General features: G+C 32.5%; 54 protein-coding genes. 18 read left to right on the forward strand and 36 right to left on the reverse strand.

The features are described from left to right. Window positions 1-65: 65 nt before the first annotated feature. The gene (locus FHK87_RS18865) at window positions 66-1,208 is read right to left on the reverse strand and encodes a cystathionine gamma-synthase (RefSeq protein WP_262711271.1); all 1,143 of its coding nucleotides are present in this window, start codon (window positions 1,206-1,208) and stop codon (window positions 66-68) included. 146 nt (window positions 1,209-1,354) lie between these two features. Between FHK87_RS18865 and FHK87_RS18870 the strand changes: the two genes are divergently transcribed. Further along, window positions 1,355-2,137, forward strand: a complete 783-nt coding sequence (locus FHK87_RS18870) for a DUF3298 and DUF4163 domain-containing protein (RefSeq protein WP_140595334.1) — start codon at window positions 1,355-1,357, stop codon at window positions 2,135-2,137. Between the two features lie 18 nt (window positions 2,138-2,155). Here the strand turns inward: FHK87_RS18870 and FHK87_RS18875 are convergent, their stop codons facing one another. After that, window positions 2,156-2,611 carry a DinB family protein gene (locus FHK87_RS18875; protein WP_140595335.1) on the reverse strand — a complete coding sequence of 152 codons (456 nt, stop codon included), beginning with the start codon at window positions 2,609-2,611 and terminating at the stop codon, window positions 2,156-2,158. A gap of 125 nt (window positions 2,612-2,736) precedes the next feature. On the opposite strand from FHK87_RS18875, the gene FHK87_RS18880 reads away from it, so the two are divergent. Together FHK87_RS18880 and FHK87_RS18885 are read left to right on the forward strand one after the other, a co-directional pair. After that, the gene (locus FHK87_RS18880; protein ID WP_140595336.1) at window positions 2,737-3,084 is read left to right on the forward strand and encodes an arsenate reductase family protein; all 348 of its coding nucleotides are present in this window, start codon (window positions 2,737-2,739) and stop codon (window positions 3,082-3,084) included. 3 nt (window positions 3,085-3,087) lie between these two features. Beyond that, complete coding sequence (locus FHK87_RS18885) at window positions 3,088-3,975, forward strand: DMT family transporter (protein WP_140595337.1); 888 nt, start codon at window positions 3,088-3,090, stop codon at window positions 3,973-3,975. A gap of 7 nt (window positions 3,976-3,982) precedes the next feature. On the opposite strand, the gene FHK87_RS18890 is transcribed toward FHK87_RS18885, so the two are convergent. Next, window positions 3,983-4,465: an acyl-CoA thioesterase gene (locus FHK87_RS18890; RefSeq protein WP_140595338.1), complete on the reverse strand. Its 483-nt coding sequence runs from the start codon at window positions 4,463-4,465 to the stop codon at window positions 3,983-3,985. 671 nt (window positions 4,466-5,136) lie between these two features. On the opposite strand from FHK87_RS18890, the gene FHK87_RS18895 reads away from it, so the two are divergent. Together FHK87_RS18895 and FHK87_RS26370 are read left to right on the forward strand one after the other, a co-directional pair. Further along, window positions 5,137-6,102: a YheT family hydrolase gene (locus FHK87_RS18895; protein ID WP_140595339.1), complete on the forward strand. Its 966-nt coding sequence runs from the start codon at window positions 5,137-5,139 to the stop codon at window positions 6,100-6,102. 435 nt (window positions 6,103-6,537) lie between these two features. Then, window positions 6,538-10,017 carry a fibronectin type III domain-containing protein gene (locus tag FHK87_RS26370; RefSeq protein WP_226294326.1) on the forward strand — a complete coding sequence of 1,160 codons (3,480 nt, stop codon included), beginning with the start codon at window positions 6,538-6,540 and terminating at the stop codon, window positions 10,015-10,017. 214 nt (window positions 10,018-10,231) lie between these two features. Here the strand turns inward: FHK87_RS26370 and FHK87_RS18905 are convergent, their stop codons facing one another. Beyond that, window positions 10,232-10,885, reverse strand: a complete 654-nt coding sequence (locus FHK87_RS18905) for an OmpW/AlkL family protein (protein ID WP_140595340.1) — start codon at window positions 10,883-10,885, stop codon at window positions 10,232-10,234. 233 nt (window positions 10,886-11,118) lie between these two features. On the opposite strand from FHK87_RS18905, the gene modA reads away from it, so the two are divergent. The 4 genes from modA to FHK87_RS18925 are packed head-to-tail and all read left to right on the forward strand — an operon-like array spanning window position 11,119 to window position 13,839. Beyond that, on the forward strand, window positions 11,119-11,901 hold the full coding sequence (gene modA, locus FHK87_RS18910) for a molybdate ABC transporter substrate-binding protein (protein WP_226294327.1): 783 nt from the start codon (window positions 11,119-11,121) through the stop codon (window positions 11,899-11,901). Next, a complete protein-coding gene (locus FHK87_RS18915; protein WP_140595341.1) occupies window positions 11,898-12,296 on the forward strand; it encodes a TOBE domain-containing protein in 399 nt (132 codons plus the stop codon). Before modA ends, FHK87_RS18915 begins: the two co-directional genes overlap by 4 nt. After that, window positions 12,296-12,967 carry a molybdate ABC transporter permease subunit gene (gene modB, locus FHK87_RS18920; protein ID WP_394344939.1) on the forward strand — a complete coding sequence of 224 codons (672 nt, stop codon included), beginning with the start codon at window positions 12,296-12,298 and terminating at the stop codon, window positions 12,965-12,967. Before FHK87_RS18915 ends, modB begins: the two co-directional genes overlap by 1 nt. Next, window positions 12,964-13,839, forward strand: a complete 876-nt coding sequence (locus tag FHK87_RS18925; RefSeq protein ID WP_140595343.1) for a sulfate/molybdate ABC transporter ATP-binding protein — start codon at window positions 12,964-12,966, stop codon at window positions 13,837-13,839. The genes modB and FHK87_RS18925 overlap by 4 nt, the downstream gene beginning before the upstream one ends. Window positions 13,840-14,345: 506 nt before the next feature. Here FHK87_RS18925 and FHK87_RS18930 read toward each other — a convergent pair. Further along, window positions 14,346-14,819, reverse strand: coding sequence for a PEGA domain-containing protein (locus FHK87_RS18930; RefSeq protein ID WP_140595344.1), 474 nt, complete (start codon window positions 14,817-14,819; stop codon window positions 14,346-14,348). An 18-nt stretch (window positions 14,820-14,837) separates the two neighbouring features. Beyond that, window positions 14,838-15,230 (reverse strand): hypothetical protein, encoded by a 393-nt coding sequence (locus FHK87_RS18935; RefSeq protein ID WP_140595345.1) that lies wholly within the window; start codon window positions 15,228-15,230, stop codon window positions 14,838-14,840. 190 nt (window positions 15,231-15,420) lie between these two features. On the opposite strand from FHK87_RS18935, the gene FHK87_RS18940 reads away from it, so the two are divergent. Further along, the gene (locus FHK87_RS18940) at window positions 15,421-16,065 is read left to right on the forward strand and encodes a hypothetical protein (RefSeq protein WP_140595346.1); all 645 of its coding nucleotides are present in this window, start codon (window positions 15,421-15,423) and stop codon (window positions 16,063-16,065) included. A 155-nt stretch (window positions 16,066-16,220) separates the two neighbouring features. On the opposite strand, the gene FHK87_RS18945 is transcribed toward FHK87_RS18940, so the two are convergent. After that, the gene (locus FHK87_RS18945) at window positions 16,221-17,615 is read right to left on the reverse strand and encodes a serine hydrolase (RefSeq protein WP_140595347.1); all 1,395 of its coding nucleotides are present in this window, start codon (window positions 17,613-17,615) and stop codon (window positions 16,221-16,223) included. A gap of 535 nt (window positions 17,616-18,150) precedes the next feature. Between FHK87_RS18945 and FHK87_RS18950 the strand changes: the two genes are divergently transcribed. After that, the gene (locus FHK87_RS18950) at window positions 18,151-18,840 is read left to right on the forward strand and encodes a DUF4386 domain-containing protein (protein ID WP_140595348.1); all 690 of its coding nucleotides are present in this window, start codon (window positions 18,151-18,153) and stop codon (window positions 18,838-18,840) included. Window positions 18,841-18,843: 3 nt separating this feature from the next. On the opposite strand, the gene FHK87_RS18955 is transcribed toward FHK87_RS18950, so the two are convergent. The 11 genes from FHK87_RS18955 to FHK87_RS19005 form a co-directional block, all read right to left on the reverse strand. Next, window positions 18,844-19,557: a 3'-5' exonuclease gene (locus FHK87_RS18955; RefSeq protein WP_140595349.1), complete on the reverse strand. Its 714-nt coding sequence runs from the start codon at window positions 19,555-19,557 to the stop codon at window positions 18,844-18,846. After that, on the reverse strand, window positions 19,547-20,713 hold the full coding sequence (locus tag FHK87_RS18960; RefSeq protein ID WP_140595350.1) for a serine hydrolase domain-containing protein: 1,167 nt from the start codon (window positions 20,711-20,713) through the stop codon (window positions 19,547-19,549). Before FHK87_RS18960 ends, FHK87_RS18955 begins: the two co-directional genes overlap by 11 nt. Before the next feature lie 94 nt (window positions 20,714-20,807). Next, the gene (locus FHK87_RS18965; RefSeq protein WP_140595351.1) at window positions 20,808-21,287 is read right to left on the reverse strand and encodes a methylated-DNA--[protein]-cysteine S-methyltransferase; all 480 of its coding nucleotides are present in this window, start codon (window positions 21,285-21,287) and stop codon (window positions 20,808-20,810) included. Continuing rightward, window positions 21,284-22,369, reverse strand: a complete 1,086-nt coding sequence (locus FHK87_RS18970; protein WP_140595352.1) for a CNNM domain-containing protein — start codon at window positions 22,367-22,369, stop codon at window positions 21,284-21,286. The genes FHK87_RS18965 and FHK87_RS18970 overlap by 4 nt, the downstream gene beginning before the upstream one ends. A gap of 74 nt (window positions 22,370-22,443) precedes the next feature. Next, window positions 22,444-23,061 (reverse strand): hypothetical protein, encoded by a 618-nt coding sequence (locus tag FHK87_RS18975; protein ID WP_140595353.1) that lies wholly within the window; start codon window positions 23,059-23,061, stop codon window positions 22,444-22,446. Between the two features lie 79 nt (window positions 23,062-23,140). Next, complete coding sequence (locus FHK87_RS18980) at window positions 23,141-23,551, reverse strand: c-type cytochrome (RefSeq protein ID WP_140595354.1); 411 nt, start codon at window positions 23,549-23,551, stop codon at window positions 23,141-23,143. 16 nt (window positions 23,552-23,567) lie between these two features. Further along, the gene (locus tag FHK87_RS18985) at window positions 23,568-23,954 is read right to left on the reverse strand and encodes a tellurite resistance TerB family protein (RefSeq protein ID WP_140595355.1); all 387 of its coding nucleotides are present in this window, start codon (window positions 23,952-23,954) and stop codon (window positions 23,568-23,570) included. Window positions 23,955-24,042: 88 nt separating this feature from the next. Continuing rightward, complete coding sequence (gene hemB / locus FHK87_RS18990) at window positions 24,043-25,017, reverse strand: porphobilinogen synthase (protein WP_140595356.1); 975 nt, start codon at window positions 25,015-25,017, stop codon at window positions 24,043-24,045. Between the two features lie 117 nt (window positions 25,018-25,134). Further along, window positions 25,135-25,695: a YdcF family protein gene (locus FHK87_RS18995; protein WP_140595357.1), complete on the reverse strand. Its 561-nt coding sequence runs from the start codon at window positions 25,693-25,695 to the stop codon at window positions 25,135-25,137. A 141-nt stretch (window positions 25,696-25,836) separates the two neighbouring features. Next, window positions 25,837-26,217: a VOC family protein gene (locus FHK87_RS19000; protein WP_140595388.1), complete on the reverse strand. Its 381-nt coding sequence runs from the start codon at window positions 26,215-26,217 to the stop codon at window positions 25,837-25,839. 139 nt (window positions 26,218-26,356) lie between these two features. Continuing rightward, window positions 26,357-27,169 carry an AraC family transcriptional regulator gene (locus tag FHK87_RS19005; protein WP_140595358.1) on the reverse strand — a complete coding sequence of 271 codons (813 nt, stop codon included), beginning with the start codon at window positions 27,167-27,169 and terminating at the stop codon, window positions 26,357-26,359. A gap of 375 nt (window positions 27,170-27,544) precedes the next feature. Between FHK87_RS19005 and FHK87_RS19010 the strand changes: the two genes are divergently transcribed. Further along, entirely contained in the window at window positions 27,545-27,994 is a 450-nt protein-coding gene (locus FHK87_RS19010) for a hypothetical protein (RefSeq protein WP_140595359.1), read from the forward strand. Between the two features lie 217 nt (window positions 27,995-28,211). Here FHK87_RS19010 and FHK87_RS19015 read toward each other — a convergent pair whose 3' ends face one another. From FHK87_RS19015 to FHK87_RS19025, 3 genes are read right to left on the reverse strand one after another with little or no spacing between them, the layout of a single operon-like run. Then, window positions 28,212-28,469, reverse strand: coding sequence for a hypothetical protein (locus tag FHK87_RS19015; protein WP_140595360.1), 258 nt, complete (start codon window positions 28,467-28,469; stop codon window positions 28,212-28,214). Beyond that, window positions 28,466-28,798 carry a hypothetical protein gene (locus FHK87_RS19020; RefSeq protein WP_140595361.1) on the reverse strand — a complete coding sequence of 111 codons (333 nt, stop codon included), beginning with the start codon at window positions 28,796-28,798 and terminating at the stop codon, window positions 28,466-28,468. Before FHK87_RS19020 ends, FHK87_RS19015 begins: the two co-directional genes overlap by 4 nt. Window positions 28,799-28,804: 6 nt before the next feature. Further along, window positions 28,805-29,650 carry a hypothetical protein gene (locus FHK87_RS19025; protein ID WP_140595362.1) on the reverse strand — a complete coding sequence of 282 codons (846 nt, stop codon included), beginning with the start codon at window positions 29,648-29,650 and terminating at the stop codon, window positions 28,805-28,807. A gap of 412 nt (window positions 29,651-30,062) precedes the next feature. Between FHK87_RS19025 and FHK87_RS19030 the strand changes: the two genes are divergently transcribed. Then, entirely contained in the window at window positions 30,063-30,575 is a 513-nt protein-coding gene (locus tag FHK87_RS19030) for a CvpA family protein (protein ID WP_140595363.1), read from the forward strand. Here FHK87_RS19030 and FHK87_RS19035 read toward each other — a convergent pair. The 11 genes from FHK87_RS19035 to FHK87_RS19085 form a co-directional block, all read right to left on the reverse strand. Then, window positions 30,572-32,428: a SulP family inorganic anion transporter gene (locus FHK87_RS19035; RefSeq protein WP_140595364.1), complete on the reverse strand. Its 1,857-nt coding sequence runs from the start codon at window positions 32,426-32,428 to the stop codon at window positions 30,572-30,574. The genes FHK87_RS19030 and FHK87_RS19035 overlap by 4 nt on opposite strands. A gap of 184 nt (window positions 32,429-32,612) precedes the next feature. Beyond that, complete coding sequence (locus FHK87_RS19040) at window positions 32,613-34,214, reverse strand: SulP family inorganic anion transporter (protein ID WP_140595389.1); 1,602 nt, start codon at window positions 34,212-34,214, stop codon at window positions 32,613-32,615. Window positions 34,215-34,353: 139 nt separating this feature from the next. Continuing rightward, complete coding sequence (locus tag FHK87_RS19045; RefSeq protein WP_140595365.1) at window positions 34,354-34,677, reverse strand: hypothetical protein; 324 nt, start codon at window positions 34,675-34,677, stop codon at window positions 34,354-34,356. Window positions 34,678-34,755: 78 nt separating this feature from the next. After that, window positions 34,756-35,502: a tetratricopeptide repeat protein gene (locus FHK87_RS19050; protein WP_140595366.1), complete on the reverse strand. Its 747-nt coding sequence runs from the start codon at window positions 35,500-35,502 to the stop codon at window positions 34,756-34,758. Between the two features lie 5 nt (window positions 35,503-35,507). Continuing rightward, complete coding sequence (locus FHK87_RS19055; protein ID WP_140595367.1) at window positions 35,508-37,274, reverse strand: BatD family protein; 1,767 nt, start codon at window positions 37,272-37,274, stop codon at window positions 35,508-35,510. A gap of 63 nt (window positions 37,275-37,337) precedes the next feature. After that, window positions 37,338-38,249, reverse strand: a complete 912-nt coding sequence (locus FHK87_RS19060) for a tetratricopeptide repeat protein (protein ID WP_140595368.1) — start codon at window positions 38,247-38,249, stop codon at window positions 37,338-37,340. A 6-nt stretch (window positions 38,250-38,255) separates the two neighbouring features. Further along, window positions 38,256-39,290, reverse strand: a complete 1,035-nt coding sequence (locus FHK87_RS19065; RefSeq protein ID WP_140595369.1) for a vWA domain-containing protein — start codon at window positions 39,288-39,290, stop codon at window positions 38,256-38,258. Window positions 39,291-39,366: 76 nt separating this feature from the next. After that, on the reverse strand, window positions 39,367-40,371 hold the full coding sequence (locus FHK87_RS19070) for a vWA domain-containing protein (RefSeq protein WP_140595370.1): 1,005 nt from the start codon (window positions 40,369-40,371) through the stop codon (window positions 39,367-39,369). A 2-nt stretch (window positions 40,372-40,373) separates the two neighbouring features. Next, window positions 40,374-42,053, reverse strand: coding sequence for a BatD family protein (locus FHK87_RS19075; RefSeq protein WP_140595371.1), 1,680 nt, complete (start codon window positions 42,051-42,053; stop codon window positions 40,374-40,376). Window positions 42,054-42,066: 13 nt separating this feature from the next. Next, a complete protein-coding gene (locus FHK87_RS19080; protein WP_140595372.1) occupies window positions 42,067-42,933 on the reverse strand; it encodes a DUF58 domain-containing protein in 867 nt (288 codons plus the stop codon). A 73-nt stretch (window positions 42,934-43,006) separates the two neighbouring features. Next, window positions 43,007-44,008: an AAA family ATPase gene (locus FHK87_RS19085; protein ID WP_140595373.1), complete on the reverse strand. Its 1,002-nt coding sequence runs from the start codon at window positions 44,006-44,008 to the stop codon at window positions 43,007-43,009. Window positions 44,009-44,317: 309 nt separating this feature from the next. On the opposite strand from FHK87_RS19085, the gene FHK87_RS19090 reads away from it, so the two are divergent. From FHK87_RS19090 to FHK87_RS19100, 3 genes are all read left to right on the forward strand, one after another. Further along, entirely contained in the window at window positions 44,318-45,070 is a 753-nt protein-coding gene (locus FHK87_RS19090; RefSeq protein WP_140595374.1) for an SDR family NAD(P)-dependent oxidoreductase, read from the forward strand. 193 nt (window positions 45,071-45,263) lie between these two features. Then, window positions 45,264-46,400 (forward strand): ATP-binding protein, encoded by a 1,137-nt coding sequence (locus FHK87_RS19095; protein ID WP_140595375.1) that lies wholly within the window; start codon window positions 45,264-45,266, stop codon window positions 46,398-46,400. A gap of 32 nt (window positions 46,401-46,432) precedes the next feature. Then, complete coding sequence (locus FHK87_RS19100) at window positions 46,433-47,161, forward strand: metallophosphoesterase family protein (protein WP_140595376.1); 729 nt, start codon at window positions 46,433-46,435, stop codon at window positions 47,159-47,161. A 46-nt stretch (window positions 47,162-47,207) separates the two neighbouring features. Here the strand turns inward: FHK87_RS19100 and FHK87_RS19105 are convergent, their stop codons facing one another. Next, window positions 47,208-48,128, reverse strand: a complete 921-nt coding sequence (locus FHK87_RS19105; RefSeq protein ID WP_140595377.1) for an alpha/beta hydrolase — start codon at window positions 48,126-48,128, stop codon at window positions 47,208-47,210. A 199-nt stretch (window positions 48,129-48,327) separates the two neighbouring features. On the opposite strand from FHK87_RS19105, the gene FHK87_RS19110 reads away from it, so the two are divergent. Beyond that, on the forward strand, window positions 48,328-49,467 hold the full coding sequence (locus FHK87_RS19110; protein ID WP_140595378.1) for an SPFH domain-containing protein: 1,140 nt from the start codon (window positions 48,328-48,330) through the stop codon (window positions 49,465-49,467). Between the two features lie 74 nt (window positions 49,468-49,541). After that, window positions 49,542-50,645: a DNA helicase PriA gene (locus FHK87_RS19115; protein ID WP_140595379.1), complete on the forward strand. Its 1,104-nt coding sequence runs from the start codon at window positions 49,542-49,544 to the stop codon at window positions 50,643-50,645. A gap of 62 nt (window positions 50,646-50,707) precedes the next feature. Here FHK87_RS19115 and FHK87_RS19120 read toward each other — a convergent pair whose 3' ends face one another. The 3 genes from FHK87_RS19120 to FHK87_RS19130 form a co-directional block, all read right to left on the reverse strand. Further along, window positions 50,708-51,166 carry a hypothetical protein gene (locus FHK87_RS19120; RefSeq protein WP_140595380.1) on the reverse strand — a complete coding sequence of 153 codons (459 nt, stop codon included), beginning with the start codon at window positions 51,164-51,166 and terminating at the stop codon, window positions 50,708-50,710. A 53-nt stretch (window positions 51,167-51,219) separates the two neighbouring features. Continuing rightward, window positions 51,220-55,119 (reverse strand): T9SS type A sorting domain-containing protein, encoded by a 3,900-nt coding sequence (locus FHK87_RS19125; RefSeq protein WP_140595381.1) that lies wholly within the window; start codon window positions 55,117-55,119, stop codon window positions 51,220-51,222. A 232-nt stretch (window positions 55,120-55,351) separates the two neighbouring features. Next, a partial coding sequence (locus tag FHK87_RS19130; protein ID WP_140595382.1) for a T9SS type A sorting domain-containing protein occupies window positions 55,352-56,875 on the reverse strand: 1,524 nt, incomplete at its 5' end.

Below are 56,875 nucleotides of genomic sequence, written 5' to 3' on the forward strand. Positions count from 1 at the left end.
ATTTTCTATTCAAATATATGATATTCCTAAAAATTCAAGTCTGTTTTTTTGAATTTAATAACTTATTAACCTATAGCTTGTTCTAGATCTGCAATTAAATCGTCTACATCTTCTATTCCTACGCTTAATCTGATCAATGAATCAACAACTCCGGTTTTTTCTCTTTCTTCTTTTGGGATTGAAGCATGAGTCATACTTGCCGGATGACCTGCTAGACTTTCTACACCTCCCAGAGACTCTGCGAGAGTAAAGATTTTAAGGTTCTCTACAATTTTAATTGCCTTATCATAATCACTTCCTTTGGTCACAAAAGAAATCATTCCCCCAAAGCCATCCATTTGAGCTTTGGCAACATCATGGTTTGGATGATCTTCAAACCCCGGCCAGTACACTTTTTCTATTTTTGGATGATTTTTAAGGTATTTTGCAATAGCCTCGCCATTTTCGCAATGCCTTTGCATACGAATATGTAATGTTTTTATTCCTCTTAATACTAAAAAGCTGTCCTGAGGCCCACAAACTGCGCCACTTGCATTTTGAATAAAGTATAATTTTTCTGCAAGCTTTTCATCTTTTACCACTAAAGCTCCCATAACAACATCACTATGCCCGCCCAGATATTTTGTAGCACTATGCATTACAATATCTGCTCCCAAATCAAGAGGTCTTTGTAAGTATGGAGTAGCAAATGTATTATCTACTGCCAATAGTATATTGTGTTTTTTTGCAACTGAAGCTACAGCCTTAACATCAATAACATTCATCATTGGGTTTGTTGGTGTTTCAACCCAAATAAGTTTTGTGTTTTCGTTTACATAACTTTCTATCTTATCAGCATTTTCCATACCGATAAAATGAAACTTAATTCCAAAACCTTCAAATATTTTTGTAAACAAACGATAGGTACCTCCATACAAATCATTTGTAGAGATTACCTCATCACCAGGTTGTAATAATTTGATTACAGCATCTATTGCTGCTAATCCTGAACCAAACGCTAATCCAAATTTTCCGTTCTCGATACTGGCAAAAGAGTCTTCTAATGCTTTTCTTGTTGGATTATGTGTTCTACTATATTCAAAACCTTTGTGCCCGCCAGGCGTAGTTTGCGCATAAGTAGACGTTTGATATATAGGAGGCATTACTGCACCGTATGCCGGATCATGCTTTTGACCTCCATGTATAGCTTTTGTATTAAATTTCACTATAGTAAGATTTTTGTTATTAATAATTTATCAATGTATTCCCTTATAAATGATAAGAAAAAATGAACTTATCTTTTTTTATGTTAAAATTCTAAACAAATGTATGATTTAATTCGTTCTAATCATATCTCATTAAATACCTTTAGTAGATGATTAACTTAAAAACTAACATTGCTTTCAAATTCTTTGTTTTGACCTTTATTTGGCTTTGTTTTTATGCCTGCAAGAACAGAGAAGAAATCATATTCGAGAACAAATTGATCACAACAGATACTTTGTTTGATTGTAGGGTTATAGATTGTGCAGCTATAGAACTTAATTTGGTAAATGTTTTGGGAGAGGATGAGATAGCTCTAAAGATCAATAAAGAAATCGAAAGAGCTGCCGCTACAATTTTTGACATTGATCATAAAAATCTATCGAATCACTCTTTAGATAAGGCAGCTGAGCAATTCAATTCTTCATATCAGAAAATACTTGAAGAGTTTCCTGACGAAACCTCAATGTATGAAGCAAACGTAAATTGCAAATTAAGTTTTCAATGCCAAGATATCATCTCTCTCGCAATGGATGCTTACATTTTTACTGGTGGAGCACATGGCAACAGTACTATCTCATATATCAACATTGATCCGGTTACAGGCAAAAAACTTTCGTTAAGAGCTTTGCTTAATGATGTTGATGCTTTTAAAAAATATGTTGAAAACGCCTTTAGAAAAGCACATAAAATTGATAAAAATCAATCAATTAATAGTACCGGATTCTTTTTTGAAAATGACACCTTTACGCTACCTTCGACAATTGGATTTACAGACAAAGAAGTTATTCTTTATTATAATCCGTATGAAATAAGTTCATATGCCGAAGGTCCTGTTGAGCTAAAACTTAATAAAAAAGATGTAGTCTCTTATTTTACTGTTAGCATTTTTTAAAATACGAGTTGCTAAGTATTAAAGTGCTCTTTTTAAAGCTAAAAGATATCCAAAATGAATTCCTTCATGATAATTATTGAACCGTAATGCATCTTCTACAGACTTGAGCACAAAACCTGTACTTGTAGGGTATTCTTTAAAGTTTTTGAAGATTCCTTTTTCAAGATCTTTTTCAGTTTGATCTATGGTAGAAAACAATAAATCCTTGATTGTCGAAACTTCTTCTGCTGTAACTGATCTTTCTGTTTTAGATCCTTTTCGGTATGATTCGACCATATCTTCATCGATCATCATAGGTAATCCACTTAATTTATAAACTAGTAATTGCTGAGTAACCACTATGTGAGCGATATTCCAAATCAGATTGTTATTAAAGCCTTCGGGAACTTTATTAAGTTCTTCTAAAGAATGGTTTTCTAGAAACCCTATGACCAATTTTCTATTTACGCGAGTAATATCGAGTTGATTTTGCATGATTTTCTTAATTTTTAGCCAAAAATATACGTTTTAGTGATAAAATAAATTTCCTTTGTGTTGATTTTATCAACTAACTTTACTTCAAATTTCTTTTAAGAAGGATAAAATTAAAAAACTATTTAATGAAAAAAATATACCACCTATCTACTTGTGATACTTGTAGACGTATTCTAAATGAGCTAGATTTTTCTTCAGATTTTATACTACAGGATATCAAAATAGAACCAATAACAGAGGATCAATTAAATGAAATGTATCAATTAGCAGGTAGTTATGAAGCTTTATTTAGTAAACGAGCACGACTATATAAAGAGCGTGATTTAAAAAATAAAAACCTTACTGAACAGAATTATAAAGAATTGATTTTGGAACATTATACATTCTTAAAACGTCCTGTTATTATAGTTGACACAAATATTTTTATTGGAAATAGTAAAAAAGTTGTAGAAGCTGCTAAATCTGCTATTTAATTTATGAACAAAAGAATTCTGGCACTTATTGCAGCCAGTTTTGTGGCATTATTTTATGGGGCGAATTATACTATTGCCAAAGATGTTATGCCACATTATGTAGAACCCTTTGGTTTTATCGTCATAAGGGTTCTTGGAGCATTTATACTCTTTTTGGGAATTGGTTTTCTAGGCCCTAAAGAAAAAATTGAAAGAAAAGATTTTGCAAGAATTGCCCTAGCTGCAATATTTGGGGTGGGCATCAATATGCTTGCTTTTTTTGAAGGATTAAACCTTACCACTCCTATCAGTGCTTCTGTATTAATGGTGACAACACCAATTATAGTTTTGATTCTTGCAATAATATTCCTAAAAGAAAAAATAAGAATACTTAAAGTAATAGGAGTATTAATCGGACTCTCAGGCACCTTACTAATCATACTTTATAACACCAAAGTCTCTGCAACAGCCACAAATCCGGTTCTAGGTAATTTTTTGATTTTTGTAAACGCCACCTCATACGCTTGTTACATTATAGTTGTTAAAAAAATAACCCAAAAATACCATCCTTTTACATTTATGAAATGGATGTATGGTTTTGGGTTTTTATTTGTTTTACCGTTTGGTATTTCTCAACTCTTAGATATACAACCTGATGCAATACCAATCGAAGGGTATTTAAAAATAGGGTATGTTATTCTTTTTGCCACTTTTGGTACTTATATTCTTAATATTTTTGCCATCAAAGAGCTTAAACCTACTACTGTAGCAGTCTTTATTTATTTACAACCTTTACTGGCTTCTACATTTGCAATTGCATTAGGCAAAGACAGTTTAGATAGTATTAAAATTGTAGCTACTTTATTGATTTTTGTGGGTGTATATTTAGTAACCAAAAAGCCAAGAAAATAGTAAATTTCTATATATCTTCTAGATTAACAGGCTTTTTATTAAACTTACGGGTATCTTCTTTAGTGAGAATTCTAAAATCTTTTGGTCGTTCTATAACCTCCAAAAATTTATACATTTCTTCTGGCAAAGGAATCAATTTTCTACTATTTAAGTCCATCCAGGCTCCCATCATTTCACATTGTGCAAAATTGCGTCCTTTATAATCATAAAAATTATGCCTGAATTCAAAAAACATTCCATCTTCACTCAAACCTGTGATCTCCAAAGACACTTTAACCGGTCTGCCATAAAAAACTTCTTTAAAGTAATAAATGTGTTCATAGAATACTACAGGTCCAATATCATATTTGCCCAACATTCTTTGATCAAAACCTTTTTCGGTCAAAAAAGACATACGAGTATGTGCTGCAAATTCAATATAAGCTTTATTGGCTAAATGTCTGTTTGCATCTATATCATTCCATCGTATTTCAAAATCCTTTATATACATATTCCAAGTTTTAGCCCCCAAAAATACAAAACATTTGCTGTGCACGCATAATTATTGCCTGTTGAAAATAGTATATTTAAAATCTTTTACATCCAAAAATTAAACCGCAAAAATATCTTATAACACCATTTCGTATGCTAAAAGTACCCACATTTTGTAATATGTACCCCTAATGTATCCTTAGCATTAACATTAGTTTTTTACTATAAACTGAATCTTTGCGCTGCTTTTAAAAAGCATGAAATTATAGTTTGTAAAAACAAAATACTAGTAACTTAAAACCTAAAATTAATATGAAAATCTTCTTTACAATTACAAGTATATTTTCAATTTAATATACGAATTGTATTTTTTAAAGAATAATTATTGTATTTTCTTCATTCGAAAATAAACTTGCTCTGTGATATTTATGTATTACATATTCTTTTTGAAGTTTTAGCATACCCCCCAATATGGCTAAACCAAAAAGTGTACTGAAAATAGAAATGTTATAAAATCGAAAAAAGATACATGAACTATCAAATATACATTGCAAGGTTTACCATCCTCAAATTTTAAAACAGAGGGTACAAAAAAGGCCCGGGTATTTTATAAAAATATACCGGGTCTTCTCACTTTTAGCAAAACAACTACTACATTTGTATATATACTAAGATTAGTTGCTCATTACAATGCCAGTAATCACATCAAATTATACACCGCCGCTACCATTTAAAAATGGTCATTTTTCAACTATTTTTCCAAATTTATTGAGAAAAGTAAAAGGAGTTGTTCAAAAAAGAGAACGTGTAGAACTTGATGATGGGGATTTTATAGATCTTGATTGGAGTCATAGTGCCAATAAAAAGTCAAATAGGCTTACCATTATTATCCATGGTCTTGAAGGAAATGGTCAACGCCAATACATCTTAGGGTTGGCAAGACACCTCAACCAAAATTGTTGGGATAGTGTTGCGCTCAATCTTAGAAACTGTAGCGGCGAAGTAAATCGTTTATATAAATCTTATAATGCAGGAGCAAGCGATGACTTAGAAGCCGTTATCAATTATATCGTAAAAAAATATTCTTACACACAGATATCGATTTGTGGATTTAGCCTTGGCGGAAATCTTATGCTCAAATATCTTGGAGAGGGACGTTTGATTCCTTCCCAGATCAAAGCAGCTGTTGGTGTTTCTGTACCTTGTGATCTTTATAATTCACTTTCAGAAATTAATAAACCTAAAAATATCATCTATCAACAACGCTTTATCAAAAATTTAAAAGCTAAACTATACGAAAGACAACAAGTATTTTCAAATGAGTTGAGTAGATCTGATATCAAATCTTGCTCATCTCTTATTGATATCGATAATTTATATACCAGCAAAGCTCACGGCTATAAGAACGCTATAGATTATTACACCAAATGCAGTTGTAAACAATTCTTACAAACGATAAAAATTCCGACATTAATTATAAATGCCAAAAATGATTCGTTTTTAGGAGAGCTTTGTTATCCCATTAACGAAGCTAAAAAAAATAAAAATTTATTTTTAGAAACTCCTGATTATGGCGGACATGTTGGTTTTTATCTCTCAGGTAAGGCATATTATAATGAAAAAAGAGCTCTTGATTTTTTTAATACACTACAATAAAAAAATAATTTACTATCACTCAAAAAGCGAGATTCAAAGTATAATTTTGAAGATACTATTTACCCCCATTAGGTTAATAGAATTAAGAATCAATTCAATGTTAAAATTATTTAAACAAATATAAAAATCTTATTAAATTAATGCTTATTTTTGGTCGACCAAAGACTCTTACTAAACTTAAAACTAAACCAACTTTACCTCATGAAAAGCATAAAAACAATTTAACCTCAATCACATTATAATGATATGAGTCTTTAATACTATTTTAAGACATTCTTTTACTCTATATCATTCAAACTTAAAGGCTTTTTAGCAGTATTTGACCCCCTACTTTACTCCATTACATTTTAAGGAGTATCTCACATATTCAATTACGATTCTTTTAAAAAAAACAAACTCAACAATTCTTTTTTTTAACTAAACCTAACAAAAATCATGAAAAGAACTCTCTTTGCATTAATGATGCTAACATGCTATTGTACAATAGCTCAGTACAACTCTTCTGCCCCTTGGATGGCAGCTTTAGAAAACAACAAGAAAAGCACTAACACAGACACAAAATTAAAATTCAATGAAATCACAAACGCTTTTGATGAATACTGGAAGAATCATGATCCAGACCAGAAAGGTAGTGGCTACAAGCCATTTATGAGATGGAGAGAATATTGGAAAAATGCTGTTATGCCAGATGGAACATTACCTTCTCCGGATTTTTTTATAAATACAAAAAGTGCTAAAAGTAAAATCGCCACTTCAAAAAACGGCAAAGCATCTCCTAATTGGACACCTATGGGGCCTTTTGACCATAATCAGGCATCCTCTTGGTCTCCCGGGCAAGGTCGGATTAATATTGGTATTATTGATCCTAATAATGCCAATGTTATGTATGCAGGCGCACCTGCCGGAGGAATTTGGAAATCAACAAATCGAGGAGTGAATTGGACTCCTTTATCAGATGATTTACAGCAAATAGGGGTTTCGGGCATTGCAATAGATCCTAGAAATTCAAATATTATTTATATTGCTACAGGTGATGATGATGCAAATGATAGTTATAGTATTGGAGTACTTAAATCTACAGACGGCGGAAATTCCTGGTCAAGAACCGGTCTTAGATTTACCAATACACAAACGACTGCAAATGATATCTATATCCATCCAAATAATTCGAATATTCTATGGGTTGCTACCAGTGTAGGGGTATATAAAACTACCAATGCCGGGGCAAACTGGACCAGAACATTGAGTGGAAACATCAAGGACATAAAACTTAAACCAGGAAATCCTAACACAATATATGCGGTTTCGTCTACATCTTTTTATAGATCTACCAATGCTGGAGATAGCTTTTCCAGAATTCAAAGTGGGCTCCCCTCTAACTCAGGAAGATTGGTAATAGATGTTACTCCTGCCAATGCTAATTATGTCTATGTGCTAAGTGCAAGACCCCGAAATGCCAACTACTCATTTCAAGGATTATACCGCTCTACAAATAGCGGGAGTAGCTTTACAAAAACTGCAGAAACCACAAATATTCTTGAGAGTTCTCAAGCATGGTATGATTTGGCATTAGCAGTGTCAGACCAAAATGCCAATACCGTTTTTGTAGGTTGTTTGAATATTTGGAGATCTACTAATGGCGGAAATGATTTTACAAAAATAAATAATTGGTCTTCTCCCAGACAAGCAACTTATACCCATGCAGATATTCATTTTTTGAGATATTATGACGGAAAACTAATATGTGGTAGTGATGGTGGTATTTATATCTCCGAAAATAACGGGCAAAGTTTTACAGACCTTACCAAAGGTTTACAAATTGGGCAGTTTTATAGAATTTCTGTAGCAGAAAATCAAAGTGCAAGTTATCTTGTCGGAGGACTTCAAGACAATGGAGGTTATGCTTTAAACGGAAGCGAATGGAACAATTATTATGGTGCTGATGGGATGGATTGTGCTGTAAGCGGAAATAATCCCAATACCTATTATGGATTTATACAAAATGGTCAAAATCTTTATGTAACCAGAAATAGAGGGGTTTCTCAAAGCCAGGTAGCCAGAGCTCCGGAGTCTGGTAATTGGATTACTCCTTTGGTGTCTGACAAAAATGGTGTTCTATATGCAGGATATTCTAGTTTTTACAGGCTTAATGGTAGTTCTTTTCAAAGACTTACCAATTTTAATTTTGGAGGAAGAATAGATCATATCGAATTAGATCCTATAAATAATAATACGATATATGCTGCTATGGATAAAAATCTGTTCAGAAGCACAAATAAAGGAGCTAATTGGACAAGAGTTGCTTCTTTTCAAACGGATATTTCTTCTATAGAAGTACATAATGATGACAATAGAATTGTATATGTAACTACATCAGGGTCAAGTAGTGGCGGTGTATATAAATCTACTACTCAAGGAACTAATTTTTCTAATATCACTGGTAATTTACCCGGAGAAGGTAAATTCATTGTAAGACATCAAAAAGGAACAGAATCTATATATTTAGGAACGTATCTTGGTGTATACCACAAAAACGGAAATAATGCCTGGGAAGATTATTCTCAAAATCTTCCAAATGTAGCTGTAAGAGATCTTGAAGTTAACTTAAAAGATCAGGTTTTAATTGCTGCTACCTACGGTAGAGGAGTTTGGAAAGTGCTACTGGCAGGAAGTTCTAATTCTGGAGATGATACTCAAGCCCCTACCATACCTCAAAACCTTACAGCTTCTTCTGTTAGAGAAACTTCTGTTGTTTTATCATGGGATGCTTCTTCTGATAATATAGAAGTTACAGGATACGACATTTATCAAGATAATGTTCGATTAGGGGCGGTTTCTGGCACAGCCACTACTATACCAAATCTAAGTGCAAACACCACATATCAATTTAAAATAAAAGCCAAAGATGCTGCAGGTAATATATCTGATTTTAGTGCTACTATAAATGTAACGACTACTGGAGGTGGATCTAGCGCTTGTGCATCTACTATTTCTGCTTTTCCGTATAGTGAAGGTTTTGAAAATACTCTAGGAGCATGGATACAGTCTACAAATGATAATATTAACTGGACAATTAATACCAACGGAACGCCATCTGGTGACACAGGACCATCTGGAGCTGTACAAGGCTCTTATTATATCTATGTTGAAGCCTCTGTAAATGAAACCGGATACCCAAATAAACAAGCTATCTTGACCTCGCCTTGTTTTGATTTGTCAGGAGCAACGCAATCAATTTTTTCTTTTAATTATCACATGTTTGGGGCAGCTGATATGGGAAATATTACCGTTCAAGCTAGTGTAGATCAAGGATCAAGCTGGACTAATATTTGGAGTCAAACTGGTAATCAAGGTAATGCGTGGCAAACCGCTACAATCGATCTTTCGGCTTATCTCAATAAAGAGGTTCAAATACGATTCAATAGGGTAACGGGGTCAACATGGCAAGCTGATATTGCGATTGATAATGTTTCTCTTACAAAAACGACAGGCTCTACTGATCCATGTGAAGGAGTTGCAACACATAGTACTTCTGTAACGTATAGTCCGGGAGATAGAGTCGTATACCAAGGTAATCTGTGGGAAAGAAATACTGCAAACGACTGGACATTTATCACCGCATGTGGTGTACCTGTTCCTATTTTTGGTGCAATTACAACATCAGTATCCAAAGAGAAACCACCTGTACAACAAACCCTTGAAGAATTATTGAAAATATATCCTAATCCTGTAAATGGCAATATACTTAATGTAATAACAAACCAAATTGGAGAGAAACCATATACCATTTTTAATATGCTTGGACAACCTGTAAGTAAAGGTACATTTATTAATACAATACCTGTAACAGAGCTTCAATCTGGATTATATGTTCTAAAAATAAATACACACACAGTACAATTTATTAAAGAATAATAGACTTGTCTATAATTTAATCCAAAATCCCTAAAACACTTTGTTTTAGGGATTTTTTTATCAATTTCAAAACCCAAGTTATAAATGAAAAACGCTCTAAAAGATTATCTATTCATTCTTAAATTAGAGTTGAGATGTATAGCGATCTATTTTCTTTACACTTCGACTCTTTTTTTTAAACATTAATTTTTTAAGCATTTCTTCAGAAAACCATTTAGAACTTGTATCCAACTCCAATTCCGAACAACCACGGATTAATATCTACATCTGCTTCAACTGTAGCTCCTAATGCACTTGTTGCGTTTATAGTAACATCGGTCTGCAAAAACAATTTTTTCACATCTGCATTTAAAAACCATCTGTCATTTAGGGCAAAATCCAGTCCTGCTTGTAAGGCAAAACCAACATTATTGTCATACTCTATATCATCGGCAACTGGACCTTCGTCTGCACTGTAGAAAAATGTGTAATTAATACCAGCACCAACATAAGGCTTAAATTTTCCTTCGTTAAAATGATATTGAAGTGTAAGTGTTGGAGGCAAAAGCCAAACATCACCAAGATCGATGTCACCAGCCGCTGTTGATATTGCTTCAACATCATGATTTGCAGTTGCTAATATCAATTCTGCAGCCCAATTTTTAGTAAAAAAATAAGTAAAATCTAACTCTGGAACAAAAGCCGTAGAAATATCTACATCTCCACCTATACCTCCTATAGAAGCGCTTTCGTCTGGTGTAACCACCAAACCTCTAAGTCTTACTTGCCATCTACTAAAATCTTTGGTTTCTTGGGAGTCACTCTCTTGTGAAAACATTGAAAATGAAACTAATAAACAAATGAACGAAATAATTCCAATTCTTCTCATACTACTGATTTTTAAAATTCTTGGTAAAGGTAAATGCTGATGAAAGCTTAAATAATGACTATTATCACCTTTTTGAAATTTGAGAAAGATAATTTCATTTGTAAAGAAAATTTAATTGATTTTCTTTACAAATGAACTTTAGCAAAAAATAATCTTCTCAAATATTGAAATTGGTTATATTGTTCTTTGAGATACTTTTTTTATCTAAAATTAAAATAGGGTTAATAACAAATATGATAAGTGGCATTATAGTTAAACACATACAAAAAAGTATCGCATTATTTTTTCTTATAGTTTTTATTTCAGGTTGTAATAAAAAACAAGATTCGCAGATCACAATTGCTGTTGCTGCTAATATGCAATTCGCGATAAAGGAAATCTCTAAGGTATTTACTGAAAAAACGGGCATAGTCTGCGATATTATCATAGGTTCTTCGGGCAAATTAACTGCTCAAATCAAAGAGGGCGCTCCATACGATATTCTAATGTCGGCTGATATGAAATATCCAGAAAATCTCTATAACGAAGGATTTACGACAAATCCTCCAAAAATATATGCTCATGGAAAATTGATATTATGGTCCACTACAAAAGCAATAAACCCCGACATTCAGACACTTCTACAACCAGAAATCAAACATATTGCTATTGCCAATCCTACTACGGCACCTTATGGAAAAGCAGCAATTTCGACACTAAAACACCAAAAGGTTTATGATCAAATTAAAGATAAATTAGTCTATGGAGAAAGTATCGCACAAACCAATCAGTTTATTATTTCGGGAGCTGCACAAGTTGGTTTTACTTCGGCATCAATTGTGCATACTACACAAATGAAAAATAAGGGATCTTGGATTTCTATTCCTGAAAACACCTACACGCCTATTTCTCAAGGAGTCGTTATTATAAAGAAAAAAGAGAGATCACATAAAACCTTACAATTTTATGATTTTTTGTTCTCTCATTCATCACAAGAAATTCTTAAAAATTTTGGATACATTGTAACTCAAAAATGAATAGTTTATCAGGTCAAATATCGAATATAGAAGTAAGCGGTAGTCTTTCATTAGTAAGTATACAGATAAAAGATACTACATTCAAAGCCATTGTAATAGAAAACCCCAATACTTCTTTATATTTGAAAGTTGATAAACCTGTCAAAATATTTTTTAAAGAAACAGAGGTTATTATTACTACTACCAAAATAGATATGATCAGTCTTGAAAATCAAATTAGCGGTATCGTTACTACTTTTGAAAAGGGTAAATTATTAACTAAAATAACCATTGATACTTATCTAGGCGTTATCAACTCTATTATCACATCTGCTTCATTTAAAAAATTAGGCATCAAAGAAGGTTCAAATGTAATTACAATGATTAAAACCAATGAAGTAGTATTAGGAAAATGATAGACTGGCAACCCTTAATATTAACTTTTAGATTAGCACTAATCACAACGATAATACTAGTTATTTTGGGGATTCCTTTGTCATATTGGCTGGCTTTTTCGAGATCTAGGGCAAAACCTATTGTAGAAACTTTAGTAAGTATGCCTCTAGTGTTACCACCAACAGTTTTGGGATTTTATCTATTGTTAGCCTTCAGCCCAAATCATATTTTTGGAAACTGGATCAACGATTGGTTTGGATTACGGTTAATTTTTTCTTTTGAAGGGCTTGTTATCGCTTCTGTATTATATAGTCTCCCATTTATGGTTCAACCGATTCAATCAGGTTTAGCAGGACTTCCAAAACAGTATAGAGAAGCTTCTTATATCCTTGGTAAATCAAGTTTTACTACTCTACATAAAGTTTTATTACCCAATATAAAGCCTTCATTACTTACTGGTATTGTTTTATCATTCGCTCATACTGTAGGAGAGTTTGGTGTAGTTCTTATGATAGGTGGCAATATTCCTGGTAAAACCAAAGTTGCATCTATCGCTATCTATGACGAGGTTGAAGCGCTTCAATATGATACTGCAAATGTGTATTCTCTAATTTTATTAGGTATTACATTTATAATTCTACTCATTGTATATCTTATTAATGGAGGGTATTTTAAAAAAAATAGAGCATGATACAGATATCTTTACACAAAAAACTACAAGCCGCCAATGGTAAAGTATCTTTACAAATAGATCTCGATATAAAAAAGGGAGAATTGATTACGTTGTATGGCGAATCCGGTGTTGGCAAAACTTCTACATTACGAATGATAGCGGGATTATTAGAGCCCGACCATGGCAAAGTAATCGTAAATAATACGACATGGCTAGACACTAAAAATAAGATCAATTTAAAAACACAAAAAAGAAAAATTGGATTTGTATTTCAAGAATATGCGCTTTTTCCTAATATGACTGTACGCAAAAACCTTGAATATGCTTTACAAAAAAATCAAGACAAAAATAGTATTGATGAACTCATTGAGATTGTATCGTTACAAGAATTACAACATCAAAAACCCATAATGTTATCAGGCGGTCAACAACAACGTGTTGCATTAGCAAGAGCATTAGTGCAAAAACCCGAAATTCTTCTATTAGACGAACCTCTAGCTGCCCTAGATGCCAAAATGAGAAGTAAACTACAAGATTATATATTAAAAGTGCATCGCCAATATGAACTTACTACTATATTGGTTAGCCATGATACTGGAGAAATCATCAAGTTATCAGACCGTGTACATCTTATCAAAAATGGAAAAATAAAAACCTCTGGGTCTCCTTTAGATATATTTACATCGCAACATACGAGTGCAAAATTTACATTTGTTGGAGAAGTCATTTCTATACAAAAGGAAGAAGTCGTATATATTGTTACTGTTCTTATCGGTACTAATGTTGTAAAAATAATTGCGCAAGAATCTGAAGTTGAAGAATTGGAGATTGGTAATAAAGTAATGGTAGCTTCAAAAGCATTTAATCCCATGATCCAAAAGATCATTTAAATTAAGTAATTACCGATTTTAAATCATAATATATTTAACAAGTTAAATGCTTTACACATCACTAAAACTGCATTTGTTATAAAAATCATAACAAAATGTTAATTAAATTTGCTTTTTATTAAAAAAAAGTCCTATATTCGCATTGTCTTACTACGGTAAAACCCCAACACAAATCTTCTTACGACGGTATAATACACGATCTATTCTCGTAACATAAATAGTTTCGAACAGGAATTATTTTGGCTACTATATTATCAAAACATTTATAAAATATTAACCTATAGACGATGCGGAAATACGCTTTTCCGCTGGTTTGGTTGTAATTATATCGAGGAGATTTGCTCAAACTAGTTTTGAGTGTGTTGGGGGACACGACCGACATATAATTACACATCCCCCCTCTCTTTACGGAGAGGGTTTTTATTTTATAAAACCTAATCTCTATAAAGACATACAATTTTATTGGAGATGTATAAATTATACCCCTCCAATAAAACATTAAATCATTAGTATGAATCTAATTTTTCTAATTGTCCTATTTTTTGCCAATTTGGATCAATTTCCATACTAACGTTCAAATAGATATTTCCATGTTTTGTTTTATAAGTAGTTCCGTTTTTTATCTGCTTATCAATTTCTTCGGGTTTGAGTTTAAACATTGCTCCCGTTGCCGGATCAACAATGAGTCCTATCAATCCTCCAAACACAACATTTCCCACATACCAAGCGTTAAATTTTTTCTCTAACTTAGTATCATAAGTTTTATACCCATCTAGTTTTAAAGTCAATTGATATGTTTGATTCCTTTTAAGTCTCTTTTGAACTGGGGTTTCTCCAACTTCAATTTCATTTATATAAACTTTAGCCGAATTAGGCTCAGAAGAAATTTCTACAATTTGTCTGGAACCCGAAATAATTGTTGCACAATTAGAAAGCAATATGATTGAAGAAAAAAGTAATGCTTTAGTAATAATTTCCATTGATTTATTTTTAAATTTTTAATCTAATTTTAGTTTGTATTGTGACAAAGATGAAACATCGCCATTAAACTTATGTAGTTCTATTTTGAGTCGATAACAAGAGCTCCATAGATCAGGTTTCTTTTTTTCTATAACCTTTATAATATTTGCCCCATTTTTTCTCGATATAACTCTCGCTCGATTCATCAAACTGTTGAAGCTACAATTTGTCGAAAACCCTGAATCTTGAAATCTTAGATCACCTATCTTGATCGTATTATTAGGTAATTTGTGTTCGACATCAAGAAAAGCTACTTTTTCATCAATCGATAATTCGGGTTGCGGATTAGCGAAATTTGAAGAGATTCTTGGGCTACAACTTGCAACCCCAATTACTGCAATAAAGATTAGCGCTTTAGTTCTTTTCCTCATACTAATTTTGTTTTCATTTTACATTTTATTCTAAACTGAATTATAAGTATATGTCTTAATAGTTAAAAATGTTACTTGAATCACCAATAATTTCTCTTGACTTTTATAAAGTTGTCATTATTTAAACAGTACATTTATATGCTTGATTTTAATATAATGGTAAAAGCCTACATTTGATCAAAACACATCGATGACACAAAATTTGATTTATTTTATTATTGGACTAGTTGTTTTGAATAGCTGTCACATAAATACATCTAAAGACAGCAGTGAAAAGCATATTTTTTATATCCATGGAAGGATTATCGAACAACAAGGTAAAGAGGCTTACAGCGAAAGATTTGGTAAATATGAATTTGATAGTATTATTGATGCAATACAAGTCAAAAACTCAATAGTTCACTATGAAGTAAGGAAAGAAAATGTTGATGTTAGAATCTATGCTAAAAAAATTTCAAAACAAGTCGACAGCCTTATTCATTTAGGAATAAAACCGATTGATATCACTGTTATAGGAGCCTCTAAAGGCGCAATTATAGCCTCAAATATCTCAGACATCAATACAAATGAGATTAACTATGTATTTCTTGCTGGCAATAATGAATATCAAGAGAACAATAATGATTGGAAATTTCATGGTAAAGTCCTTTGTATCTACGATTTATCAGACGGAATCGCTGGTAAAAATTACGATTATTGGAAATCTAAAGAAAACTACACAACTACATTTGAACAGCTTGAAATAAAAACAAATCTAGGACATGGGTTTCTATACAAACCTTTAGATGAATGGACTATCCCCACTAGAAAATGGATATTAAAACAAAGTTTGTGATCAATCTAAGAAGCTATTTTTATTAGTCTCTTAAATAGTTAACTTTATAGAGTTTGGTTAGTTTTAAGGATCAGTATAGCTTTTGTCACGCTTTACCTCTAAAATCTTTAACTACCTTTTTATTCATTATTAATCCTATTTGATTATAAATGCTTTTATTTTGAATGTTTTTTTATCTTCTCCATCATCTTTTCGGCATTTGTATTTTTAGGATTCAATGTCAATGACTTTTTATAATTTAATAATGCCAAATCATATTGTTTATTTGTATAGTAAGCTTCTCCTAAACTATCATACAAGTTTGCATTGTCAGGAAATTCTGAAACAGCTAATTTGAATATTTTTATACTTTCATTCATTTTTTTTGACGATAGTAAATCATAACCAAGTGCATTCAGTTCATTTGGATTTTCAAAGCTGTAAATATCTAAATTGTTCTTTTTTAAGTCATAATAATACTGAATACCTAAAGCGATATTTTCATGGCATTTAGAACGGATTTGTCTATAAATAGATTTTTTAGACAAACGAAAAGGTTTCCCTTTCATTATATTATACACAGATTCTATTATTTCAAAAGATTTGCTTTTGTTGTTGGACATTAAAATAATATTGAGGTCGTTCTTGAATTCACTAATAAAAGCGGCTTCAAATTGATAGAATTGACCACCATGCATATGTATTGTAAATAAATCATCTGACGAGCCCAGAATACACTTTTGACCTTTAAAATATTGATTTTGGAGAAGTGTCTCTAATGATTCTTTAGAGATAAGTTTATTGTTATGTAAAGCAGTAATCCATTTATTCAAATCACCGATTGAGACCCATAACCAACCTTTACTCGGGATACTTTCGGCAGCATTTTGCTTATGTACATCAAAACTCCTGGCTCTATTTGGATAATCATAGCCAAGATCAAAACCTACATCTGTCATTTTTAAAGGATTGATAATATTCTCCTTTACAAACTCTTGAAATGTTGTTTTTGTAACATTTTCAATAATCCTCTTTTGAAGAAAAATACTATTGTTATTATATTTAAAATCTGTACCTGGTTCAAACAATAAATTGGGAAGAAGTTGTAATCCTTTTAAAATATCTTCTTCATTTTTTACAGTATCATAATCAATTTGAGGAATACCACTAACGTAGTTTAAAAGATGCTTTATGGTGACTTTTTCAGACCATGCCGGTAGTCCTAAATCAAATTGAGAAAGCTTGTCATCCAATTGTAAATCACCTTTCTCGATTAACATCATAATAGAAACAGCAACAAATTCTTTTGCGATTGAACCCGGACTGAAAATAGTTTTTTTTGTCAGTTCAGTTTGCCCTGAACCATCCGTGTATCCAAATGATTTTTGATATACGAGAGAGTCATTCCTAGTAACCAACACATTACCATTAAAAATTCCTCTTTCATAACTAATCTGCATAAGCGAATCAATTGTTTTACTGTAGTTCAAAAAAGGTTGAGTTTCTTGTTTTTGTGCTTTGCAATACCCCAAAAAGGATAAAGATAGGATGAGAATGATGTATTTGTTCATGTTTTATGCCGTTTAATACTAGACGAAATAGATTTAAAATTGTTACTGTTCTTTATAATAATGCTTAAAAAAATTTAAAATCTTTGCTGTAAAACCAGATTACCTTTCCTTTTTTACACATAATTGTTTTTGAATTGTGCAGCTATATTTCAAAGGAATCATTTTTTACATCTTATAGATTTTGTTGCAAGATGAAAGACTGACTACAATTAAGAGGAATCTTTTTATAATATAGTAGTACGGAATTATAAAAAACGACCTTTATATTTTTGATAACCTGAATAGTCGATCATTAGAATTAATCTTGTATTCTTTTTTAAAAACAGCAAAAATGTAGATTTTCAGTTAAAGGTATATCGATTACAAATGTCTTTGATAGTGAGATAGAAAATAAAAGTATTGATACCAGAACATACAAAAAAATTATAACCTCAATATCATCATCTATTAAGCTAAGCAACTATTTATAAAATATTTACGTCTTCATAAATAGAGTAACATTCTGATTTTTTAAATCCATCAAAAAGCACTACATATGAATTCAAATCAACAAGCAGGAAGAATTGCCGGAATACTACTACTATTCGTTTTTATTTCGGGTGTCACAATATTTCAATTTTTACAGGGGCCTGTACTTTTCTCTGATGACTTTATTACAATTACTGCCAAAAATTCAAATAAAATTATTACTTCAATACTATTAGGAATCATAAGTGGACTTGCTTCAATTAGTATAGCCATTATTCTTTTACCTATTTTTAAGCGATCTAATCATTTTTTAGCTTATCTATATGTTTCTTTATGTATCCTAAACTTTATCTCTATTATGCTTGATACTTTTAGTGTCGTATCTATACTGGAGTTAAGTAAAGAATATGTAAAAAATGTAAATTACGACACGAATCATTTCTTGATTTTAAAAACTTTTGTTTATCAACAACACTGGTGGACACACTACCTGTATTTATTAGTTTCTTGCTTTCCTGTTTTTGTTTTGTATTATACATTATACATATCCAAGCTCGTACCAAAAGTAATTTCGATTTTTGGTATCATAGCTGTGTTACTAATGTTTATAGAAGAATTATTTTCGATTTTTGGGCATAGTATAAGTATGAATATGCTTCTCCCAATAGGAATAATTCAATTCATTCTGCCGGCTTGGTTAATTTATAAGGGATTATATCAATCACCTTTTGAAGAAAGAAAAATAGTAATAGAGTAAAAACTAGACTGATATTACCTCATCATCGCTTAGCAATTCTTCTTGCCGTAAGCGAAGTAATATTTGTGCAACAGCTACTGTATCTTTTTCGCAATATATAATGATACGATCAATATCTTGTTCTTCATAATATACTTCACGTACTTGGCTACCATCGATATCATCTTTTGGGGAAGGAATGCCCAAAATATGTGTCAATAGCTTTAAAGAGGTAAAGTGTTTATAATCTCCGAATTTCCATAAATCTAAAGTATCCAAATGAGGGATTTCCCAAGGTTTTTTACCAAATAGATTTAATTTTTGTGGGAGTGAAATCCCATGAATAATCATTCTTCTTGCGATATAAGGAAAATCAAATTCTTTTCCGTTATGCGCACAAAGAAGATGGTAAGGAGTATTAAAATGTGATTCTATTAAATTCTTAAATTCAATTAATACTTCTTTTTCCTCTCCAAAAAAAGACTTGGTTCTAAAGGATCTTTCTTCACCTTTAAATGAAAAAAAGCCTACAGAAATACACACAATTTTTCCAAATTCTGCCCAGATACCTGCCCTTTCATAAAATTCTTCTGGGGTAAAGTCTTCTTTTCGTTGATATTTTGTCTTATCTGCCCACAAATATTTCAATTCATCACTTAAACTATCAAAATCTTTATATTCTGGCACCGTTTCTATATCTAGAAATAGTATGTGTTCTAAATTTAATTTATGAAGCATTCTCTAACATTTTATAAGCCTCTTCGATATACACAAAAAAGTCTTCGGTAAATGATTTATTTGGCATAAAGTTTCCTCTCTTGTGCCCTAGTCTTACAATCAGGATGTCATCTTCGGGAATACAAATCACATATTGACCCAAGATTCCTCTCATGGCAAATATTTTTTTACCTAGATGGTTAGATAACCAAAATCCATAACCATACATTTGGCCATCTTCAAATCTTGGTTTTGTCGCCAATTCAACAAACTCTTTAGGTAATAATTGTTTTCCTGCAAAAACGCCATTATTCTTAAACATCATACCAAAACGTCCAAAATCTCTTGCGTTACTGGCAATACAGCAATATGCTTTTTCGATTCCACTTTCTTCACTGTCTAATTGCCAAAGTGCTTCATGCTCCATGCCCAAGGGTTTCCAAAAACTCTCACTTAAATAGTTAGATAACTTTTGTCCGGTAGCTTTCTCGATAACCATTCCTAGTAACTGCGTATTACCACTTAAATACTTATATTTTTTACCAGGTTCTTCTACAACTTTTAATCCTAGCATCACATCTTTTAGTTCTGTATCATAATAGGCTCTGGCAGTAATAGAAAATGGACTTGTATAATGCTCTGTCCAATCCAGTCCCGAAGACATTGAAGAGAGATCTCCTACTGTGGTTTTGGCAGCTAAACCTTTTGAAAACTCAGGAAAAAAATCACCCAAAGGCTGATCTAAACTTTTGATGTACCCATCCATAATCGCTTTTCCCAAAAGTGCTGTCACAACACTTTTTGCCATCGAAAACGAGTTTGTTTTAGAGTCTTTACTAAATCCTTCTTCATAATTTTCGTACCAAATACTGTCGTTTTTAACGATCATAAAAGCTACTGTACCTAGTTCTTTATTAATTTTATTAAGTTTTTCTGTACTTTGTGCTTTATTATAATCTTGATGGATAGCCCAAGCAGTTGTTGCATTTCCATTTTTGATAACACGATTCTCAAAATAGGTATGATCTTCTATAAAGGCTGATGTGTGACCTGTCATATAAACGACCCTCACTCCTTTCAAAACATATTCGTAATCAAAAATATAAAGTAATGCTACACAAAGCAATATGAGTATAAGAAGACCTTTGAAGAATTTTTTTAGTATACGTTTTACCATTTTAACATGTGATTAAATTAAAATGATTCTCAAAAGAGAAATCCATTTATATAATTTCATTAATTTTTGTCTGTCGTAAGGCTAAAATCATAACTTAGAACAACGATTGTTGTTTTACAGGATTTTCATGATCCAATAACCATTTTTTTCTCCATAATCCCCCTGCATATCCTGTTAAAGATCCATCACTACCAATTACCCTATGGCAAGGAACAACTATCCATAACGGGTTTCTTCCGTTTGCTGTTGCCGCTGCGCGAATCGATTTAGGATCACCTAATCTTTTTGCTATATCAAGGTAAGATGCTGTTTTACCAAACGGAATGGTAAGCAGTTCTGCCCATACTTTTTTTTGAAAATCAGTACCACTTGGGTTCAAAACAAGATCAAAATCAGTTCGTACGCCTTCAAAATACTCTTGTAATTGAGTAACTGCATCTTTAAGATGACTTGGAATATTTTCTTGAGTGGGGGCTTCTTCTTCTTTTACGACAGAAATATCTGTTATTCCATCTTCATTTCCACTTATGCAAGCTGTACCCAAAGGAGTCTGTATGTATGCCGTTTCTTTCACTCTTCTTTATTTTCTTCTAAAATTCCTAATCTTCTTGCTCGATTCTCCCAGTTTTTACGGGCTAGTTCTTGCATATTGGCATCAGTATCGCTTTCATCTACTATTTCTAGTCCTAATAGAGTTTCTATCACATCCTCCATAGTAACCAAACCACTAACTGATCCGTATTCGTCTACCACCAGGGCTACATGCTCTCTTTGTTCTACAAGTTTTTCGAATAAATCGGGAACTACAACATTACGCCCTACAACAAATAATGGTCTTTTTAGATCACCTAGTATTTTATCATGATGATCTTCTGCCATTTCTTTATACACCTCATCTTTGAGCACATATCCGGTAATGTTATCTGGATTATCTTTGTATACAGGAATTCTAGAGAATCTTAATTTTTTATTCGCTTCAAAAAATTCTGAAATGTTCTGATCTTCTGAAGCTATTTTCAAAACCGTTCTGGGTGTCATGATATTTTTTGCCATGACTGCTTTAAAATTCAGTAGATTTTTAATCACCTTGGATTCTGATTCTTCAAAAACACCTTCTTCTTCAGCTATTGTAGCCATTGCCGAGAAGTCTTCACGACTCAATACTGATCCATGATGTCCTTTACCTCCAATAAGTTTGGTAGTAAGTTGTAATATCCACAAAATACCGGTGTATTTTAAAGGGGCAATCAAAACTATTAAAGCTTTTGAAGTAAAATTTGCCAGTTTTTTCCAAAAAGTAGCCCCAATAGTTTTTGGGATAATTTCTGAAACAACAAGTATCAAAATTGTCATAATTGCTGAAACAATCCCAACCATATTAATGCCCAAAATTTCAAATTTGTATGGTAGTTGTTCTGCTTGTACTCCTACAAGAATTGCTCCCACTGTATGGGCAATAGTATTAAGAGTAAGGATTGCTATTAATGGCTTATCTACATCTTTTTTTAGATTTTCGAGAGCAGTTGCATAAGGCTTCCCTTCTTTTTTCTTTACATTAATAAACGTTGGCGTTACACTAAGTAAAACTGCTTCTAGAATAGAACATAAAAATGAAAAGAAAATAGATAATACTGCGTAAATGATTAATAGAGTCATTGTGATATAAATATGGTACTAAAGTAAGGATTTTGAAATGTTTTCTCTTCTTTCTATTAATAATTATGGTACGGTTAACGCATATAGGGCTCAATTTTTATGATTGAGGGTTGATAAGCTTTTACCATTTCGTATGCTCCTGAACAACAAGGAAAAGAAGAAATTTTCCAATCCCAATAAATCTTAAATCGCTTGTTTATTGACGTTGGATTATCAATATAATCTAATGTGTCTTTAAAAAGTTTAACATCACTGTAATTGTTATTACCAGAACCAAAATCGTAGTGATTTCCTTTACTATCTTGAAAAATAATATGTAAATAATCTCCTATATCACTTCCTTGATAACTTACTACCAATGGATTTTTTGTATGCTCCCATTGTGATTTGATATATTGTATCTCCTGTATTAATTCATTTCTGTATCCTTGTGAGCATTCTACTATAAATTGGTTTATATCCCAACTATGGACACGATTTGTTTTTTTACTCCAAGAAGTATCTTTTGTTATCTTTTGATTTACTTCTATTTTTTCTGATACTACAGTATCAACAATGGTTACGTTTTGTTCTTTGGATATCGTTTGTAGATGGTTTTCGCGTTTTTCAGCCTTTTTACATCCAATAAATAAGAGGGTAACAAAAAGTAAACCTTTTGAAATGCTCAATATGTTCATTTGCAATTCAATCATATTGCTAACTTCTTGTTATCTTTCAGCACCTATTAAAAAATAATATATCGGATACTTTAATAGAAAGTAAAAGAATATTTTATTCTGTTTTTCCTTCTCCTGCGGCTATCATGTATGTTTCTATAGCCTTAAGTTCTTCATCAGAAAAGTTTTTAATTACTGCAAAATTAGTTTTCATTACTGCATAGTTCTCAGGATCTACGATAGGTTCAGCTTCTTGCTTCAAAAAAGCAACTAAGTCTGCATTTTGTTCTTGATAAATCTTTACAATTTCTACTACTCCCGGTCCGATTGATTTTTGTTGTATTTTATGACAGGTATAGCATTTTCCTTTACCATTAAAGATAGTTTTTCCTGTATCGAATGCTGAAACTTCTTCTTTTTTTGTTCCTATTTTAATTCCTCCTTTGTCTTCTTTCTCCTTTTTTTCTGATTGACAACTGATCGTTAAGAATGCTAGTGCCGTAAATATTATTGCTATTTTTTGCATGAAAATAATGAATGGTTTAATTATATTTTTCTTTAATTTTTTCTATGTCGTTTTTAAAACGTTTTAAAAGTTCTTGTGACAGGTTTTGAATAATCATTTTTTCCTCTCTTACAACACTATCACTAGCTTTTGCCATTTTTGATAGTGCATATAAGAAAAATTCATATTCTTCATCTGGTCCATTATCAGAAAACACTTCAATTACTTTTTTATAGAGGGTTTCTATATCGTTTTGTTGTTGATTTTCGTAATCAAAAGACCATTTTATCTCATCTCCTTTAGGATGTCCTTTTAAAATTTCTTCAAGAGTTTCTATTTCTTTTTTTTGGATAATTCCATCGCTCATGGCAAGAACATATAATAATTCTCCAAAAGTTTGATATAATCTATCTCTACTAACCATAAATACTCTTTTAATTCACATCTCAATATACAAAATAACAGAGCTCTTTTTCAGATATTTTAAAGTATAGCAATATAGTGCAAATGGATTACCCAATAAGTTTGATCACATCTTTTGCAAAATAGCTTGCTATAATATGAGCTCCGGCTCTCTTAAACGCCATGATCTGTTCTAACATAACGGCATCATGGTCTAACCATCCTTGTGCTGCTGCTGCTTTGAGCATTGCATACTCACCACTTACTTGATACACAGCAACCGGTACATCTACAACATCTCGAATATCTCTTACCAAGTCAAGATAACTCAACCCTGGTTTTACCATAACGATATCTGCTCCTTCTTCTATATCCATAAGTGTTTCTTTTATGGCTTCTTCTCTATTGGCAAAATCCATTTGATATGTCTTTTTATCACCAAATCCCGGTGCTGAATCTAATGCGTCTCTAAAAGGACCATAGAATGCAGAAGCATACTTAGCACTATAACTCATAATACCAGTATTTTTGTAATTCTCCTGCTCCAAAAGCTCTCTGATTGCTAAGATTCTTCCATCCATCATATCACTGGGAGCTACAAAGTCTGCTCCGGCTATAGCATGCGACAGTGCCATTTTTGCTAATACCTCGCAGGTCTCATCGTTTATAATGTAGCCATCTTCTACAATCCCATCATGCCCATATGAAGAATAGGGATCTAGTGCTACATCTGTCATTACCAACATCTCCGGAACTGTATTTTTTACTGTTTTAATAGCACGCTGCATCAATCCATCTGCATTCAGTGCTTCGGTACCATTATTATCTTTGAGCGAATCAGGTACTTTTACAAACAGAAGCACAGATTTTAGCCCCATAGACCAGATATCTTTGACTTCTTGTACTAATAAATCGAGACTATATCTGTAATAACCAGGCATGGAGGCTATCTCTTCTTTGATGTTATCTCCCTCTACAACAAAAAGAGGTACTAAAAAATCGTTTGGAGTAATGATATGTTCTCTAACCAAGGATCGTATTGCATCATTGGTTCTTAACCTTCTGTTTCTACGAAGTTGTTGCATTATAAAATATGAAAATTTTGATTGGTATAAATATACTCATATATATGATATTGGTTTTACATTTTATGATATGATTAAGGGCTTTATTTTTTATCAAAAATTTGTTTTCTACTATTTTTATTGTAGATAATACGCTACAAATTCTCTAAATAAAGAATAAAAATCTCTAAACTCAAAATATACAGGGCTTGCACTACTCACGTTTTTAATGCCTTGTTTTTTGAACAACATTTTTGTTCTCGTCAGATGAAAATATTGTGATACAACAATTATACTTTCGAAGTGTAAACTATCTTTTATTTTAATGGTATTCTTAACAGTTGCACGAGTATTATCTCCAAAATTATCAATAATAATCAAAGAATCGGGAACGTTTTTTTTAACCAAATATTCCCTCATTTTATCTCCTTCATAAAAGCCTTCTTTTCCTAAACCTCCACTAACAATTATTTTTTTTACTTGCCCATTTTGGTACAATCGTAATCCACATTCTAAACGTTTTTCAAGTCGCTTCGATAGGGTACCATCTTCATTTACTTTATTACCAAGAATTACCGCGATATCTGCATTTTCTTCACTATTTGATAATCCATCAATTGTGATAAAGGCTAAATGCCCAAAAAACCATATGAATAATACGCTTATAATTAATTTATATTGTTGTTTTCTTTTTCTCATTAAATCACTATAAACACCTAGGCTATGAGTTATAGCAGGCTTCTACTCATTAACTTTTTGGTTTACAATATACCTTATTATAATAAAATAACGGTTTAAATCCGTGCTCAAACCGCTATTTTTTTATACGTATATAATGCTTTATTCTTCAGGTTTGGTATAAGTAACAATATCTATTCCTATTCCATTTGGATCAACAATTGCAAAGTGTCGGTCTCCCCAGGGTTCGTCTCTAATTTCAACTTCAATTTTAACCCCTTTATTTTTAAGTTTTTTATAAATTGTATCGACTTTTTCAACTTCTATTGTTAAATAAACTCCTTTTCCATTAAATGGTGTTTGAAAAATCGGTTTCTGACTTGGGTGGTTTGGCTGTAAAAAGCTAATTTCTGCTGATTTATCCGGTGTATTCATCAAAAGATAAAAGTCATTTTCAAAACGTACTCCAAAGTCTAATATATTGGTGTAGAATTCTTTAGTCTCAGTCAGTTTTTCTGTAATTATTCCTGCGTTTAGTTTCATTTTACTTTCTGTTTGTGCATTGGTCCAACTTGTGATTAATACCAATACGATTAATACTAATGCTCTCATTTCTAAATAGTTTTGTTTTAACAAATTTAAAATGAGGTTTTTTGTAGAAATTGTAAAAATCGGACAAAGTCTAATAGAATGCTTCTGAAGGTGTTATCCCATAAAATGTCTTGAAATGTTTTATAAAATGTGCTTGGTCATAAAATCCAACATCATAGTATAACTTATTTTCTTTAAGACTTTGTTTTGACGGCTTTGCATTTAGGATATGTTGAAATCGTACAACATTGCTAAATCTTTTTGAGGTTGTACCGATATAGTAGTTAAAAATCCTGCGAAGTTGCCTAGTACTTAACCCTGTTTGCAATTCTTTTTCGATATCCAAAAACCCTTTCTTTTGAAAAATAAGATGTAAAGTGTTGAAGAATCTTTTGTCATATTGAAAATCTTGTTTTCTAACGATTTCAATTAACTTTTTATTTAATTGCTTCGTAATTTTTTCAAAAGGTTCTGATGATTTGATTTCAGATATAATCCACTTTGAAAGATCAGGCAATACATTTTGTAACCTTTGTGATTGATTACTCAAAGATTTGGCATCTACTCTAAATAGAAGTGGAAATGCAGAGGGCAAAAATCGAATACCGATATAATTAAATGCTTTTCCAATTGGAAACTTTGTGTATTTTTTACAAAATCCCATTACAAAATTTTCTGTAGGTTGGTTATGGTTAAAAAATATGTCAATACACCCATCTGAAACAACTCTATAAATAAAAGGTTCTTTGAGTGATTTTTTGGTTTTCAGTTGCCAAAAACAGTATATAAAATTCTCAATTTCTTTATCTGGATAATTCTCTTGGTATACTATCTCTCCATTATTAGCTTTGACGGCTGGCTGAATTGGTTTGTAGTAATTTTTTATGATTTCAAATTCTTTCACTTCTCATTTTGTACGCATTATGTACAACTCTTAGTATAATGCATTAGGAAAGGATAAATTTTCTAGTTTGCAATAAGCCAAAATATCGTACTTTATTTTACCTATTATTAAAAATCAAATTATTGATTTGTCGTCGGTTATAGATCATTACACTTTAAGTTAAACACCTACTCAGTATTAAAAATAGTTTTTGTACCTGTTGTACAATAGTGCTAAAAATAGTAATTTTTAGATTCGTAATAAAATATTATATTTTTAATGTATAGCTTGTCAAAGTACCTTATGAAAATATCATCTGTAGCCGGTTCTAATAATAAATTCTTTGAATTAAAAGAAAATTATTTCATTGGCAATTTCAAGATTAAAAAATAAAATATGAACTTAAAATCAATAATGAAAGTACGTAATATTATCATTATAGCCCTCTTAATAACTAGTACAGGGTGTAAAATATCAAAACAAATATCTCAACATAAAATTAGTTGGCTTAACGGAACCTGGCAGGGTACTGGATATCAAATCGATCTCGAAAATGATAATGAGTGGTCGATTCTTTTGGAAATAGATACCAATAATCAATTGTATACAATAGCCTATCCAAGTTTGAATTGCTCAGGGAAATGGAAATTAATTAAATCCTCAAAAGACCAAGCAACTTTTGAAGAGTTAATTGAACTAAATACCGTTGATTGCACACAAAATGGAAAAGTTATACTTTCAAAAGTTGACGATGACCATGTGATATTCTCTTATTTTTATACCAATACTAAATTTGGTAATACTAAAAAAGCTTCTGCATTTTCAACATTAGAAAAACAAAAATAAATCTAGTGTATACAATAAAATGACTATGATTTATCATTAGAATACACTCCACTAGAAGGACGATCTTTTGGATCAGTTTCTCTGGATAGTACAAATGCACAATTTGTACCACCACCGTAAATACTCAGTTGATTTTTTATACTATACTTTGAAAAAGTATATATTGAACATTGTTGTTTTTGTCTGTAACTGTATCATTTTTTAATCTATCAATTGATTACTCTTCTCCATTCTTTTGGTTTTTTGTAGAAGGAAAATAATGTCGAAATGCCTGATGAATGACAAAACCAAATATAGCTTCGAGGGTTGCCAAAGCAGTTGTCTTTTCCCATGATTGATCACATTGCAGAAGAAAAACCAAAATAGTTACCATAATACCCACAATGGTTAGAGACAATAATGTCTTAACAATCAGATTTGTAATCGACTTATAAACCTCTACCTGTCTGTTTGTTAGATTTTTAATGTTTCTCATTTGGTTAACTGATAAAATTCGGTGATGTGTATCTCTTCTTTCTCAAATACAAACTTATCTCGTTCTAGATCTGCACACAAATCACAAATAATCTCATCATCTATTTCAGACCTTTTGTTATAAGAGTGTATTAATCTGCCACAATCGTCATTTGTACAAAACACACCCACTTTTTTTCTAAAAAACCTCTCTTTTACAGCCATTTCACAAAAAAATCTTGCCATTCGATACGGAATTTTGAAAAAGCTTCTAATATTTTCGACATAAATCCTGTCAGGATCTGTTTGCTCTATAAGCTCTGCTCTTTTTTGTATAAACTTTTGTAGCATTCTTTTTTAATTTTTTGATAGAATTAAATTTACCAATTCTACAATGGCATTATTAGTATCAGAAAATCTACTAATTGATATTTTTCCCTTAAAAGGTTCTATTGCAAACCTTTTTACAACCGAGGTTTTATCTAAAACTTTTAAAACTTTTTTATCTATTGGCGAAGCCATTATTTTTTGATAAACATCCGGATAAATCACTTTTAATGTATTGGCTTCATCCATTGCTTCTGTAGAGGTTGACTTTGATTTTTTAAACTTTACATAAGCAGCATCTACATAATCCTCATGCCACAAAGCTTTGATACCTTTATTAAGATCAGAAGATACCACTGATATGCCTTTTGGCAAAGATTCATTAATCTGATCAATATACATACTTTCATCTAATCTCTTTGTAAGCAGCACCAAAGTATCACCGTTGTAATTAGAAATCGATCGTTCCAATATATTAATACTTATGATCAAATAGCCTTCATAGCTTCTAATCTGAGTAGGTACATAAAAATGTATTTGTTCTTTTTGGTTCTTACTGGAATTAAAGACATCATATGTAGCTGTAAAAAGCAAATTATATGCTTTTTGGCCTTCTATCTGTGCATTACTTACAAAATACTTAGGTACAGGCGTCCAATTTGATTGTAACTTATGATTTGGAGAGACTACATATATATGTTGCTTTAAAAACCCAAAATTCTGAAAACAAAAACTAATGATCTCAGCTTCAGAAAAAGAAGTCATAATTTTAATGATCAACTTTTCTCTCTTTACTTCATTTAAACTAAAATGCTGTTTTAAAACTTTTACAGGAAAAGCCTCTAATAATCTGAAAAGTAATTTTTCTGTTTCCAATATGCTTTGATTTGTGTGTAAAGAAGTCTTATATCAAGAACTACCAAGGTCAATATAACAAATTAAAAGTTCTTTTTACAGATACTATAAAATTCTAATTTTACTCTATAAAATAACACTTTAAAAATAAAAAATCATAATAGATTAAGAGATATTTTTAATGGTTTATCGTACTATTTTTTAGCAAAAAACCTCACAAGATTTTTTCTTACCTCATAACTACAGCTACAACAAAATAATTATTAATGAATATGATTATTCAATTGATTGTAAGTGCTTTTAATAAAAATCAATACTCTAGAGCGATATTAATCACTAAATTATAATATATATATTCTTCATTATTCAAACAAAAGTACATTGTACTTAAAATCATAAAATGGACTATATTTAGCCCATAATTATTTATGTGATGAATTATATCGATATTATACTTGGTATTCTACTCTTATGGGGATTAATTAAAGGGCTTAGCAAAGGTTTCTTTGCTTCATTAGCATCTTTGGTCGCTCTGGTAGTAGGTATTTATATTGCAGTACATTTTTCTCATATTGTTGGAGAATACCTAAAACAATATGTAGACTGGCAAGAAAACGCTCTAAAACTAGCAGCCTTTGCCTTAACTTTTATACTAGTTGTTATTGGGATATCTCTAGCAGGTAAGTTACTTACAAAAATTGCTGATTATGCTGCATTAGGCATCGTCAACAAAATTCTTGGAGGACTCTTTGGGTTGCTTAAAGTAGCTTTTATTGCCAGTGTTATTATAATTTTTATTGATGCAATTAATAGAAATATTACTATTATAAAAAAAGAAACTTTACAATCTTCTATACTTTATGGTCCGGTAAGCAAATTAGCTCCTATGGTTTTACCTAATATAATATTTCAAGAAGATACAGAAGATAACAAAACAGAAGTTTAATTTTTTTGTCCTATAATCTTACTTACATATTCCATACAAGAATCAAAATCATTAAAAACATGTTCTTCTGGGATAAGGTCAGGAATGATATCTATATTTTTAACCAAATAAAGTGGTTGTTTTTGGATCCCGATGATACACGCTTTAACTCCATTCTGTATTAGGTTTAAAATAATCTCTTCTAGAGCATACAAACCGGATTGATCTATATATGGCACTCTGTCCATTCTTAGAATTACATATTTAGCCGACGATGGAATCTGTTTTGATAATTGTTGTAACTCACTCGTAGACCCAAAAAATATTGGTCCATTAAAATGTTTTATAAATGTCTGTTCTCTGAGTTCTGCAGGAATTATTGTTTCTTCTTGGTCTGATTGTTCATCTGTATCATGATCTTCTGCGTCGTTTAAGGGTTCTATTTTTGAGTTTTCTGCTGTCACATCTCCCATTTTCTTCATAAAAATCAAACATGACAACAATAATCCTATTCCCACGGCATATACAAGGTTCCAAAATACAGATAAAACTAGTACTATAATCATGACAACAACCTCAATTTTTGGCATATGCGGTATCGCTTTTAACCCTCTATAATCCATAACACCTATACCCACTGTAATAAGGATCCCCGCTAATACTGCAGCTGGTATTTGAGAGGCTATAGGACCAAGGACCAATAATGTTAATAATAGCAGTATACCAGCTATCATTCCAGAAAGTTTTGTCTTTCCTCCTGCATTGATATTTACTACAGTACGTATTGTTGCTCCTGCCCCGGGAATACCTCCAAAAAGTGCAGCTATACTATTACCAATCCCTTGACCAACAAGTTCTTTGTTGGGTTTGTGTTTTGTCTTGGTCATATTATCTGCAACTATAGAGGTTAATAAAGAATCTATTGCTCCCAAAAATGCTAATGATAATGCTGTAAAAATGTAAGGCATTACTGCACCTATGCTAAATGTAGAAAACATAGAAAGATACAATTTAGGAAAACCACTAGGGATTTCTTCTATAGGCCTGTATTCTAATTTGAAACCATATGCTACCCCAGAGACGAGCACTAAGGCAACCAGTGTACTGGGTATTGCTGTGGTAATCTTCTTGAAACCATAAATAATCACTACTGTAATCAAACAAAGTGCTAATTCAAGGTAATTGATATTAGACAATGCGTTAGGAAGACTTTTGATTGCTCCTATAACTCCCGATGCTTCGTTTTTGGCTAGGCTTGTGGCCTCTAACTGTACTTGTTCACTAGAAATACCTTCAGCCTTCTTTATAGTTTCTTTAAAACTCTCCAAAACCAAAATACCTTCTTCGGCTTCTTCTTTAAGTATTTTTTCTAAAATAACTTCTTCGGCTTGAGGTATGAATGTTTTTACAAAGTCACTATCTTCTTTGGGGTAATACCCTAATGCCGGCAAAAATTGAGTGATTAGAATCATGACTCCGATAGCAGTCATAAATCCTGATACAACCGGATAGGGGATATATTTTATGTATTTACCAATGCCTATCAAGCCCAAACCTATCTGAATGATTCCGGCGAGTAAAAAAACGGTTAAAATAATAGGCATTGCCTTGGCAACATCGCCCTCATTTACTGCAATCAAACCAGAGATAACTAACATACTCACTGCGGTCATTGGAGCTGTTGGACCAGAAATTTGAGTATTCGTACCACCAAATAGTGCTGCAAAAAAACTAATAAAAATAGCTCCATATAATCCTGCGCTAGGGCCTAAGCCAGAAGATACACCAAAAGCTAAGGCTAGTGGAAGGGCTACAATACCTGCTGTTAATCCACCGAATAGATCTCCTTTAAGGTGAGCAAAAAATCCTTTCATTACAGTATAATTTTCTTTTTGTACAAACAATATTAGTAAAACTTTAATAAAGTTATTGAAATAAAAATAGGTATCTAAAAAAATAGTTTTAGATACCTATTGTATATTGACCATCTTATTGTTTGATTAATTTATATCATAAGTTTTCATGATATTTTTTACAATTACGATAACGATAATGTTTTTATGCTGATTTTGGTCTTAGTCTAAAAAACTGGATGTAACTGTCTGGATTTTCTACTTCTCCTCTTTCAGAAATTAGTTTGATATCAATATTTTTCATTTTTGCTTTTTCAGAAAAATCTTCTAAAATTTCAATAATATCATTATCCAAATATCTGGTTTTTCTAACATCCAAAGTCAGATACGTATGTTCCGGCAATTTATTAAGCTCTTTTAAAATAGCTCCTTTATTAAAAAAAGTTACCTCTTCTGCAAGAGTCATATTGATCCTATGTTTTCCATTACTTTTATCTTCAATATGAAGAAAGTGTGAATTCTGGTAACTTTTGATCAAAATCACAACAATACCCACTAAAAGTCCTAATCCAATACCATATAGCAGATCTATAAAAACTATTCCTAAAACAGTAACTGTAAAAGGTATAAATTGTTTCCATCCCAGATTGAACATTTTTACAAACAAAGAAGGCTTTGCCAATTTATATCCAACAATCAATAAAATAGAAGCCAAAACAGATAGTGGAATCTTATTCAAAAGCTTTGGAATGACAATTACTGAAATCAACAAGAAAAAACCATGAATTATAGCAGACATCTTACTTTTTCCTCCTGATTGAATATTTGCAGAACTTCGTACAATTACCTGAGTAATTGGTAACCCTCCAATCATACCAGAAATGATATTTCCCGTACCTTGAGCTAGTAATTCTCTGTTAGTTGGTGTAACATTTTTATCAGGGTCAAGTTTATCTGTTGCTTCTACACATAATAATGTTTCTAAACTTGCAACCAATGCTATTGTAAATGCTGTGACCCAAACTTTAGAATCAGTTATAGCAGCAAAATGTGGAAAACTAAACTGACCTAGAAAAGATTTCATATGTTCTACAAAAGAGAGTTCATCTTCGGGAACAGGGATATTAACTAAATGTTCTTGAGAGATTCCCAGTATCGGACTATTTTTTGTTACAACATAAAATAAAATCCCTATAACAACAGCGACTAATGGCCCTTGAATGATTTGAAATAATTTAGATTGCTTAACCAATACCCGATCCCAAAGTATTAGGATTGCTAAGCCCAATAACGCTATCAATGTAGCTCCTGGACTAATCGAATTGATTGTACTTATAATTTCGGTAAATGTATTCTGACCATCTACTTGAAAAAATGCAAAGTCACCTTCTGGATCTGCATCGTACCCAAAAAAATGAGGAATTTGTTTTAAAATAATAATAATTCCTATCCCAGTAAGCATACCTTTGATCACTGAGGAAGGAAAATAATATCCTATAATACCTGCTCTTAATACTCCAAAAACAATCTGTATAACACCACCTAATACTACCGCAACAAGAAAGTTCTCGTATCCTCCCAAAGTACCAATAGAACTGAGAACTATAGCAGCTAAGCCGGCTGCAGGACCACTTACCCCAATTTTTGAACCACTAAGAGCGCCTACAATGATACCTCCTATAATCCCGGCAATTAATCCTGAGAAAAGTGGAGCTCCACTGGCAAGTGCGATACCCAGACATAATGGTAACGCAACAAAAAATACTACAATACTGGCTGGTAGATCATTTTTTAAAATTTTTAAAATGTCCATAACTAAAATAATTATTGTTGATCTCTAATACATAGAAACAACAGAGTGAAAATTGATTTGAAAAACCTTCAAAAAAAGAACATCGATAACCCATTTTTCTGTTCTTATTTTGAGTAATGTGATAACGTGATAATTATGAATATTTCGGCGGTGGCGTATAGTTTTCCAGATAAATTAAAAGAGTATGAGTGTCGGATTTTGGAAAATATTCGTTTTCTAAATCTGTAATATTTGAAACCTTGTTATCAAAATGCTGTGAGATTTTATCTTTTTCTTTTGTATCTTCTTTTTCTGACTCATCTTTCTCGTGCTCTGCAGAATTTTCTGCCTCTTCAAATACTAAAGACATCGTATTATCGCTAAAGTAAAAGTCTATAAGTTCTACACCAAAATGACCTAAATTAAGCAAAAAGCCCAGTAGAATTAGAAGTTTAGCGATTTGAAGCTTTAGTTTCACTTTAACAATTTTTAAGACACTAAAATAATAGTATTGCTTTCAAAAACTGTTAAATCAGTCGTAAATTTATAGGTCTAATTACAGTTCTTTGATGTCTGATGCAGGTATCCAACCGATTTTACCATCTGCAAGTTTGATTTTTTTCCAATCATTTACAGTTTCTGTAACTTTTACTTTGGTACCTTCATGAAGCATAAATACTTCTTCACTGCGTAAATTTGGAGCACTTTTGATTTCAGTCTCTTTAGCAAATACTATGGCATATTGATTATTTACAACAAAATTATATTGTTTAAAAGCAAACAATATACTAAAAAGCCCGAATAGTAACAGTACCATAGAAATCACAAAAAAGAAACGTTTTTTTGATGACGCCTGAGCAGAATAATAAGTGATAAATAATACTACAAATAGCAAAACACACAATACAGAAATCCATGCCCAACGATCAAAACTAAACATATTAGTAAAGTTATTCATAATTCTAGATACGAAACCTTCTGGTATTTCATCAATCGCATCTATTGTAGCTTTTTGGGCAAAACCAAGATTGTTTTTTACATCTTCATCATTTGGTTTCAGCTCTAATGCTTTTTCAAAATAGAAGATACTAGGCCCTACATTATTAAGTTTATAATGAGCATTTCCTAAATTGTAATATAACGAAACAGATTCTTTGCCTTGATCTAAGATCGACATATACGAATCAATTGCTTCTTGATATTTTTCTTGATTATATAAGGCATTACCCCTTTGAAAAGCTTCGTCTTGAGAAAAACAAAATAATGTAGCTAAAAAAACAAATACTAAAACAATTTTTTTCATAATCTCTATACCTGTTTATCGATTTTAGCAATTACTTTAGATGCTTTATCATAATCTTGCTGCATTGCAGAGGTAGAAGATGGAGTATATCTGGCAAACTCACAACTCTCTAATAATGAAATAAACTCTGCAGCAACTAACTCATCTGCACCTCTCTCTTTTAATAAACCTCTTATATGCTCTTTACTCATATCACTGGTTTGGATATGTAATTTTGCCTTGAGATAATTATGTAACGCACGTTCCATAGCGATATAAAACTCTTTTTGATTACCAAGGTTTTTCTTAGCTTCAGAAAGATATTTTCGTGCTAATTTATCAGCTTTTCGTACTCTGTTTCCACTCACATCATTTAATCGCTCTTGTCTCTTTTTACCGAAGAAAAGAAATAAAGGTATTGCTAATAGTGGCACTGTAAGTGAAGCCCAATACAAAGCAGATTTAAAAAAATAAGTTCTCTGGATAGACTCAAAATTAGCATCAAGTTTTAAAAACCTAAATTGATTTTCGGTTTGAGTAACTTGTCTTTTATTTGTACTATTATCGTTTGAAGCAACAATACTAGATCCGCCATCAGGGCCTTTTTTGACATCAATAACAATCTCATCTGATGTAATTCTCTTATATGTTTGTGTTTTTAGATCAAAATATGAGAATGAAATTGCAGGTATTGGATATTTACCTTTGTATTGTGGTACCAAAGTATAGGTGTCTGAAATACTGCCTCCCATCCCGGTTAAATTTGTACGTACTCTTTCAGAATGTTGTGGTTCATATTGCTCTAAACCATTTGGAACCGTAAGTTTAGGCAAATCAAATAATTTTAAATTTCCATTACCTGAAACCGTTATTTTGGCATCTAGTGATTCTGTAGCATCCAGTTCTTTTTTATTGGTTTCTACCTTAAAACTAAAATCACCTACCGCTCCAGAAAAATCATCTGGTTTTCCTTGAGTAGGTAATGGTTTAACATTTATAGTTCTACTACCCGCAGCCACAGTTTTGTTTACAGTAGTATAGAGTCTACCTCCAAAAATATCTCTCCTATTACTAGGTACATCTACAGAAACAGAAAGACTCAGTGGTTCTATATTAAGTTTCCCTGTTTTTTGGGGATATAAAACCGTTTTTCTAAGAATTACATAGCGATAGGGTTCTCCGTTATACTGCCCATTTTCGACTTTTAATTGTTTCATGTCGATTGCCTGACTCCAAAAATCACTATATTTTGGACTATCCAGTTCTCTCCAGTTACTTACACTAATTCTTGGACTAACATATAGTTTGTAAACTACTGTAATGGCTTCATTCAAATATGGATTTCCTTTAGAAACTTCTGCAACCAGATGTAAATTTTCACTTGCTACAAAATCAGAATTATTACCGTCTTTTGGCTTATCAACTGCTCCTGTAACCACTACCTTAATCGGTAATGTCTTGTATACCTGACCATCGATTTCAATTTTTGCTTGTTTGATAGTGAAACTTCCTCTTGCAGTCGGTTCAAGAAAATAACTAAATGTTTTGGCATATGTTCTTTTACCATTGATCCATGAGTTACTAATGGATTGATTAGGTCCACCTACAACAGTAAATCCAGAAAAGGAGGGTGGAGTAAAATTGTCTCCATCCTTATTCATTTCAAAATCTACTCGTAATCTTTCATTTACACCAAGCTTTTTCTTACTTACTTTGGCCTCAAATTTTACCTGAGCCCATGTAATCTGCATTGTCGTGAAGAGCAGTGTTAGAAAAATTAGTTTTAGTTTCATTGTCATTCTTCTTTGGTCTTTTAAAAAATTAAGATTCTTTAAAAAACACTAATTTTATATTGTTTACCAGTCTTTTTCTGTTCGTGTTTTTCTTCCTTGAGCTTTTCTGGCATTTATTTTGTCCTGAACCTTTTTTTCTTGATTATTCATCGCTTCTAGAATACTTCTAACACGCTCGGGAGATAATTGTCCTTTAGCTCTTTGTGGTTCTTGATTTTGTGGTTGTCCTTCACCGTTTTTTCCCTGATCTTTTTGATCTTCTCCCTTATCGCCTTGATCATCTTTGGGTTTTCCTTCTTCGTCTTTTTTATCATCTCCTTCTCCTCCTTCATCTTTTTGGTCTTCTCCTTGATCTTTATCTTTCTGATCCCCGTCATCTCCTTTCTTATCCTTTTCATCCTCTCCTTCTTTATTATCTTTCTTGTCATCTTCTCCATCTTTTTTATCCTGATTCTGATCTTTGTTTTGATCTTTATCCTGATTTTGATCATCTTGATTCTGATCGTTCTGTTGCTGCTGTTGTTCCAACATTTTTTTAGCTAAGGCTAAATTATATCGGGTTTCATCATCTTTTGGATTATTTCTAAGTGCATTTTTATAAGCTTCTACTGCTTCTTTGTACTTTTTCTGCTCCATAAAGGTGTTCCCTTTATTATGAAAAGCTTTATGCTTTTTCATTTTATCTGTTGCTGTCTTCGCTGCTTCTGAATAACGTAAATTGGCTTCGTCATATTTTTTGGAACCATAATATGCATTTGCCAAATTATATTTTGCTGTAGGGTCAACAGGGTTTTTGGAGATTGCTTTTCTGTACTCTCCTTCTGCTTGCGGAAAATCTTCGTCTTGCACCAACATTTTATTCCCTGATGCAACAAATTGATTTGCCTCATTAATAATTTTTTCTCTGTCTTCTTCTTGCTGAGCAAAAACAGCTACAAACTGAAGACATAACAAAATGCTTACTATCTTTTTCATAATATACTACTGCTCATTAAACAAGTTCAACTTCTTTACCCAAGATGTTTTTCTTTCTAATAAGAAAATATCGAGAAACAACAGTAACAAACCAGCTGCCAAGAACCATTGAAACTGATCTTTAAAATCTGCAAATTGCTTGGCTTCAAATTCTTTTTTGTCCATGTTTTGCAAAATTTCGGTTACTTCATCTATTACTTTGCTTGTATTTCTACCCTCAATGTATGTGCCATTTGCTTCACTTGCAATTTCCTGCAAAGTTGTCGGGTTTAATTTGGTAATCACGGTAGTTCCCTGACTATTTTTCTTATAACTTTGCGTTACTCCATTTCTTTTTATAGGAATTGGTCCTCCTTTTTCTGAACCTACTCCTATTGTAAAGATCTTAATACCTTCTTTTGATGCTTCTTCTGCAATTTCTTTTATATTCCCTTCATGATCTTCGCCATCACTCACGATAAACAAGACTCTATTGGTTTGTTCTTCGTCATTATAATATGTTTTTGCTAGCTCTATAGCTTCATAAATCGCCGTTCCCTGAGAGGAAAGCATGTCTGTATTCATAGCTTGCAAAAACATTTTGCCGGAGGCGTAATCTGTTGTAATTGGCAACTGAGGAAATGCACTTGCTGCATAAGCGATAATACCAATACGGTCACTAGCAAGATTATTGATAATCTGAGTTACTAATTGTTTTGATTTTTCTAATCGATTTGGAGCAATATCCTCTGCCAACATACTCTTAGAAACATCAATTGCAAATACCACATCTACCCCTTCTCTTTTTACAGTTTCTAATTTTGTACCTACTTTGGGATTTACTAATGCAATGACAAAACATGATAATGCCAAACTTATGATAATAATTTTTAAGACAGACTTAAACACAGATTGATCCGGGCTTAGTTTTTTTAGCAAGGTAAGATCTGCAAACTTTTTTTGCGTGCTTTTTTTCCATAGCAAAACCCCTAAAAATAAAACTATGAGTACAGGAATACCCAATAACAGCCAGAAATATATTTTTTCTTCTAATAAGTACATTTTTTCCTTATGCTAAATCTATTCTTTTTTAAATTTCTCTTAGGGATCAAAATTTTAATCCCAGAAATACAAGTCTTTAAATAAAACTTCTAAATAATGTATATCGCAATAAAAATTCTATAAAGACAAGAAAACCTGCCAATAACACTAATGACCTGAATTTTTCTTGATAGTTATAAAATTTAAACTCTTCGATATCTGTTTTCTCTAATTTATCAATTTCCTGATAAATTTGTTCTAATTTTTTGTTATCTGTTGCTCTAAAATATTTACCCTTGGTGGCTTTTGCAATTTCTTTAAGTAATTTTTCATCAATTTCTACTTTTCCTCTTCCATATTGAAAAGATCCATCAGGTAAGATAGCAACAGGAGTTAGTGCCATTCCATTTGTACCAATACCAATCGTATAGGTTTTGATGCCATATTCTACAGCAAGTTCTGAAGCAATTTTAGGATCAATAAATCCAGCATTATTTGAACCATCTGTAAGTAGAATAATCACTTTACTTTTGGCCTTACTATCTTTAAGCCGGTTTACGGATGTAGCAAGCCCCATACCTATTGCAGTTCCATTTTCTAAAACATCGTCGTATTTTACATCTTTTAGACTGTTTAATACTATAGATTTATCACTTGTAATAGGGGTTTTGGTAAAGCTTTCACCAGCATACACCACTAATCCTATTCGATCATTGGGTCTTCCTTTTATAAACTCTGCTGCTACTTCTTTTAATGCTTCTAGCCTATTGGGTTTAAGATCTTTAGCCAACATACTTGCAGAAACATCTATAGACATCACAATATCTATCCCTCTTGTAGTTTTTGTTTTGGTAGAAACATCAACTGTTCTTGGTCTTGCCAAAGCTGTTATAATGAGAGATAATGCTATAAGTCGCAGTGCAAAAAGTATTGGTTTTATCTTAGTAATCCAACTTCCGGATGTTTTAAATCCTTTTATAGTAGAAATCTTCAAAGACGCCTGCTGTTTTTTTCTACTTAAAATATACCATGTGATCGCCAATGGCAGTAATAAAAACAACCAGAAAAACTGAGGATTTTCGAATGTAAAATTATCAAACATCGTCATTCAGCGTTTTTAAGTTCTACAGAATTAATAATTCGTTCTACCATATCTTTTGCATATCGATCTTGGGTATCATACACCACTGTTATTTGCTGAAATCCTCCATACCCCAACATCAGCATTACGTAATCGTATTTTTGTTCGTCTTTGGTCTTTGGTTTTTTTAATTTAAAGTTTCCAAAAACTTTTCTCCCTTCTACTCCATTTAGTGTTTCATACTCTTCACTCTTAACCGTAATATTTTTTGCACCTAATTCTTCAAAGTATGAAATGATATTATCTTCTTCTCGAGCTACTATTTTTGATATGGTTTCGTTTATATCTTTTTCTGGTAAATCAACTGTTTGTGATGATATTTTAATAAAAACGTTATCCGATAACGTTCCATATTCAAATGTATTTTCACTTTTGAAGATGCTATTCTTTTCTTCTTCGGTAAGTTTTACACTTTTTCTTATAAGAACCTTTGGTGTAGTAATCGTTATTGGCGGTGAACCATAGGCACTGGTAATCCATTCGGATTCTGCCAGTTTTTTTGTGGGATGACCAAATATATTATCTTTTAATACATCAAACCCATAAAACCAGCCTAGCCCGACCCATGTACCCACAAGAAGTAGAAAAACACCTACACTGCCCAAAATAATCTGCTTTCTTTTCTTTTTTCTCGCTTTTTGTTTTCGATATTCTTCATCTGCAAGCAACTCTTCTTCTGTTGGTTCAGGGATTGCTTCTTTTGTTTTATGAATGACTTGCTCTATAACATTGCGATCTGCTCTTGCCGTAATTTTATCAGGTTTAGACTTTGCAAATTTTGCCATATCTGCAGTCTTCAGAACTTTCTTAAGCTCTTCTACAGTTGCTATATCAAGATTGAGTGATCCCGAACGTATTTCTTCATCTAATTTTGCGATGAGTTCGTCTGTTGTACTTTCCATCGCATGATCATAGATTTCTTCGTCTATATATTGACGAGCAGTATCACTCAACTGAGAATAGTATTCTTTATGTGAATCTTTTTCGAGTAAGTGAGATTCATCTATTTTTTGAAGTGCTAAAATAGCTCGCTCATAAGGCGGGAGCTTATTCTTTCTGGCATCAATTTTCTTTTTTCTTCTTAACAACAAGAATACTATTGCTCCTATGACAAGGAGTACTAAGAAAATAATTCCTACAATGAGTATTATTTTTTTCCAATTAAAAGTAGTTTTAGGATCGACATCAACCAAAGGTTTTATCGCAAACATTTTTTGTTTGGTAGTATCAACCAGAACATCCCGAACTTCAACCTTAATAGAATCTGTAAAAAATACTTGATCTCCTACCATAACCTTTTGTCTGGGTATTGTATATGATCCTGAGTCAAATTGCGTTAATGCATATTCTTTAATCAGTTGTATCTTTTTACCGTTTCTTGATGTATCGATTTTTCTCGAATCAATCATTTCTAATGGCATAAATGTTTGTCCTTCGGGAAAAACTACCATTTGAGTTGAATCTGATTCTACCTGCATTTTATAGCGGATTTCTTCTCCGATTTTGATATCTGTAGAATCCACAGTTGCAGAAACCTGAGCAGAGCTTGTTATGCTCCAAAAAGAAAGTAAAGCCCATAAAAATAATGATTGGGGCTTCAGAAAAATTGAAATATATTTTAATTCTTGTTTATAATCTTTCATTTGCGATATTGTGCTATCCTCTACGTTTAAAATAGCCTAATAATTTTTTTACATAGCTTTCGTCTATTCTACTGCTTAAAGAGCCTGCCCCACTTCGGGTAAAACTATCTGCAAAATAGTTTACTCTTTCTTTATAATATGCACTATAATTTTTTCTGGTTTTTTTAGAACTTGTATTAACTAATAAAAGTTCTCCTGTTTCTTCATCTTCCATTTGAACCAATCCTAGATTAGGAATCTCTTCTTCTCGTCGATCATACACTCTAATACCGGTTACATCGTGCTTACCACTTACGATCTTAAGTGTACGTTGATAATCATCTGCTATAAAATCTGAAAGAATAAAAACGATAGCTTTCTTTTTCATAACATTTGATAGAAACTTTAAAGCTTCTGTAATATTGGTATTCTTACTTTTTGGTTCAAACTCGAGTAATTCTCTTATGATTCTAAGCACATGAGATCTTCCTTTTTTGGGCGGAATAAAGAGTTCTATCTCATCAGTAAATAAAATCAAACCAATTTTATCGTTATTTTGAGTGGCAGAGAATGCAAGAGTAGCGGCGATTTCTGTAATAATACTCTTTTTGAATGCGCCTTGAGTACCAAAAAGCTGTGAACCTGAAACGTCTACCATTAGCATCATAGTGAGTTCTCGTTCTTCTTCAAAAACCTTTATATAAGGCTCGTTATATCTCGCTGTTACATTCCAGTCTATGTTACGTACATCATCTCCAAATTGATACTGTCTTACTTCACTAAAAGTCATACCTCTACCTTTGAAGGTCGAATGATATTCACCTCCAAAAATATGATCGCTCAGGCGTCTGGTCTTGATTTCTATTTTTCGGACTTTTTTAAGTAACTCTTTGGTATCCATTATATTGATTTACGATTTATGATCGAGTCATTCCTGATTTTTATAAAAAATCATCATTTCAAAATCTAAAATCTTATGGTACTTCGACCTCATTAACAATTTTATTAATAATATCTTCAGAAGTTACATTTTCAGCTTCAGCTTCGTATGTAATACCAATACGATGGCGCAATACATCATGAATTACCGCTCTTACATCTTCAGGAATTACGTATCCTCTTCTTTTTATAAATGCATAGCATTTTGATGCTGTCGCAAGATTGATACTTCCACGAGGAGAAGCCCCAAAGCTAATCAATGGTTTGATTTCTTCTAAACCATATTTTTCTGGATATCGTGTTGCAAAAATAATGTCAAGAATATATTTTTCGATTTTCTCATCCATATAGACTTCTTTTACGGCTTCTTGCGCTCTCAAAATTTGTTCTACAGAAACCACAGGATTCACTTTTTCAAAAGATCCTTTTAAATTAGCTCTTATGATGAGTTGTTCTTCGTCTAACTTTGGATAATCGATAACGGTTTTAAGCATAAAACGGTCAACTTGAGCTTCGGGCAAAGGATATGTTCCTTCTTGCTCTACCGGGTTTTGAGTTGCCATTACCAAAAAGGGTTTATCCAAAATAAAGGTTTCGTCACCAATCGTTACCTGCTTTTCTTGCATTGCTTCTAGCAAAGCACTCTGTACTTTAGCCGGAGCACGGTTGATCTCATCTGCAAGCACAAAATTGGCAAAAATAGGTCCTTTTTTTATTGAGAAATCATTTTCCTTAATATTAAAAATCAATGTTCCGATAACATCAGCAGGTAATAAATCAGGTGTAAACTGTATACGGCTAAAACTACCATGAACTGCCTTAGACAATGTATTAATAGCTAAGGTTTTTGCTAATCCGGGAACCCCTTCTAGTAAAATGTGCCCTCTACCTAATAATCCTATAAGCAAACGCTCTACCATATGTTTCTGACCTACAATTACCTTATTCATTTCTAAAGTCAGTAGATCTACAAAAGCAGATTCTTTCTCTATTTTCTGATTAATTACAGCAATATCAATAGAACTGTTATCTTCCATTTATTTAATTTTTTAAGGCGTGAATTTAATATTCCTTGTTCAACATTGCAAATTGTTGAAATATTTTTCGCTTTCTTGTTAATGCTTGGTTAAATGTCTATCTGCAAAAGATGTTTAAGCACAAATTTTAGAGTATCTTTAATCCTTTTTACAAAAAAAGACATAACAATACACATCATAACAAAATGATGAGTATTTCTAAAGACGTAACACCCTATTGGATGTTGCAATTCTAAAAAAATTAATAGCAGCAAAATCATTAAGTAAATACTATTATTTACAGGATTTCTTAAAATCAAAAATAGCGTTATGAAAACAGCATTGATCACAGGAGCAACTAGTGGAATTGGAAAAGCCACGGCTATAGAATTAGCCAAACATAATATTAACCTCATTTTGTGCGGAAGGAGAAAAAACCGTCTGGACACATTACAACAAGAACTTAGTAAACAGGTTAATGTACATACACTTAGTTTTGATGTTCGAGACAAAGCCGCTGTTCTTTCTGAAATCAATAGCCTTCCTAAAGCTTTTGAAAACATTGATATTTTGATTAACAATGCAGGAAACGCTCATGGACTTGACCCCATCCAAACAGGAAACTTAGATGATTGGGATGCTATGATCGATATTAATGTAAAAGGATTACTCTATGTTTCTAAAGCAGTAATCCCTAAAATGATTGCAAATACATCAGGGCATATTATCAACATAGGCTCTATTGCCGGAAAAGAAGTGTATCCTAACGGAAATGTATATTGCGCAAGCAAACATGCTGTTGATGCTATTAACAAAGGGATGCAAATCGACTTAAATAAACATGGTATAAGAGTTGGAGCTATTCATCCAGGTTTGGTAGAAACAGAGTTTAGTAATGTAAGATTTAAAGGAGATGATCAAAAAGCAGATCATGTATACAAAGGTTTTGCTCCCTTAACCCCCGATGATATTGCAGATATTATTGCGTTTGTAGTAACCAGACCCTATCATGTTAATATTGCAGACCTTGTGGTTTTTCCTACCGCACAAGCGAATAGCACTATTGTAAACAAGAATCTATAAGAAAAGAACCTCGGAACAAGCTCACGAAGCATTCGAAGGGAACTAACTTTTGATTTCGAGGCAAGCCTTGGAGCATTTAAATCTCGATTATCGAATAAAGTTTATAATTTCTTTAATCCAAATGTATTGTAGAGACAATAAAAATACCTAAGTTTATAGTTGGGAAAAGTTTGAATTGCAATTTGTTAAAGGAATGATTAACAAACGCCTCCTTATTAAAAACCTACTGGCACATAATGACGAAAATAGTTTTTATGATAAGAAGCGTAAACTTAATATTGGAGAAAAAGAAGGAAAAGCAAAATTTTTAAAACATATCTGTGCACTTGCAAATTCTAACCCCAAAAACAACTCTTACATTGTAATCGGCGTAGAAGATGAAGAAAATAAGGTTATTGGTGTTGACTTTTTTGATGATAGTAAAATACAGAATTTAGTAAATGCCTATCTGTCAAATCCGCCTATAGTTTCATATGAAAATATTCCTTTTCCTCATTTACCCTCTGACAAAGTTGTAGGACTCGTAACGATTCGTCCAGAAGACGGAAAATTATGTTCTCTCAGAAAAAACATATGGAAATACTATGGAGGATCTGTTTTCTTTAGAGAAGGAAGCATCAGTATGCCAAAAGTGTTTGATATCGAAATCAAAGATGTAAATTCAGAACTGGTAAGCGCTATAGAGAGTCATGCTCAAAACAACATCGAGTTAACCCTTGACGGAGTCTTTCACTTTATGAGTTCCCGAAAAGATTATAACCCCAATTATAAAGTGTTTAAAGAATATTTTGTGGTATGTTGGGCAGCAAAAGAAAAACGCCAGAATGGAGAAACATACTATTCTAGAGTTGATATTGAATTAATTAATGAGCATGTCAAATTATTTTATTCTGAGCTAGACGAAGTGAGTATTACCATAACAGAAGAACATTTTAAAATCGTAGAATATGTACAACTAGGATTACATGACACATATACATACTATCCCCTAGAAGAAGTTGTAATTACTTTTAAAGACAATGCGAGTTATGATATAGAAAGCAAACTCCTTTTTCAACCTCCGCAATTTGACCGAAAAACATTATTTCATCTATACAACAGTAATAATGCAATTATAGATAAACTAAAAAATAAAATTCCTTTATCCAAAAACGACAAAAAAGACATTATCAACCTTCCTGCAACGTATTTGATTTGCTATTTTAATGACTTTAGCGAAGCAAAGGAAAAACTAGAAGAAGCTAAACCTTACCTCAAAGCGTACGATAGTAATGTATATTTACTATATAAAGAAAGTATTCGGATACTCAGAAAAGTTAGATATAGTTAAATCAAACAAGCAATAAACAATCAAAAAAAACAATGAGCAGAACATTAGTTATAGGAGATATACACGGGGCATTAAAAGCAGTACAGCAAATATTTGAAAAGGCAAAAGTAACTACAGATGACACCCTTATTTTTTTGGGAGATTATGTAGATGGTTGGAGTAATAGTGCCGAGTTAATCTCGTTTTTAATTCAGCTCAAAACATCTCATAAATGTATTTTCATACGAGGAAATCATGATGAATTATGTTATCATTGGTTAATATCAAAAACACATAATCCCGAATGGATACAACATGGCGGGCAGGCAACTATAGATTCTTATAGCGCATTATCACAACAACAGATCAATGATCATATTGTTTTTTTTGAGGATCTTACAAATTACCACATAGATGATGAGAACCGTTTGTTTCTTCATGCAGGGTTTACAAATTTACATGGGCCGCATAGAGAATATTTTAGTAAGTTATTATATTGGGATAGAACCCTTTGGGAAACTGCACTGGCAATAGATCCAAAACTGGAAAAAACAGCATTGCAGTACCCAAAACGACTATTACTTTTTAAGGAAATCTACATTGGCCATACGCCTGTAAGCAGAATTAATAAAACAACACCTGTACAAGCTACTTGTGTGTGGAATATGGATACCGGAGCTGCTTTTAAAGGTCCTCTAACCATAATGGACATTGACACAAAAGAGTTTTGGCAAAGTGATCCTGCATATTCTTTATATCCTAATGAGAAAGGTAGAAATTAAAGGTATGTCATTTGTTCTTAAGTTTAGAAAAAGTATTTTTCATTAGTTATTTTATCAATTCATTATATATTCTTTGAGGATATGACCCAAAAAACATCTCACTATGTCCCCCTTTAGGAATTTCTATGACATTGACATTCTTATTCTTCAAAAAATCTTTTTCGTTTTGCAACAATCCCCCGGTTTGCTCATCATCTTTTGCATATACATAAACAACATTAGAAAGAGTATTAACAGTTATTGTATTCGTAAATCGTTCGCTCACAATAGACCCAGCTATTGATGAAACAGAGGGGCATCTTTTAAGTACTTCTAACAATGCTGAATCTGTTGCAGGAATAGGAGTTGTTCCATTTCTAAAAATATAGGGCTTACAATTTGAATAATTTTCTGCCACTACCATCTGCATATCAAGCCTTGACGCCATTATAAGAAACTTGTCTGCAGTTGTATTACCCTTCTCTGCCAGATATTTAGTCAATATAAAGCCTCCAAAAGAATGTCCAGTTACAAAAACAACTTTACCTTGAGCCTTAAAATGCTTAATTACTCTATCTAGAATCTCTACAGACACTTTGTTCTCCAAATCTGACTGTGCTTTGGTTAATTTCTCCTCTTTACAAAGTCCACTATTAAGCGTTAATGATTGATGTACATAAACTCGATAATCATCTTTAAACAAAGTAGAAAATCCAAACTCATCTCCATCGGCAGAAGGCTCAAATGTATCACTCACAAACTCATCACTCGGTCCACCTTCTTCATAAATAATTACTCTTTTGGCATTTGGATTTCCTTTAGCTTCAAACAACTTATTAATATCCATAGGAATCTTTGTTATAGCCTCACTAATATCATTACTTTCTGATGATACAGCCACCATATCATTATCATCACTAGAACATGCATAAAATAAAGCTACTGTAATCAAAATAAAAGTTAATCTTATAGTTGTGTTAGATTTCATAATGTTATCCTATTTGTTTTTTTGATTTAAAAAATTCATTTACACTAAAACAATGAAATCAGAAAACACCCTAAAAAATTATTTTAAAAAATGATAAGAATGAAAAGCTTATTAAAGATTTGATTAAACTCAAATTAATTTTTGTGCTATTATTCTATTTTGTAGTTTTAAAAACAATAACATTAAAATTGATGTACCTATGGGAATCTTTGACGAAATCAAAAAAAAACTTAGTCATGAGTTTATAGATATTATAGAGTGGCTAGACTATACAGAAGATACGATAGCACATAGATTTGAGAGGTATCAAAACGAAATCAAGAATGGAGCAAAACTTATTGTCAGAGAAGGCCAAATGGCTGTTTTTATCAATGAGGGACAACTTGCAGATGTCTTTACTCCTGGAACATACACACTAAACACTAAGAATTTACCCATATTAGCCACCTTAAAAGGTTGGAAATACGGTTTCAATAGTCCTTTTAAAGCCGAAGTATATTTTGTAAACACTCATTTATTTACCGATGAAAAATGGGGGACCAAAAATCCCGTTACACTAAACGATGATCGTTTTGGTCTAGTAGAAATTCGTGCTTTTGGAACATATGCCTTCAAAATTAATGACCCTGGTAAATTTATCAAAGACATTGTTGGCACAGACGCCAATTTTACAAATTTTGAAATTAACGAACATCTAAAAAGTCTTATTTCTACTCGATTTACAGATACTATTGGAGAAGCAAACCTACCAATAGAATTATATGCTGCAAATACTACTGAATTATCAGAAACCTGTCTAGAGGTGATGCAACCAGAATTTAATTCTGTAGGGATATCATTAGAGAAATTCTTTATTGAAAATGTATCAATGCCTGAAGAATTAAAAAAAGAAATATTTGAATACAGTAGAATAGACAAACTTGACCTAGACAAACTTACCAAATTCAAAGCGGCAAAAGCAATTGAAGCTGCTGCAGCAAATGAAGGAGGTACCGCCGGAGCAGGCATGGGTATGGGTATGGGTTTTGCTCTAGCACAACAAATGGGAGGCATGATGAATCCAACAGCCAATACTACACAACAAGTACAACAGCAACAAAACGCATCTATTGCTCCGCCACCTATTCCCGTGCAAATTCAATACTATTACGCAAATAATGGACAACAAGCTGGTCCTGTATCATTTGATCAGTTAAAAATGCTATTTGCAAATCGAACTATCAATAAAAATTCCTTAATTTGGAAACAAGGAATGACAACCTGGCTTGAGCTTAAAGATATAGAAGAACTCAAGTCTTTTCTTGGAGGAAACACTCCACCACCACTACCAAATGTTTAATTCATTATTTTCTAAGAAATAAATAATAACATTTCAACTTTACAGATAAAGTACGATCGCAGTAATAACTTCCTATGAGGGAACAAAAGAAAGCAGTTTCAGAACAGAAAAAATCCTGTGTGAATTGTGGTGCAGAGTTAAAATATAAGCCCGGTACTACAAATATCACATGTGAATATTGCGGTCATCAAGAAACAATTATACAAGATAAAAATGGTTTTAAAGAGCTTGAATTAAAACCTTATTTACAAGAGATGGGCGCCCAATCTCATTCTGAAAAGATTATGATGCTACATTGTAAAAACTGTGGCGCAAATCAACATGTAGAAGAGAATTATAAATCTTTACATTGCGTATATTGTACAATGCCCCTTATTATCGAAGACGCTTATAAAGAAGATTGGATACTACCGGGAGCTCTTATACCTTTTCAATTTGATCAAAAAAAATCACATCAAATCTTTTCAAAGTGGGTCAAAGGGCTTTGGTTTGCACCCAATAATTTAAAAAAAGCAGCTTTGGACCCTCAATACACCAAAGGCTTGTATCTACCCTACTGGACTTTTGATGCTCAACTATATGCCAATTATAGAGGGCAAAGAGGAGATTATTACTATGTAAGCGTACCATACACTACAACCGTAAACGGAAAAACAGTACGAAGAACTCGGCAAGAGCGCAGAACACGATGGACATCTGTAAGCGGTCACATACAAGGATTCGTAGATGATACTTTAATAAAAGCTTCTCGTCAACAAGAAAATCCAATACCAAAAAAAATATCAAATTGGAATCTAAAAGCTCTGGAATCTTTTAACACTAGTTTTTTAGCTGGTTTTGTAACCGAAAAATATACAATTCCGTTAAAAGAAGGACATTTAGCTTCTACAAAAGAAGCAGAGCAAATTGCTACTAACTGGGCAAGGAGAGATATCGGTGGAGACAGGCAAAGAGTTCATGATTTGCAAATGAGCCTAAGTGACGAAACTTTTAAACATATTTTATTACCTGTATATATAAGTTCATATCGTTACAGTGGCAAAAAATATAACTTCTTTATCAATGGTCAAACTGGAAAAATATCAGGAGGCAGGCCTTATTCTTTTTGGAAAATATTCTTTACCGTACTATTAATTATCTGTATAATTATAGTGATCTATTTACTATTAGATTCATAAAAACGATTGACTATTTAGTATAAAGTCACCTATAAATTAATTGCAATAAAGCATTAATCTTTTTATTGAATACTAAAGCTTAAAATTTCATAAACCGTTTGATTCATACCCAGACATAATCCTTCTTGTACTATAAAAAATAGTTCTTGATTATCATCATGCTTCTGTTGAAGAGTCTCGAAGTCTTTGAAGTGTCCTTTCAAAAAACCAAATGTAATTTCTTGTCCTGAGGCAATCTGACTTACGATTCCGGAACCAGAACCGCGTATGCTTTCTACTTTTATTGTTGCCGTTTCCGCATACGGTTTACCACAAATTGCTTTATTTTTGGAAGTTCCTAACACCAATCCGGTTAAATGAACCGTTCCGGGTGCGATACGTGTACTCTCGTCAATTCTATTAAATTGTGACAGCTCTGTCTTTTCTTTACTCGTGTTAGATTTTTCTTTTTCTTGAGCTATACTATTTGATTTACAAGAGAAAAAAATCACAATTAATAAGACAGATATAATTTTATTCATGTTTCAAAAATAAAAAAAGGGAGTTGATATCAACTCCCTTTTTTTTGAAAATATTAATTCTTAGCTAATTTAAAGACTCCTGATACATCACCAGAAATTTTTACATAGTAAAATCCTGAAGGTAAGTTTGAGGCATCCCAAACAAGACCATTGCTCATACTTACATCAGCATCTGTTCTTACTAAGTTACCTGTACTATTAAAAATATTAACAGTTACCTTACCATTTGATTTTGATAAATCATCACCAAAATTAAATACAAATTGTCCTCTAGATGGATTTGGATATACAGAGGCTCCTTTTATNCCATTGCTCATACTTACATCAGCATCTGTTCTTACTAAGTTACCTGTACTATTAAAAATATTAACAGTTACCTTACCATTTGATTTTGATAAATCATCACCAAAATTAAATACAAATTGTCCTCTAGATGGATTTGGATATACAGAGGCTCCTTTTATCGCATCTAGTGTCGCTAATTCTTGGTTCTCTGTATTATTATCTAAACCGATAATATCTCCAAAAATTCGGAATGTTTGATCTATTGGATTTGGCAAACCAAGAAATTGAGAACCTGAAGACCAATCAGTCAAACCTTCACCAAAAACATTTGCAGCATCTCTAAACTGTGTTTCCTCTCCTATAACATTATCTTGTGAAGCCCAAAACCATCGATTACCACCAGGGTTGAAAGCTAGGTTTACATAGATAGAAATCCAGTAGTTACCGCTTTCCAAAGTTAATACTTCTGGAAGTTGAATATCAAGATTAGGGTTATTTGGTTCAGAGATTGGTTCAATCTCTCCACTGTCATACACTTCATCTCCAGGTAATCCACCATTATTTTCAAAGATCTTTATGGTAACATTGGTAAAAGCTGGTGTACCTGCTTGTCCACCAAAAGCTAATATCCTATTAATGTTCCATGTATTACCTTCTGGTATAGTAAAATCATCGGCAGATTGAGCTAAAGCTGAAAAGTCTAAGAAATTTTGAGATGTTATACTACCTGCTTCTCTATTATTCTGTTCATAAATAGATGCTTCTCTTACTTCAACTTTAAAACCTTCAGAAACTTGCTCTTCTCCAGAAGTAGCAATTAAACCTATAGAAGCTGATCCTATAAGGTCTCTGGTATAGGATAATTTTAAAGAATCCCCCTCTATAGTTGCTGATACTAATTGTGAATTGTCATTTATGATTTCTATATCAATTGGTCGTCCTTCTGACTGCACAAAAACATCACTTATTCTAATTTTTGTGTCTTCGCTATTTTCGTCAACTCTAATATCATTCAATTCAACCGCAACGCTTAGTGTTGGTTCTGGTAGTGGAGAAAATATTGGGAAACGAGCACTGAACATCCCATTACCATGTGCTGCTACTGCAATAAATCCATCTTTTCTAGTAGCTACTTCATCTGTAACAGAATTACCAATTGCAAATTGTTCTTTAACCCATACAGTTCTTTCACCATTTAATCGATTTGTATAGTAAAGACCCGTACTGGTAGCTGCATATATCTTTTGTAATCTAGATCCAAAAGTTCCATGACTTCCTCCTAAAAACGCTGTACTTCTTACTGAAGGACCATTCCCTGAACCATCTGCATTTTCTTCTAAGTTACCACTTATATTGGTCCAGGTTTCTCCAGCATCTTCTGTTATAAATACACTAGGGATTCCATAATTAGAAAAAGTGATGATCACTCGATCTGAATTAGAAGGATCAACATTGATATCGTTGATGAATCCTGTAGGCAATCCTTTTCCGGTTGTAATATCTACAGCCTCTTGATTGTCTAAATTAGCATTATCCATTCTAAATGCAACACCATTATTGGTTCCATAGTACAACCTGTTCGCCACAGGGAACTTAGAAATATCTACTGCGCTTATCGTTGATCCGGCAGGAGCTTCTGATGTAACTAGATTTGTCCAATTAACAGAAGTGTTACTATTAGAAAATAATGGAATTTCATCCAAATTACTATTTCTCCATACAGTATTGCCAACAGGCATATACATTACATTATCATTGATTGGATCCAAAACAAATGGATTCACAAAGAAAAAACCAGTTGCTCCTGCAGGTGCTACTCTAGTAAAAGAAACTCTATTTCCTTCTTCATCAAAATTAAGACGACGAACACCTCCATTTTGAGAAGACACATAATGTGTTCTTCCATTATCAGCAATAGCGTTATACGCACCATCAGCTCCTAATTCTTCTTGCCAGGCATCTGTAGGATTTGTTGAATTTGTAAACCATGAACCGTTATCTTGAAATCCTGCTAACAAATCATCTGTATTAGGCTCAGGATCAAAAGCTACATGTCTTGGCTGTGTTGTTATATATCCATTATTTAAAGAAGTCCAGGTTACTTGTTCTGCCTGATCATTCACAACAGTGATATCTTCTGTCATTGATACTCCTCCATCATGTCCTGCAACTGCTCTGTTCGGGTTAGACGGATAAAACACTAAAGCATGTTGATCAGCATGTTGATTCGTATAAGAAGCGCTGGTACCAACAGTATTCAATAAAAAGTCAACATTTCCAGGTCCATTTCCACCAATCCAAGATTCTACTCCGGCAGGAGTTGTAAATCCGGTAGTTGATCGATACAAACATGTACCTCCGATAAATACAATATTAGATTGTGTAGGATGCACCTTCATTACCATATTATATCCTCCTTGAAGGTTTAAATCTCCAATTCCGAAATTTCTATCAATAACAAATGGCAGATTAGCAGTAAGATTTACCCAGGTTTCCTCAGGTGTCTCTGCTGCTGCATTATATTTAAACAATACTGCCTCATTACTAGGACTACGATCTAATGTAAAGAAGTATACTTCATCTTCATTTGATGGATTAATCCCTACTTTGGTTCTCCCATAATTTGCAATAAAATTAGGTGGGGTAATATTAGTCCAGGTTTCCCCATCTGTAGAAGTTAAAAAACCTGCATTTGGAACACCATCAGATTCTATCGTAGCATAAAGCCTTCCTGTAGTAGTGATACTTATTTCTACAAAATTATCAAAACCAGATTCTAATACTTCCTCAAAAGAGTTCCCTCCATCCTGTGATCTGAAAAGCCCGTTAAATGTAGCCACATATAGATCACCATTGATAGGATTAATAGCAAGTGAGTTGATAAGATCAAAACCAGAATCAAAAGCTCCTATGTTTTGATTAGCTGTGGCACGTAATTGTTCCCATGTACGTCCACCATCTTGTGATTTATACACACCATTTCCTTGATAGAAAGATCCTCCCGTACCTGCAGAATTTCCTGATCGTTCTCCAGAAGCATAATACCATGTAAAACCTTTACCTGGTCTAGGGTCTTGTACAATCGCAGTAATACTTGGATTCTGAAAAGGCCTGGTTACCTTTCTCCACGTTTTACCACTGTTCTCAGATCTCCATAAACCCCCTGATACTCCTCCTGCAAGAAGCACATTCTCATTAGTACGGTCAATCGCCAAAGCTCTTGTTCTACCACCAACATTTCCAGGACCTCTGCTTGTCCAGTACGAAAAACGTTTTGCATTTGAAGATTTTGATACACTTTTTAATGATCGTTTTGAATCATTTCCTACTGCAATCTTACTGGAAAAACTAAGTTCTCGTTCTCTAATCCCATCAGGTATTTTTCCTGTATTAGGATTTCGTAATCTCATAAACTCGTATGCTGCCCTTTGTACAGCATCATCCGTTTGATGTCTTAATTTAACTTTTGAATCTACTGACCCTGTCTTACTATCAAACATTTGCTGGTTCTTGAAAACCTGATGCTTACTGCTTGATGTTGTAGTCTTACTAGTCTTTTGAATTACAGTTCCTCTTTGGACTGGTTGTTGGGCATTGGTGAAAGTAATAGCTCCCAACATAGCTACTCCCCAAACCATAGGCCTGGGACAGAATAATAATCTTTTCATTTTTTAAGCTGATTCGTGAATAGTTGCCAAATATAACTTAATTTTTATAATTTATTTCTTAAAATTTAAGATCATTTAGTATCTCTTCACATATTTTTATGAATTGTTTTTAAGTGCTTATATGATTTCAAGATTATTTATTATTATAATATTTCACTTTAGATGTCAACTTATTTCGGTACAATACAAATAAAAAAAGGGAGTTGACATCAACTCCCTTTTTTTGAAAATATTAATTCTTAGCTAATTTAAAGACTCCTGATACATCACCAGAAATTTTTACATAGTAAAATCCTGAAGGTAAGTTTGAGGCATCCCAAACAAGACCATTGCTCATACTTACATCAGCATCTGTTCTTACTAAGTTACCTGTACTATTAAAAATATTAACAGTTACCTTACCATTTGATTTTGATAAATCATCACCAAAATTAAATACAAATTGTCCTCTAGATGGATTTGGATATACAGAGGCTCCTTTTATTGCATCTAGCGTAACTAGTTCTCGATTTTCTACACTACTACCCAAACTAATAATATCACCAAAAATTTGGAATTTATGATCTATTGGATCTTCTATAAAAAACTGAGAGTTTGGAATCCAATCGGTAACACCCAACCCAAAGAAATTTACGGTGTCTCTAAAACGTGTTTCTTCTCCCACAACATTTTCTTGTGAGGACCAAAACCATAAGGTACCGTTAGGTCTAAAAGCCAAATTCGCATAGACAGATATCCAATAGCTACCACTTTCCAAAGTCAATACTTCTGGAAACTCGATATCTAGGTTAGCGTCTCCAGGGTTAGATACAGGTGCAATTACCCCACTGTCATACACCTCTTCTCCTGGCAGCCCAGCATTATCTTCAAAGATTTTTACGGTGACACTCGTAAAAGAAGGTGATCCTAACGAGATACCAAAAGCTAATATTCTATTGATATTCCATGTATTACCTGCTGGTATAGTAAAATCATCGGCAGATTGGACTAAACCTGGAAAATCCAGCAAGTTTTGAGACAATTTTATTGATGTTTGTGCATTATCCTGTACATAAATAGGTGTTTCTAACACTTCAACCGTAAAACCTTCAGAAACTTGCTCTTCTCCAGAAGTAGCAATTAAACCTATAGAAGCTGATCCTATAAGGTCTCTGGCATAGGATAATTTTAAAGAATCCCCCTCTATAGTTGCTGATACTAATTCAGGATTATCATTCACTACCTCTATTTCGATTGGTCGTCCTTCTGAGTGTACAAACAAACCGTCAATATCAAATTTTGTGTCCTCACTATTTTCATTTACTTCAAAATTATCTAATCCAAACGCAACACTTAATGTTGGTTCTGGTAGTGGAGAAAATATTGGGAAACGAGCACTGAACATCCCATTACCATGTGCTGCTACTGCAATAAATCCATCTTTTCTAGTAGCTACTTCGTCTGTAACAGAATTACCAATTGCAAATTGTTCTTTAACCCATACAGTTCTTTCGCCATTTAGTCGATTTGTATAGTAAAGACCCGTACTAGTAGCTGCATATATCTTTTGTAATCTAGATCCAAAAGTTCCATGACTTCCTCCTAAAAACGCTGTACTTCTTACTGAAGGACCATTCCCTGAACCATCTGCATTTTCTTCTAAGTTACCACTTATATTGGTCCAGGTTTCTCCAGCATCTTCTGTTATAAATACACTAGGGATTCCATAATTAGAAAAAGTGATGATCACTCGATCTGAATTAGAAGGATCAACATT

Source organism: Aquimarina algicola (genome assembly GCF_006443095.1).
Classification (GTDB): domain Bacteria; phylum Bacteroidota; class Bacteroidia; order Flavobacteriales; family Flavobacteriaceae; genus Aquimarina; species Aquimarina algicola.

Coding starts and splice junctions, on each gene's coding strand:
- FHK87_RS19120 (WP_140595380.1), bottom strand. CDS start 51,166: ATGAATAAAATTATATCTGTCTTATTAATTGTGATTTTTTTCTCTTGT.
- FHK87_RS19060 (WP_140595368.1), bottom strand. CDS start 38,249: ATGAAAAAGATAGTAAGCATTTTGTTATGTCTTCAGTTTGTAGCTGTT.
- FHK87_RS18925 (WP_140595343.1), top strand. CDS start 12,964: ATGATACAGATATCTTTACACAAAAAACTACAAGCCGCCAATGGTAAA.
- FHK87_RS18975 (WP_140595353.1), bottom strand. CDS start 23,061: ATGATTGAATTGCAAATGAACATATTGAGCATTTCAAAAGGTTTACTT.
- FHK87_RS18960 (WP_140595350.1), bottom strand. CDS start 20,713: ATGGTAAAACGTATACTAAAAAAATTCTTCAAAGGTCTTCTTATACTC.
- FHK87_RS19030 (WP_140595363.1), top strand. CDS start 30,063: ATGAATTATATCGATATTATACTTGGTATTCTACTCTTATGGGGATTA.
- FHK87_RS19095 (WP_140595375.1), top strand. CDS start 45,264: ATGATTAACAAACGCCTCCTTATTAAAAACCTACTGGCACATAATGAC.
- FHK87_RS19115 (WP_140595379.1), top strand. CDS start 49,542: ATGAGGGAACAAAAGAAAGCAGTTTCAGAACAGAAAAAATCCTGTGTG.
- FHK87_RS18875 (WP_140595335.1), bottom strand. CDS start 2,611: ATGCAAAATCAACTCGATATTACTCGCGTAAATAGAAAATTGGTCATA.
- FHK87_RS18905 (WP_140595340.1), bottom strand. CDS start 10,885: ATGAGAAGAATTGGAATTATTTCGTTCATTTGTTTATTAGTTTCATTT.
- hemB (WP_140595356.1), bottom strand. CDS start 25,017: ATGCAACAACTTCGTAGAAACAGAAGGTTAAGAACCAATGATGCAATA.
- FHK87_RS19010 (WP_140595359.1), top strand. CDS start 27,545: ATGAACTTAAAATCAATAATGAAAGTACGTAATATTATCATTATAGCC.
- FHK87_RS18870 (WP_140595334.1), top strand. CDS start 1,355: ATGATTAACTTAAAAACTAACATTGCTTTCAAATTCTTTGTTTTGACC.
- FHK87_RS19050 (WP_140595366.1), bottom strand. CDS start 35,502: ATGAAAAAAATTGTTTTAGTATTTGTTTTTTTAGCTACATTATTTTGT.
- FHK87_RS19090 (WP_140595374.1), top strand. CDS start 44,318: ATGAAAACAGCATTGATCACAGGAGCAACTAGTGGAATTGGAAAAGCC.
- FHK87_RS18950 (WP_140595348.1), top strand. CDS start 18,151: ATGAATTCAAATCAACAAGCAGGAAGAATTGCCGGAATACTACTACTA.
- FHK87_RS19000 (WP_140595388.1), bottom strand. CDS start 26,217: ATGAAACTAAACGCAGGAATAATTACAGAAAAACTGACTGAGACTAAA.
- FHK87_RS18980 (WP_140595354.1), bottom strand. CDS start 23,551: ATGCAAAAAATAGCAATAATATTTACGGCACTAGCATTCTTAACGATC.
- FHK87_RS18890 (WP_140595338.1), bottom strand. CDS start 4,465: ATGTATATAAAGGATTTTGAAATACGATGGAATGATATAGATGCAAAC.
- FHK87_RS26370 (WP_226294326.1), top strand. CDS start 6,538: ATGAAAAGAACTCTCTTTGCATTAATGATGCTAACATGCTATTGTACA.
- FHK87_RS18995 (WP_140595357.1), bottom strand. CDS start 25,695: ATGAGAAAAAGAAAACAACAATATAAATTAATTATAAGCGTATTATTC.
- FHK87_RS19070 (WP_140595370.1), bottom strand. CDS start 40,371: ATGTTTGATAATTTTACATTCGAAAATCCTCAGTTTTTCTGGTTGTTT.
- FHK87_RS19100 (WP_140595376.1), top strand. CDS start 46,433: ATGAGCAGAACATTAGTTATAGGAGATATACACGGGGCATTAAAAGCA.
- FHK87_RS19035 (WP_140595364.1), bottom strand. CDS start 32,428: ATGAAAGGATTTTTTGCTCACCTTAAAGGAGATCTATTCGGTGGATTA.
- FHK87_RS19015 (WP_140595360.1), bottom strand. CDS start 28,469: ATGAGAAACATTAAAAATCTAACAAACAGACAGGTAGAGGTTTATAAG.
- FHK87_RS19020 (WP_140595361.1), bottom strand. CDS start 28,798: ATGCTACAAAAGTTTATACAAAAAAGAGCAGAGCTTATAGAGCAAACA.
- FHK87_RS18955 (WP_140595349.1), bottom strand. CDS start 19,557: ATGCTTCATAAATTAAATTTAGAACACATACTATTTCTAGATATAGAA.
- FHK87_RS18985 (WP_140595355.1), bottom strand. CDS start 23,954: ATGGTTAGTAGAGATAGATTATATCAAACTTTTGGAGAATTATTATAT.
- FHK87_RS19080 (WP_140595372.1), bottom strand. CDS start 42,933: ATGGATACCAAAGAGTTACTTAAAAAAGTCCGAAAAATAGAAATCAAG.
- FHK87_RS19075 (WP_140595371.1), bottom strand. CDS start 42,053: ATGAAAGATTATAAACAAGAATTAAAATATATTTCAATTTTTCTGAAG.
- FHK87_RS19065 (WP_140595369.1), bottom strand. CDS start 39,290: ATGTACTTATTAGAAGAAAAAATATATTTCTGGCTGTTATTGGGTATT.
- FHK87_RS18930 (WP_140595344.1), bottom strand. CDS start 14,819: ATGGAAATTATTACTAAAGCATTACTTTTTTCTTCAATCATATTGCTT.
- FHK87_RS19105 (WP_140595377.1), bottom strand. CDS start 48,128: ATGAAATCTAACACAACTATAAGATTAACTTTTATTTTGATTACAGTA.
- modA (WP_226294327.1), top strand. CDS start 11,119: ATGATAAGTGGCATTATAGTTAAACACATACAAAAAAGTATCGCATTA.
- FHK87_RS19110 (WP_140595378.1), top strand. CDS start 48,328: ATGGGAATCTTTGACGAAATCAAAAAAAAACTTAGTCATGAGTTTATA.
- FHK87_RS18915 (WP_140595341.1), top strand. CDS start 11,898: ATGAATAGTTTATCAGGTCAAATATCGAATATAGAAGTAAGCGGTAGT.
- FHK87_RS18880 (WP_140595336.1), top strand. CDS start 2,737: ATGAAAAAAATATACCACCTATCTACTTGTGATACTTGTAGACGTATT.
- FHK87_RS18895 (WP_140595339.1), top strand. CDS start 5,137: ATGCCAGTAATCACATCAAATTATACACCGCCGCTACCATTTAAAAAT.
- FHK87_RS19085 (WP_140595373.1), bottom strand. CDS start 44,008: ATGGAAGATAACAGTTCTATTGATATTGCTGTAATTAATCAGAAAATA.
- FHK87_RS19055 (WP_140595367.1), bottom strand. CDS start 37,274: ATGAAACTAAAACTAATTTTTCTAACACTGCTCTTCACGACAATGCAG.
- FHK87_RS18885 (WP_140595337.1), top strand. CDS start 3,088: ATGAACAAAAGAATTCTGGCACTTATTGCAGCCAGTTTTGTGGCATTA.
- FHK87_RS18935 (WP_140595345.1), bottom strand. CDS start 15,230: ATGAGGAAAAGAACTAAAGCGCTAATCTTTATTGCAGTAATTGGGGTT.
- FHK87_RS18970 (WP_140595352.1), bottom strand. CDS start 22,369: ATGACTCTATTAATCATTTACGCAGTATTATCTATTTTCTTTTCATTT.
- FHK87_RS18945 (WP_140595347.1), bottom strand. CDS start 17,615: ATGAACAAATACATCATTCTCATCCTATCTTTATCCTTTTTGGGGTAT.
- FHK87_RS18940 (WP_140595346.1), top strand. CDS start 15,421: ATGACACAAAATTTGATTTATTTTATTATTGGACTAGTTGTTTTGAAT.